The sequence below is a fragment of the Chlorogloeopsis sp. ULAP01 genome (genome assembly GCF_030381805.1).
In the GTDB taxonomy this organism is placed as follows: Bacteria; Cyanobacteriota; Cyanobacteriia; order Cyanobacteriales; family Nostocaceae; genus Chlorogloeopsis.
Genome location: NZ_JAUDRH010000002.1, coordinates 228,685 through 286,355, shown reverse-complemented (window position 1 = coordinate 286,355; position 57,671 = coordinate 228,685). Strand labels below are relative to the sequence as shown.

General features: G+C 41.3%; 42 protein-coding genes (2 of these 42 only partly in view). 19 read left to right on the top strand and 23 right to left on the bottom strand.

Going from position 1 to position 57,671, the window contains the following annotated elements:
- Both sppA and fni read right to left on the bottom strand, forming a co-directional pair.
- A protein-coding gene (gene sppA, locus QUB80_RS04825) for a signal peptide peptidase SppA (protein ID WP_289788357.1) crosses the window boundary here: on the bottom strand, window positions 1-1,731 show its 5' portion. The gene continues 99 nt to the left of window position 1, outside the view; only the first 1,731 of its 1,830 coding nucleotides appear in the window; its start codon is at window positions 1,729-1,731; its stop codon lies off the left edge, out of view.
- Window positions 1,732-1,875: 144 nt separating this feature from the next.
- The gene (fni, locus tag QUB80_RS04820) at window positions 1,876-2,925 is read right to left on the bottom strand and encodes a type 2 isopentenyl-diphosphate Delta-isomerase (protein ID WP_289788356.1); all 1,050 of its coding nucleotides are present in this window, start codon (window positions 2,923-2,925) and stop codon (window positions 1,876-1,878) included.
- A 273-nt stretch (window positions 2,926-3,198) separates the two neighbouring features.
- Between fni and QUB80_RS04815 the strand changes: the two genes are divergently transcribed.
- Both QUB80_RS04815 and QUB80_RS04810 read left to right on the top strand, forming a co-directional pair.
- Window positions 3,199-4,584, top strand: a complete 1,386-nt coding sequence (locus QUB80_RS04815) for a 3' terminal RNA ribose 2'-O-methyltransferase Hen1 (RefSeq protein ID WP_289788355.1) — start codon at window positions 3,199-3,201, stop codon at window positions 4,582-4,584.
- On the top strand, window positions 4,581-7,286 hold the full coding sequence (locus QUB80_RS04810; protein ID WP_289788354.1) for a polynucleotide kinase-phosphatase: 2,706 nt from the start codon (window positions 4,581-4,583) through the stop codon (window positions 7,284-7,286). The genes QUB80_RS04815 and QUB80_RS04810 overlap by 4 nt, the downstream gene beginning before the upstream one ends.
- Before the next feature lie 80 nt (window positions 7,287-7,366).
- On the opposite strand, the gene QUB80_RS04805 is transcribed toward QUB80_RS04810, so the two are convergent.
- Entirely contained in the window at window positions 7,367-7,519 is a 153-nt protein-coding gene (locus tag QUB80_RS04805; protein WP_289788353.1) for a hypothetical protein, read from the bottom strand.
- Between the two features lie 147 nt (window positions 7,520-7,666).
- Here QUB80_RS04805 and QUB80_RS04800 point away from each other — a divergent pair, with 147 nt between their 5' ends.
- Together QUB80_RS04800 and QUB80_RS04795 are read left to right on the top strand one after the other, a co-directional pair.
- The gene (locus QUB80_RS04800) at window positions 7,667-8,107 is read left to right on the top strand and encodes a hypothetical protein (RefSeq protein WP_289788352.1); all 441 of its coding nucleotides are present in this window, start codon (window positions 7,667-7,669) and stop codon (window positions 8,105-8,107) included.
- Between the two features lie 156 nt (window positions 8,108-8,263).
- A complete protein-coding gene (locus QUB80_RS04795; RefSeq protein WP_289788351.1) occupies window positions 8,264-8,962 on the top strand; it encodes an ATP-dependent Zn protease in 699 nt (232 codons plus the stop codon).
- Here QUB80_RS04795 and QUB80_RS04790 read toward each other — a convergent pair.
- Both QUB80_RS04790 and QUB80_RS04785 read right to left on the bottom strand, forming a co-directional pair.
- On the bottom strand, window positions 8,931-9,968 hold the full coding sequence (locus tag QUB80_RS04790) for a GGDEF domain-containing protein (RefSeq protein ID WP_289788350.1): 1,038 nt from the start codon (window positions 9,966-9,968) through the stop codon (window positions 8,931-8,933). The genes QUB80_RS04795 and QUB80_RS04790 overlap by 32 nt on opposite strands.
- A gap of 917 nt (window positions 9,969-10,885) precedes the next feature.
- Window positions 10,886-11,089: a heavy-metal-associated domain-containing protein gene (locus QUB80_RS04785; protein WP_289788349.1), complete on the bottom strand. Its 204-nt coding sequence runs from the start codon at window positions 11,087-11,089 to the stop codon at window positions 10,886-10,888.
- Between the two features lie 228 nt (window positions 11,090-11,317).
- Here QUB80_RS04785 and alaS point away from each other — a divergent pair, with 228 nt between their 5' ends.
- The 4 genes from alaS (at window position 11,318) to QUB80_RS04765 (ending at window position 17,354) form a co-directional block, all read left to right on the top strand.
- Window positions 11,318-13,966, top strand: a complete 2,649-nt coding sequence (alaS, locus tag QUB80_RS04780) for an alanine--tRNA ligase (protein ID WP_289788348.1) — start codon at window positions 11,318-11,320, stop codon at window positions 13,964-13,966.
- 388 nt (window positions 13,967-14,354) lie between these two features.
- Window positions 14,355-15,815 carry an RtcB family protein gene (locus QUB80_RS04775; protein ID WP_289788347.1) on the top strand — a complete coding sequence of 487 codons (1,461 nt, stop codon included), beginning with the start codon at window positions 14,355-14,357 and terminating at the stop codon, window positions 15,813-15,815.
- Window positions 15,816-15,972: 157 nt separating this feature from the next.
- On the top strand, window positions 15,973-16,857 hold the full coding sequence (locus tag QUB80_RS04770) for a CobW family GTP-binding protein (protein ID WP_289788346.1): 885 nt from the start codon (window positions 15,973-15,975) through the stop codon (window positions 16,855-16,857).
- A gap of 65 nt (window positions 16,858-16,922) precedes the next feature.
- Window positions 16,923-17,354 (top strand): archease, encoded by a 432-nt coding sequence (locus tag QUB80_RS04765; protein ID WP_289788345.1) that lies wholly within the window; start codon window positions 16,923-16,925, stop codon window positions 17,352-17,354.
- Window positions 17,355-17,501: 147 nt separating this feature from the next.
- On the opposite strand, the gene QUB80_RS04760 is transcribed toward QUB80_RS04765, so the two are convergent.
- Window positions 17,502-18,344, bottom strand: coding sequence for a class I SAM-dependent methyltransferase (locus QUB80_RS04760; protein WP_289788344.1), 843 nt, complete (start codon window positions 18,342-18,344; stop codon window positions 17,502-17,504).
- A gap of 619 nt (window positions 18,345-18,963) precedes the next feature.
- Between QUB80_RS04760 and QUB80_RS04755 the strand changes: the two genes are divergently transcribed.
- Complete coding sequence (locus QUB80_RS04755) at window positions 18,964-20,586, top strand: GAF domain-containing protein (protein WP_289788343.1); 1,623 nt, start codon at window positions 18,964-18,966, stop codon at window positions 20,584-20,586.
- A 261-nt stretch (window positions 20,587-20,847) separates the two neighbouring features.
- Here QUB80_RS04755 and QUB80_RS04750 read toward each other — a convergent pair whose 3' ends face one another.
- The 7 genes from QUB80_RS04750 to purC form a co-directional block, all read right to left on the bottom strand.
- The gene (locus QUB80_RS04750) at window positions 20,848-22,269 is read right to left on the bottom strand and encodes a DNA cytosine methyltransferase (protein WP_289788342.1); all 1,422 of its coding nucleotides are present in this window, start codon (window positions 22,267-22,269) and stop codon (window positions 20,848-20,850) included.
- 85 nt (window positions 22,270-22,354) lie between these two features.
- Window positions 22,355-23,518: a lipid-A-disaccharide synthase gene (lpxB, locus tag QUB80_RS04745; protein ID WP_289788341.1), complete on the bottom strand. Its 1,164-nt coding sequence runs from the start codon at window positions 23,516-23,518 to the stop codon at window positions 22,355-22,357.
- A gap of 142 nt (window positions 23,519-23,660) precedes the next feature.
- On the bottom strand, window positions 23,661-24,482 hold the full coding sequence (lpxA, locus tag QUB80_RS04740; RefSeq protein WP_289788340.1) for an acyl-ACP--UDP-N-acetylglucosamine O-acyltransferase: 822 nt from the start codon (window positions 24,480-24,482) through the stop codon (window positions 23,661-23,663).
- Between the two features lie 233 nt (window positions 24,483-24,715).
- Window positions 24,716-25,246, bottom strand: a complete 531-nt coding sequence (gene fabZ, locus QUB80_RS04735) for a 3-hydroxyacyl-ACP dehydratase FabZ (protein WP_289788339.1) — start codon at window positions 25,244-25,246, stop codon at window positions 24,716-24,718.
- A gap of 112 nt (window positions 25,247-25,358) precedes the next feature.
- The gene (lpxC, locus tag QUB80_RS04730) at window positions 25,359-26,216 is read right to left on the bottom strand and encodes a UDP-3-O-acyl-N-acetylglucosamine deacetylase (protein ID WP_289788338.1); all 858 of its coding nucleotides are present in this window, start codon (window positions 26,214-26,216) and stop codon (window positions 25,359-25,361) included.
- A gap of 71 nt (window positions 26,217-26,287) precedes the next feature.
- Entirely contained in the window at window positions 26,288-29,215 is a 2,928-nt protein-coding gene (locus QUB80_RS04725; protein WP_289788337.1) for a BamA/TamA family outer membrane protein, read from the bottom strand.
- Window positions 29,216-29,491: 276 nt separating this feature from the next.
- The gene (gene purC / locus QUB80_RS04720; RefSeq protein WP_289788336.1) at window positions 29,492-30,229 is read right to left on the bottom strand and encodes a phosphoribosylaminoimidazolesuccinocarboxamide synthase; all 738 of its coding nucleotides are present in this window, start codon (window positions 30,227-30,229) and stop codon (window positions 29,492-29,494) included.
- 380 nt (window positions 30,230-30,609) lie between these two features.
- Here purC and QUB80_RS04715 point away from each other — a divergent pair, with 380 nt between their 5' ends.
- Entirely contained in the window at window positions 30,610-30,885 is a 276-nt protein-coding gene (locus tag QUB80_RS04715; protein ID WP_289788335.1) for a DUF7219 family protein, read from the top strand.
- 609 nt (window positions 30,886-31,494) lie between these two features.
- Here the strand turns inward: QUB80_RS04715 and QUB80_RS04710 are convergent.
- Together QUB80_RS04710 and QUB80_RS04705 are read right to left on the bottom strand one after the other, a co-directional pair.
- Window positions 31,495-32,628, bottom strand: a complete 1,134-nt coding sequence (locus tag QUB80_RS04710) for a glycosyltransferase family 4 protein (RefSeq protein ID WP_289788334.1) — start codon at window positions 32,626-32,628, stop codon at window positions 31,495-31,497.
- A gap of 448 nt (window positions 32,629-33,076) precedes the next feature.
- The gene (locus QUB80_RS04705; RefSeq protein ID WP_289788636.1) at window positions 33,077-34,240 is read right to left on the bottom strand and encodes an NAD-dependent epimerase/dehydratase family protein; all 1,164 of its coding nucleotides are present in this window, start codon (window positions 34,238-34,240) and stop codon (window positions 33,077-33,079) included.
- Window positions 34,241-34,528: 288 nt separating this feature from the next.
- Between QUB80_RS04705 and QUB80_RS04700 the strand changes: the two genes are divergently transcribed.
- The 3 genes from QUB80_RS04700 to QUB80_RS04690 all read left to right on the top strand — a co-directional run bounded on the left by QUB80_RS04700 (window position 34,529) and on the right by QUB80_RS04690 (window position 36,963).
- On the top strand, window positions 34,529-34,870 hold the full coding sequence (locus QUB80_RS04700; protein WP_289788333.1) for a slr0373 family blue light stress response protein: 342 nt from the start codon (window positions 34,529-34,531) through the stop codon (window positions 34,868-34,870).
- A 97-nt stretch (window positions 34,871-34,967) separates the two neighbouring features.
- A complete protein-coding gene (ycf46, locus tag QUB80_RS04695; RefSeq protein ID WP_289788332.1) occupies window positions 34,968-36,479 on the top strand; it encodes a stress-responsive protein Ycf46 in 1,512 nt (503 codons plus the stop codon).
- Window positions 36,480-36,612: 133 nt separating this feature from the next.
- The gene (locus QUB80_RS04690) at window positions 36,613-36,963 is read left to right on the top strand and encodes a DUF1257 domain-containing protein (RefSeq protein WP_016872828.1); all 351 of its coding nucleotides are present in this window, start codon (window positions 36,613-36,615) and stop codon (window positions 36,961-36,963) included.
- A 185-nt stretch (window positions 36,964-37,148) separates the two neighbouring features.
- On the opposite strand, the gene QUB80_RS04685 is transcribed toward QUB80_RS04690, so the two are convergent.
- The gene (locus QUB80_RS04685) at window positions 37,149-37,958 is read right to left on the bottom strand and encodes a MerR family transcriptional regulator (RefSeq protein ID WP_289788331.1); all 810 of its coding nucleotides are present in this window, start codon (window positions 37,956-37,958) and stop codon (window positions 37,149-37,151) included.
- 19 nt (window positions 37,959-37,977) lie between these two features.
- Complete coding sequence (locus QUB80_RS04680) at window positions 37,978-38,391, bottom strand: VOC family protein (protein ID WP_289788330.1); 414 nt, start codon at window positions 38,389-38,391, stop codon at window positions 37,978-37,980.
- Window positions 38,392-38,475: 84 nt separating this feature from the next.
- On the opposite strand from QUB80_RS04680, the gene QUB80_RS04675 reads away from it, so the two are divergent.
- The 4 genes from QUB80_RS04675 (at window position 38,476) to QUB80_RS04660 (ending at window position 42,578) form a co-directional block, all read left to right on the top strand.
- Window positions 38,476-39,198 carry a tyrosine-protein phosphatase gene (locus QUB80_RS04675; RefSeq protein ID WP_289788329.1) on the top strand — a complete coding sequence of 241 codons (723 nt, stop codon included), beginning with the start codon at window positions 38,476-38,478 and terminating at the stop codon, window positions 39,196-39,198.
- Between the two features lie 16 nt (window positions 39,199-39,214).
- Window positions 39,215-40,132 (top strand): homoserine kinase, encoded by a 918-nt coding sequence (gene thrB / locus QUB80_RS04670; protein WP_289788328.1) that lies wholly within the window; start codon window positions 39,215-39,217, stop codon window positions 40,130-40,132.
- A gap of 31 nt (window positions 40,133-40,163) precedes the next feature.
- Window positions 40,164-40,661: a coiled-coil domain-containing protein gene (locus QUB80_RS04665; RefSeq protein WP_289788327.1), complete on the top strand. Its 498-nt coding sequence runs from the start codon at window positions 40,164-40,166 to the stop codon at window positions 40,659-40,661.
- Between the two features lie 306 nt (window positions 40,662-40,967).
- Window positions 40,968-42,578, top strand: coding sequence for an NAD(P)H-quinone oxidoreductase subunit 4 (locus QUB80_RS04660; protein ID WP_289788326.1), 1,611 nt, complete (start codon window positions 40,968-40,970; stop codon window positions 42,576-42,578).
- Between the two features lie 81 nt (window positions 42,579-42,659).
- Here QUB80_RS04660 and dndD read toward each other — a convergent pair whose 3' ends face one another.
- Window positions 42,660-44,645 (bottom strand): DNA sulfur modification protein DndD, encoded by a 1,986-nt coding sequence (gene dndD, locus QUB80_RS04655; RefSeq protein ID WP_289788325.1) that lies wholly within the window; start codon window positions 44,643-44,645, stop codon window positions 42,660-42,662.
- A gap of 90 nt (window positions 44,646-44,735) precedes the next feature.
- A complete protein-coding gene (gene dndC / locus QUB80_RS04650; protein ID WP_289788324.1) occupies window positions 44,736-46,400 on the bottom strand; it encodes a DNA phosphorothioation system sulfurtransferase DndC in 1,665 nt (554 codons plus the stop codon).
- 216 nt (window positions 46,401-46,616) lie between these two features.
- Here dndC and QUB80_RS04645 point away from each other — a divergent pair, with 216 nt between their 5' ends.
- Window positions 46,617-48,215 carry a DGQHR domain-containing protein gene (locus QUB80_RS04645; protein ID WP_289788323.1) on the top strand — a complete coding sequence of 533 codons (1,599 nt, stop codon included), beginning with the start codon at window positions 46,617-46,619 and terminating at the stop codon, window positions 48,213-48,215.
- Between the two features lie 172 nt (window positions 48,216-48,387).
- On the opposite strand, the gene ileS is transcribed toward QUB80_RS04645, so the two are convergent.
- From ileS to QUB80_RS04630, 3 genes are all read right to left on the bottom strand, one after another.
- Window positions 48,388-51,264 carry an isoleucine--tRNA ligase gene (gene ileS, locus QUB80_RS04640; RefSeq protein ID WP_289788635.1) on the bottom strand — a complete coding sequence of 959 codons (2,877 nt, stop codon included), beginning with the start codon at window positions 51,262-51,264 and terminating at the stop codon, window positions 48,388-48,390.
- A 267-nt stretch (window positions 51,265-51,531) separates the two neighbouring features.
- The gene (locus QUB80_RS04635; protein ID WP_289788322.1) at window positions 51,532-52,479 is read right to left on the bottom strand and encodes an ROK family protein; all 948 of its coding nucleotides are present in this window, start codon (window positions 52,477-52,479) and stop codon (window positions 51,532-51,534) included.
- A gap of 552 nt (window positions 52,480-53,031) precedes the next feature.
- Window positions 53,032-53,775 (bottom strand): Mut7-C RNAse domain-containing protein, encoded by a 744-nt coding sequence (locus tag QUB80_RS04630; RefSeq protein WP_289788321.1) that lies wholly within the window; start codon window positions 53,773-53,775, stop codon window positions 53,032-53,034.
- A gap of 1,443 nt (window positions 53,776-55,218) precedes the next feature.
- Here QUB80_RS04630 and QUB80_RS04625 point away from each other — a divergent pair.
- The gene (locus tag QUB80_RS04625) at window positions 55,219-56,196 is read left to right on the top strand and encodes a ferredoxin family protein (protein WP_289788320.1); all 978 of its coding nucleotides are present in this window, start codon (window positions 55,219-55,221) and stop codon (window positions 56,194-56,196) included.
- 3 nt (window positions 56,197-56,199) lie between these two features.
- On the opposite strand, the gene QUB80_RS04620 is transcribed toward QUB80_RS04625, so the two are convergent.
- Window positions 56,200-57,671: the 3' portion of a cation:proton antiporter gene (locus QUB80_RS04620; protein WP_289788319.1), read on the bottom strand. 259 nt of this gene lie beyond the right edge of the window; 1,472 of the gene's 1,731 nt are visible here — the last part of the coding sequence; its start codon lies beyond the right edge, outside the window; it ends in the stop codon at window positions 56,200-56,202.

The following is a 57,671-nucleotide window of genomic DNA, read 5'->3' as shown; positions in this document are numbered from 1 at the left end:
AAGGGTGAGCGGATCAGGTGTTTTGAGTTGCCCTCCATTAAGATGAACAATCGCCTTAACTTCTTCAGCTACTTCTCCAAACAAGCGTTCTCCCCAAGTACCTAATCTGGGATATTCTTGCAATTGCCAATCTTTTCCTAACTTGGCTTGTTGAGCCGTGTAAGCAATGGCAGCATCTAAACCACCAATTTCATCGATTAAACCGATATTTTTTGCTGCTGTACCTGACCAAACTCTTCCTTGAGCAATTTCAGCTACCTTTGCTTCTGGAATTTTTCGACCTTGGGCAACTTTATCAAGAAATATACTATAGATTTGATTCACCATACGCTGGTAAAGTGCTAATTCTTGATTAGTTTTGGGACGAGAAACTGTTTGACTATCAGCATAACGTCCGGTTTTTACACTATCCCAAGTAATCCCATTGTTATTAGCTAACTTTTGAGTATTAAAAAGCAATCCAAATACACCGATGGAACCTGTGATTGTATTTGGTTCAGCAAAAATGCGGTTAGAATCACTGGCAATCCAATAACCCCCAGAGGCAGCGATATCACCCATTGATACTACCACTGGTTTTACTTCGCGAGTTAGCCGCACCTCTCGCTGCATTACCTCAGCAGCTGTAGCACTACCACCAGGGCTATTAATTCTGAGTACAACCGCCTTTACATCCTGATCTTGCCTGAGTTTACGGAAAATTTTGGCAAAGCGATCGCCACCTATTCCTCCTTCTTCACCTTGCCCGTCAACTATCTCACCTTCAGCGTATACAACAGCAATTTTATTTTTAGAGTTGCGTTCTGTACTGAGGGAGGGATCGCGAACTTGGGCGTATTGGCTAAGACTAATTTGCCGGAAGCTGTTCTCATCCTGATCGGCTCCTGTTAGCTGTTTGAGATCGGCAACTACTTCATCGAAATAACCAACTTTATCAACTAAACCGTTCGTTTTGGCTTGTTGTGCCTCTAAGAAAGCTTGGTTGTCTGCGATCGCTTGCAATTTTGTGGGGGGGATTTTGCGACTGCTTCCGACTGCGTTTCGCCACTCAGCCCAGACATCATCCAATAATTTCTGAGTTTGTTGCCGATTTTCTGGACTTAATTTCGTGAGTACAAAGGGTTCAATGGCACCCTTGAATTTTCCTACCCGCACAACCTGCACACCAATACCGTATTTCTCTAACGCTCCCGCTAAGAATATCGGTTGTGAACTAAAACCATTAACTTCCATTGCTCCCAAAGGGTTAAGCACAACTGTATTGGCTACAGAACTGAGGTAATATTCTCGTTCTCCCCATCCCATACCGTAAGCCACTATCTTTTTGCCAGCAGCACGGCATTTCTCTAGTGCTTGACGAATTTCTTTATAGGTAGCAAAGCCTGCATTATTAGTTGCAGAAGTACGAGTAGCATCTAAGTAGATAGCGACAATGCGGCGATCGCGACGTGCCTTTTCCAAAGCATCCAAAACTGCACGGAGGCTCATCTGTTCCTCCTGTTTGCCTGATAGTACTTTTTGCAGCAGTTCGCTAGAGCTTGGCTTGGTATCGGTAATTTTGGTTGCTAAGTCAAAAACTAGCACTGATTTATTTTTTACTTCTGGACCTGGATCTTTGGCAGTTGCTAATAATAATACCAATAGACCTGTAGTTCCAAGACCAAAGAAAATAAAAAGTCCTAAAATACTGCCAACTAAGCTGGCAACAGTTTGTTTGATAAAATTCTGCATATTTTTGTGATTAGTTATTTAGTCATTAGCCATTGTTCCTACGGCAAGGAACAATTTTAACTAATGACTTCATTTGTATTCTTAATATTTCCCAATTCCTCCTACTTAACACTCAAAATAGTGAAAGTAAGACGAATAGTATACTTATTTTATTCTTTGTAAGTTGCCTGAACACTTCAACTGCTCCAAGCTAGCACTGCCAGTACAAAATAGTACTGTGGTAATTTCGGCAACTAATACTTGTGTCAAATCGTAAACAGCAGCTTCTGAAGAAGCCGCAGCTTGCAAAAATGGCATTGCTAAACCGGCTATATCTGCCCCTAGTGCCAATGCTTTTGCCACATCCAGCCCATGACGCAAACCTCCTGAAGCAATCAAAGGGATTTGCGGTGCAACGGAACGAATACTCCTTAAGCACTCTGCTGTTGGTAAACCCCAATCTGCAAAAGTTGTCCCCAAACGTCGCTGTAACATATTTTCGGCTCGTTCGCTTTCCACCTTTGCCCAAGATGTACCACCTGCACCAGCCACATCAATTGCTTTCACTCCAGCAGCAATCAGTTTTTGTGCAATGGGTGCTGATATCCCATTACCAACTTCTTTCGCAATTACTGGTACCGATAATTTACTGCACAAAATAGCAATTTTATCAAGTATTCCTCGGAAGTTTGTATCACCTCTGGGTTGGATACATTCTTGTAGCGGGTTAAGGTGCAAAATTAGGGCATCTGCCTCAAGAATGTCGATTACTTGCAGACATTCGTCTAAACCGTAATCGTAATTAAGTTGAACAGCTCCTAAATTGGCAAATAGAAGCACATCGGGGGCGTACTTGCGCATGGCAAAGGTATCAGCTACTTGAGGTTTTTCCACCGCCACTCGTTGGGAACCAACACCCATCGCCATTCCGTAGTGTTGGGCAACTTCTGCCAAACGTCGATTGATGATGCCCGCCTCTGGGGTTCCTCCAGTCATTGAGGAGATTAACAGTGGTGCTCCTAGTTTTTTTCCTAAAAAAGTAGTACTGATGTCAATTTCGTCGCGATTGATTTCTGGTAAGCAACAATGCTTAAAACGATAGTCTTCCAATCCATTGGTGGTTTGCTGGAATTGTACATCTTCTTCAAGGCAGATACGAATGTGATCGGCTTTGCGAGTTTCAGTAGAAGCAAATGGGCTTGTCTGGGTGTTCACGGGTGGTTCGTACTACAAAGGTATTGTAGTCTCTATTTTCTCATCTTAGTTGTGGCTATTCTGTGGGAAAGGTCACTAAGACTGCTAGGCGGTTTAATCTCTTGAATCATGTTTTAGTATGATCTGTGGTCGATTTGTTTAATGAAGAACACAGAACGAAGCACAGCAACAAACTGTTAGCGCCAAAAACAATTATGAGAATTTTTGCGTAATATTAGTTTTTACAACAGTAGTATTCACAGAACCCTCTCAAGCTCACCCTCTTGAAAGTGAATGCTGCTGACTATTACAACTACACACCAGCCTGCTACAGATTTAGGCTACCTACTACATAAACACCCAGAACGCTGTCAGTCTTTTGTCCTTTCCTTTGGCAAGGCACATATTTTCTATTCTGAGGCGAGTACACAGCGCTGTACAGCAGTACTCCTATTGGATGTCGATGCAGTGAAATTGGCACGGGGAAGGGGCGCTTTTATTAGGCAATACGTGAGCGATCGCCCTTATGTTGCTTCTTCGTTTTTGAGTGTGGCGATCGCTCAAGTATTCAGTACCGCTCTGACAGGGCGCTGTAAAGACAAGCCGGAATTAGCACAAACCTCCATACCCTTGGTAGCAAGATTGCCTGTGCTACCTTGTTGGGGAGGTGAAGAGTTTTTGCGGCAACTATTTGAACCTTTAGGCTATTGTGTTAGCGCTCAGGCTCATTTATTAGATGAAAATTTTCCAGAGTGGGGATACAGTCATTATTACACCGTTGAATTGCAGCACACTCTTTCAATTTCAGATTTATTAAGTCATCTCTACGTACTTATACCAGTATTAGATGATGAAAAACATTACTGGGTGGGTGATGAGGAAGTCGAAAAACTGCTACGTCATGGTGAAGGTTGGTTGGCTGCGCATCCGGCACGAGAACAAATTACTAAGCGCTATCTAAAACGCCAAGGTTATTTAACTCGTGCGGCTTTGGCGCAACTGGCTGAGGAAGACAACCTCGATCCAGATCGGGTAGAAGAAACACACACTCAAGAAGAAGTAGCGGTAGAAAAACCTCTCAGCCTCAATCAGCAAAGGATAAATGCAATTTTGTCTGTCCTCAAAAAGTATGACGCCAAGCGGGTGATTGATCTAGGCTGTGGTCAAGGCACTTTACTAAAAATCTTACTAAAAGACAGTTTTTTTGAGCAAATTACAGGTGTTGATGTTTCCTATCGCTCTTTAGAAATAGCTAAAGAAAGATTAGATCGCTTGCGTTTACCTCGCGATCGCTGGAATCGCCTGCAACTAATTCAAAGTGCGCTCACTTACCAAGATAAGCGTTTCAAAGGCTACGATGCAGCTACGGTAATTGAGGTAATTGAACACCTAGATTTATCGCGTATTCAAGCTTTTGAGCGAGTTTTATTTGAGGTGGCTCAACCACAAACGATTGTTTTAACTACACCGAATATTGAGTATAACGTCAGATTTGCGAATTTACCTGCTGGGAGACTGCGCCATAAAGATCACCGCTTTGAGTGGACACGAGAGGAATTTCAAACTTGGGGAAACAGTGTGGCAGAACGCTGTGGCTACAAAGTGGAGTTTCAACCTGTAGGCATGGAAGACTCCGAAGTCGGTTCACCAACACAAATGGGAGTGTTCAATAAATTATGAAATTAACTATTCCTGAACTGTCCTTAGTTGTCCTGATTGGCGCATCCGGTGCCGGAAAATCAACTTTTGCCCGCAGGCATTTTCAAAGCTTTGAGGTGCTTTCTTCAGACTTTTGTCGGGGATTAATATCAAATGACGAGAATAATCAGTCTGCTAGCAAAGATGCCTTTGAAGTGCTGCGCTACATTACTGCCAAACGTTTAGCAGTCGGGAAACTGACAGTAGTTGATGCAACAAACGTCCACCCAGATGATCGCAAAGAATTTGTTCATCTAGCACGACAATACCATTTTTTCCCAGTTGCGATCGCTTTCGATTTACCAGAAGAATTGTGCCATCAACGCAATCAACAACGCCCCGATCGCCAGTTTGGTTCCCATGTTGTCCGCCGTCATACTCAATTTTTGCGGCGTTCTCTACGAAATTTAGAAAGAGAAGGCTTCCGCTACGTCTACATTCTCAAGTCTCCAGAAGAAATTGATGCAGTAGAAATTGAGTGTCAACCGCTTTGGAATAACCGCAAATACGAACACGGCCCCTTTGATATTATTGGCGATATTCACGGCTGTTGCAATGAATTGGAAGAACTACTGGGAAAATTGGGATACGTCAAGGATAGGGGACAGGGAATAGAGGACAAGGAGACACGGGGAGGTGGAGACACAGTGAAGAATTCTTCCCCATCTTCCCTATCTTCCTCATCTATTTCTCCCCCACTTTCCCACTCCCCCACTCTCACTCCCTCCCTCTGGAACGATGCTCCTACCTATCAACATCCCCAAGGACGTAAAGCTATTTTCTTGGGTGATTTAGTAGACAGAGGGCCACGCATCCTTGATACAGTCAAGCTAGTGCGAAATATGGTAGCAGAGGGAACAGCTCTTTGCGTTCCTGGTAACCACGAACACAAACTATTGCGGAAGTTACGGGGCAAAAATGTCAAGGTAAATCACGGCTTAGAGCAAACATTGGCAGAAATTGCAGCTTTGCCAGAAGAAGTGCGCGAAAACTTTTCAAAGCAATTGAAAGAGTTTCTAGATTCTTTGGTGAGTCATTATGTCCTTGATGATGGACATCTAGTAGTTGCCCATGCGGGAATGAAGCAGGAGTATCAGGGACGAGGTTCGGCTCAGGTGCGAGAATTTGCGCTGTATGGCGAAACCACTGGCGAAATTGATGAGTTTGGCTTGCCGATTCGTTATAACTGGGCAGCAGAATACAGAGGCGAAGCGATGGTTGTCTATGGACACACTCCTGTGCCGGAAGCGGAATGGCTAAATAACACAATTGATATTGATACGGGCTGTGTCTTTGGAGGCAAACTTACAGCCTTGCGCTATCCAGAAAAGGAATTAGTAAGTGTACCTGCTGCTCAAGTTTATTGCCAGCCTGTTAAACCTATGACAATAACTGGCAGTGGGGAGTCGGACATAGAAAAGACAGCCCAACAAGAACATGATGATTTGCTGCATATCGATGATGTTCTAGGTAAGCGTATCGTCAACACCCGCTTAGTGTCTAATATCACAATTCGAGAAGAAAATGCGATCGCTGCTCTAGAGGTAATGAGCCGTTTTGCTGCCAACCCCAAATGGCTGATTTACTTGCCACCGACGATGTCTCCAGTAGAAACTTCCCAAGAGGCAGGATATTTGGAACATCCTCAACAAGCTTTTGCTTACTACAAAAATCAGGGAATTACGGAGTTAGTATGTGAAGAAAAACACATGGGTTCGCGGGTAGTAGTCATAGTTTGCCGCGATCACATAGCAGCTAAGAAACGCTTTGGGGTGGATGATGAGAGCATCGGTATCTGTTATACTCGCACAGGAAGACGTTTTTTTGAAGACTCTACTCTAGAAAAGCAACTTCTGGAGCGTTTGAATGTTGCCCTTTCTAGCTGTGACTTTTGGGAAAGATTTGATACCACTTGGGTTTGTTTAGATTGCGAACTCATGCCTTGGTCAGCTAAAGCTTCAGGGTTGTTACGAGAACAATATGCACCTGTGGGAGTTGCTTCCCGCCTTGCCCTCAATAATGCCGTCACATTATTGGAAAAAGCTAGTTACTTTGGTGTTGATGTCAGTAAACAGTTGAGCAGTTATCAACAAAAAGCTGAAATGGCACAGCAATACGTTAATGCTTATCGCCAGTACTGTTGGTCTGTAAGTGATATTTCTCACTTAAAGCTTGCACCTTTCCACATTTTAGCAACAGAAAAAGCCGTTTATACTGACAAAAATCATTGCTGGCACATTGAAGAAGTGGCAAAAATTGCCTTTCACGCTCCAGAACTAATGTTACAAACAGCACACAAGGTAATAGATTTATCAGATCCCAGTAGTGTAGCTGAAGGGGTGCATTGGTGGAAAGAACTAACGGCAGGGGGAAGTGAAGGTATGGTAGTTAAACCAATGCAATTCATGATTAAGGGTAGTCGGGGTGTTATCCAACCTGCGGTAAAATGTCGCGGACAAGAATATCTGCGTATTATCTACGGCCCAGAATACAATCTGCCTGAGAATTTGCAACGTCTGCGTCAAAGGGGGTTATCGCTGAAACGTTCTTTGGCTATGCGGGAGTTTGCTTTGGGTGTTGAAGCATTAGAGCGTTTTGTTGCCCATGAACCCTTACACCATGTGCATGAATGCGTTTTTGGGATTCTGGCACTGGAGAGCGAACCTGTAGATCCAAGGTTGTAAACTACTCAAAACATATCTTCGTTCAGCAATAACCCAACGGTGGATGATCAAATCTCTGTGCTACGCTTTCTAATCCCAATTTAAAAAATGATTGCGGCAGATGGATTTACAGAACTCGGAAGGAACAGAAGGATTTCTAATCCAAAATCACGCCACTTGCACTCAACGCGCTTAACCCGACGCCATTGGAAATTATGCGCTAGGCGATCGCCTTTTTCCTCAATCTTTATCATCTCAATCGTTGGAAAGGAGTGGATCAACTAAAGTGAATTTTTGCTCAGTTCATTTTGTCACTCACCAAAATCAGCACTCAAAGAGTTTATTGATCAACAAATCACTCTCAAGTCAGAGCCACATTATATGCTCTGGCAGAAGTTTTTTTGACTTTACCTAAGTATTCTAATCAGTTAGCAAGTGAATTAAAAGAAGAAAGAACAAACAAGAGCATGGATAATATAAACAATATTGATGGTCAACGTCCAGTAGATCCAAGTGATCTAGAGGTTAAGGATACTCTCGACATAGATGGTCAACGTCCAATTGCTAAGAGCAATTTTCAATCAAATGAAACAATTAATATAGATGGTCGGCGTCCGATCGCCAAAAGCGATTTTCAGGATCGGGAAATGCTTGCTATTGATGGTCAGCGTCCGATAGACCCAAGTGATTTAGAAGTTAAAGATACTCTCAATATCGATGGTCAACGTCCGATTATTAACAGTGATTATCAGGTTAAGGATACGCTTAACATCGACGGTCAGCGTCCAATCACTTCAAATAATACCGAAAAACTTGACATGACAACGGACTATGTTGATTAAAATCATCTGCTTGGATGAGATTTAGTCAAGAGCGCGAGTTCATCCAACAGTAATAAAGAAAGCTGCTCTAGAACATTCGGCTCTATTCTTGGTGCGATCGCTTTGTATGTAATATAAATAATTAAGAAAAATTAAGCTGTATGAGCGTAGCCAGCCATGAGTAAAACCGCCCTAAATTTAATTGCCATTTCTGTTTTTCTCATGACTCTTTCCAGTTTGCTGGGGCCATTATTTCACCTATCGCCCACAGTACCTGCACTTGCTACCTTTACGATTTTGGGAATAGCAACTGTTGATACATTAGGTTGGCAAGGAAAGGGTGGAACTATATTGTTAGATTGGATTGCTGGATTTTCTCCTGAACATCGAGAACGCATTATCCATCACGAAGCCGGACACTTTCTGGTTGCCTATCTTTTAGATATTCCTGTCATCGGTTATACTCTGAGTGCGTGGGAGGCTTGGAAACAAAAGCAACCAGGGCAGGGCGGTGTAAGTTTTAATGATCAACAGCTAGCATCCGAACTGGAGCGAGGAACTATTAGCATCCAAATGCTGGATCGCTACTGCACTGTTTGGATGGCGGGTATTGTTGCTGAGACTTTAGTATACAAAAACGCTGAAGGTGGGGCTGACGATAAAAATAAGTTAGCTGGAGTTTTAGCAAGTATAGGTTTTTCTGCATCTATTTGCGAACAAAAGCAGCGTTTTTTTGCTCTGCAAGCCAAAACTCTCCTGCAAGAAAATTGGTTAGCATATCAAGCTTTAGTTCATGCCATGCGCCAACGTGCCTCGGTGGCAGAGTGTATGAGCGTGCTCCAACTCAAGAGGAAACTACCTGAAGATGTGAAATAGGTTGAGAAAAAAAGTTCTCGTTTTCGCAGCCGATCGCACAGTTACGCCCAGCTGCTTTTGCTTGTAAAAGATGTTGATCAGCACGTTCAAGTAGACTGATTCCATTAGCATCATCTTCTGCTCGCAGACATGATGTACCTAGACTTACGGTGAGGTTAATAGACAGTTGATTGTTAATCGTGAAGGGTTGTTCGCTGACTATACGATTGAGACGATTTGCTACAACTAGTGCTTCATCGCAATTTGTATTACCAAGCAAAATCACAAATTCTTCCCCACCATAACGAAAAGGAGTATCCTGGCATCGCAGATTATGCTGAAGTCGGTGAGATAACAACTGCAAAAGGCGATCGCCAACTAAATGTCCGTAAGTATCATTAATTTTTTTAAAATAATCGACATCTAAAATAATTAAACTTAAAGAAGTTCGATGATGACGAGCTTTTTTAATTTGTCTAGGTAATTCCCAATCCAAAGCACGGCGATTGTTTAAGTCTGTTAGCGCATCAGATAGGGCGATTGTTGACAAAATATCGTTTGTACGCAGCAATTCGCGGTACTTCTGGGCTTTTCGCAAACCTGCTGTTAGTTGTGCTAATAGTAGGGGCTGGTTGATGGTTAAATCTACCGTAGTTATATCTCTATTGTCCTTGGGAGTTAGCCAAATGTAGGCATCGGCTCCTTGCTTGAGTGCGATCGCGTTCATCTCAAACTCCCACTCCCAGCCATAATCACTTCTATTAGCAAGCAATTGGGGACGGTCTTCCAAAAGGATACAGTAGATCCAAGATAGTTTTGTTTGTTCTTTTAGCCAGTAGCAAAGTTCGAGACTGCCATCATTGCTCGCTTGTACAAGAACAATATCGGGCGGTGTGATTTGAATGTAAGACACTGCCTGACTAATGTTATTGATAACTTCTATGCTAAAGGCACTTGCATCACGGATCTGATCCGGAAGTGTAGTGATAAAGTTTTTGCTTCCAAAGACCAGAATAGAAATTTTCATGGCTTTGCTTTTTGCCCTATATCAACTTCAAGGATACAAACCTATTAAAATCCCTTAATATTTTTTGTTACCTATATATACTGATGCGTTTTAACTAGGCTCAGTATCCCATATTTGTGATCTTGAACTTGCATATATACTTATCCCCTCTTCCTAACTGTACTTAATTACCACAGTAGTTAAAGTTAAAATTCAAGATACTTAATTTCTGTCTTTTACCTTTGGCATTTCAAACAGTAAAAATACTGAATCATCTTCAAAATCAGACAAAGTATTACTGTAATCTACTGTAATTTACAGGAATTATTGATCTAGAATTGTTATCCGATAACTTGTTCTCAATAATCTTAGGTTTTCCAATAAAAATTGTACAGGTTAAACAATTTTTCTGTTTTTATTATTTTGGTCTACGAATGATATATTCTTTATTTTATTTCATCCGTATAAATAATTACTAGTCAGTATTTTCTCAAGGCTAGTTCAATAAAAAATCAGTGTTATTTGTTACTGACAAATTGTAACACTTAAGTTTATCTTCTATTTTAAAACCAGTTTTTAGAGCCTCCATAATTCCACAATATCCTGATATTCACTAGTAATTGATAAAATTTTAGTGAATTGTGAGCCTGTTTTTTAAACAAAAATAAGAATAATATTAATGATAAAAAATACAGCTTTATAACAGCTAGCTATTAGCTGTCTTGTCCTCCGAGTCACTAAGTAGAATTACATAATAGCAAAACTGTAAAAAAATGATCCCAAATAAAATATTAAGAAATAATTCCAAGTTCAGAAATAAACATAGAACCCAAAATTAATTGGATTAGGGAGAGCAAACAGTACTCAGTGCAGTTAAGCGGCAAGCCGCCGCTTAGGCTGTGGTGTTTTTTATAAACTTTTGGTGACTCGATCAGTATCTATTGATAACCCTCTATTTGATAACCAGCTGCAACAATAGCTTGTTTAATAGATTCTTCAGAAGCTTGAGATTCTACGGTGACAGTTTTAGCTTTAACGTCTACCTCGACCTTTGCATCAGGTTCCATAGTGTGGATAGATTCCGTAATCGTTTCAGCACAACCTTCACAAGCTATGTTTGGAACTTTCAATTTTAATGCCATATAGTGACCTCAACTCATAAATTTGCCATCTTCTCAGGTATCTATCCTATTAAATAAAGATTAATTGCTCATCCGACTACAGTTAGGTGATTGTGTTACCATCGCCAACTGTAAGCTTCGTTGATTTTTGAATCTAAGTTTTCAGGTAGCAGCAAATTCAAACAAAATGTCAGAATTAGGATTATCCTCTCTGATGCAATTTCACTATCTCACGTAAATATCCCTCCCATGTCTTATCATCCCCAGTACCTCAGTGGTAACGAAATTCGCACCTTATTTCTCGACTTCTATGCCCAACGGGGACACCAAATTTTGCCAAGTGCCTCCCTCGTGCCAGAAGATCCCACCGTACTGCTGACGATCGCGGGGATGCTACCGTTTAAACCGGTATTTTTGGGACAGCGCACACCGGAATTCAAACGTGCTACTACTTCCCAAAAATGCATCCGCACCAATGATATTGAAAATGTCGGACGCACCCAACGGCATCATACATTCTTTGAAATGTTGGGTAACTTTAGTTTTGGCGACTATTTCAAAGAACAGGCGATCACTTGGGGTTGGGAAATCTCTACAACAGTCTTTAAGTTACCTCCAGAACACCTCGTTGTCAGTGTTTACGAAGAAGACGACGAAGCTTATGCGATCTGGCGAGATCAAATCGGCGTGCCAGAAAAGAGAATTAAGCGCATGGGTGCAGATGATAACTTCTGGAACTCTGGGCCGACAGGCCCTTGCGGCCCCTGTTCGGAGATATACTATGATTTTCACCCAGAACGGGGTGACGACAATATAGATTTAGAACATGACGATACCCGATTTATTGAGTTTTATAACCTCGTCTTCATGCAATACAACCAAGATGCAGAAGGCAACTTAACACCCCTTGCTAACAAGAATATCGACACCGGCATGGGTTTGGAGAGAATGGCACAAATTCTCCAACAAGTTCCCAATAACTACGAAACTGATTTAATTTTCCCGATTATTAAAAAAGCAGCAGAAATTGCTGGTGTTGATTACTACAAAGTTGACGAAAAAAATCAAGTTTCCCTAAAAATTATTGGCGATCACACTCGCGCTGTCGTTCATATGATTGCCGATGAAATCCGTGCCTCTAACGTGGGAAGGGGTTATATACTGCGGCGCTTAATTCGGCGTTTGGTACGTCACGGGCGCTTAATAGGCATTAATAGTGAATTTACCACCCAAGTTGCTGAAGTTGCTATTTCTTTAGCTGAAGATGCTTACCCCAATCTCCGTCAACGGGAAAATGCGATCAAAGCAGAATTGCAACGCGAAGAATCTCGCTTTCTTCAGACATTGGAAAGAGGTGAAAAACTGCTGGAGGAAATTATTGCTGAGGTGAAGCAGCAAGGCAAAACCCAAATTAGCGGTGAAGATGCCTTTACCCTATTTGATACCTATGGTTTCCCCCTAGAACTAACTCAAGAAATAGCAGAGGAAAACAACCTGACAGTCGATGTTGATAACTTCAATGTCGAAATGGAAAAACAGAGACAACGTGCCAGGGTTGCTCACGAAACTATTGACTTAACCGTGCAAGGTTCTCTCGACAAGCTCGCTGAAGATATTCAAGCTACAGAGTTTTTGGGATACTTCCAACCAACAGCTACTGCAAAAGTTGAAGCAATACTGGTAGCTGGCGTTTCCCAAGAAGAAGCAGAAGCGGGAACAGAAGTGCAAATAGTTCTCGACAAAACTCCGTTTTATGCTGAGTCGGGAGGACAAATCGGGGATAGGGGTTATCTCTCTGGTGAAGCTGTTGTCGCTACAATTCATGATGTCAAAAAAGAATCCGATTTCTTTGTTCACTTCGGATGCATTGAACGTGGAACTCTGAGAGTAGGCGATACTATTACTGCCCAAATCGATCGCGCTTGTCGGCGTAGGCTACAAGCGAACCATACTGCAACTCACCTACTGCAAGCGGCGTTAAAGAAAATTGTTGATGACTCGATCTCGCAGGCGGGTTCTTTGGTGGCGTTTGATAGACTGCGCTTTGACTTCAACTGTTCGCGCCCCTTAACACCAGAAGAAATACAGCAAGTTGAGGAACAGGTAAACAACTGGATTGCGGAAGCACACTCAGCAAACGTGGCTATTCTGCCCCTAGCCGAAGCAAAAGCTAAAGGTGCGATCGCTATGTTTGGGGAAAAATACGGCGAAGAAGTACGGGTGATAGATTTCCCTGGTGTGTCGATGGAATTGTGCGGTGGAACTCACGTTAGTAATACTGCTGAAATAGGCGTGTTCAAAATTATCTCTGAAAGTGGTGTTGCTTCTGGGGTGCGCCGGATTGAAGCTGTTTCTGGCCCGGCAATGCTAGACTACTTGAATGTGCGAGATAAAGTAGTTAAGGATTTGAGTGACAGATTTAAAGTCAAACCTGAAGAACTACCAGAGAGAATTACAACTCTGCAAAACGAACTGAGAACCACTCAAAAAGAACTAGAAACACTCAAGTCACAGCTTGCGATCGCTAAATCTGACAGTCTACTGCAAACAGTCGAAACTGTTGGCGATTATAAAATTTTGGTTGCTCAGATGGAAGATGTTGATCCAGAGTCTTTGAAAACAGCTGCCGAACGCCTACAGCAAAAACTTGGTGCTGGTGCAGCAGTAGTACTCGGTTCCGTTCCCGAAGCCGGAAAAGTCAGCTTCGTTGCTGCTTTCTCTCCACAGGTAAATAAGAAAGGCTTGCAAGCCGGAAAATTTATTGGTGCGATCGCCAAAATTTGTGGTGGTGGCGGCGGCGGGCGTCCTAACTTAGCACAAGCAGGCGGACGTGATGCGAGCAAGTTACCAGAGGCAATAAAGCAAGCTCAGAGTGAGTTAAAGTCAGCGTTGGCTTAATTTCTGTTTGTGGAGCGGGCATCTTGCCTGCCTGGAAATTATTAACAATTTTTGAGAATGGGTTAGGCGAAGGCATGACCCATTTTTTATTTACCTTCAAGAGTAAAACATTCTTCGGACACTTACGCAAAATTCCTCTAAAATCTTCCTTCCTCCGCGCCCTCTGCGGTTGATTATTCCATAACTCGTGCCTAATTTCTGATTCTGTAGGTAAACGCCAATTAAGACTGGGCATTTCTTTAGACAGAGGTTTTAACCTAGTAGAAAATTTATCTTTAAATCACTAGTTTCTAAGTGTATTTTGAAACTCCCGCCACGAACCAATTGGATTTTGTGGCAGATATTTTTGTAGACAGCAAACAGCGAATACAGTGCGGGAGTAGAGCATATGGCTATGATAGAAGTTTTACAAAAAATTTCTGATACTATTTGGGAAATTCCAATTTCCTACAAACAAGGAATGCTAGTTCCTGCTCGGATCTACGGAACAGAAAAGATAATTCAAGAATTAGACGAAGCAGTATACGATCAAGTCACAAATGTAGCTACACTTCCAGGGATAACTAAGTATGCTTTGTGTATGCCAGACGGACACTTTGGTTATGGTTTTCCCATTGGTGGTGTGGCAGCAATGGATGTAGAGCAAGGAGGTGTGATTTCTCCTGGCGGTATCGGTTTTGATATTAATTGCGGTATGCGGTTAATAGTTACTAATCTAACCTATGATCAAGTGAAGCCTCATATCAAAAAGTTAGTAGATAAGCTTTACGAACGGGTTCCTGCTGGAGTAGGAAGCACAGGTTTTGTGAAGCTTTCACGCAATGAATTTCGCAGAGTGGTAGAAGAAGGCGCACGATGGTGTGTTCGCAATGGCTACGGTAGGGAAGAAGACTTGCATTTTATTGAAGAAAATGGGTGTATTGCTGGTGCTGACTCTGCCAAAATCAGTGAAAAGGCTATTGATCGAGGTGTCAACCAAATTGGCACTTTAGGATCTGGTAACCATTATCTAGAAATTCAAATTGCTCAACCAGAAAATATTTTTGATCGCGAATTAGCCAAAAGTTTAGGAATTACTATCCCCAATCAAGTAGTCGTGATGTTCCACTGTGGTAGTCGGGGTTTCGGGCATCAAGTAGCTACAGATTATCTGCAAATCTTCCTCAAAGTGATGGAAAGTAAATATGGCATTAAAATTCTGGATCGAGAATTAGCCTGTGCGCCTTTCTACTCTCCTGAAGGACAAGCCTATTTTATTGCTATGAAATGTGGCATTAATATGTCGTTTGCCAATCGTCAAGTTATTCTACATCGCATCCGAGAAGTATTTTCAGAGATTCTCAAAAAGCCACCAGAAGATTTAGATCTGCATATGGTCTATGATGTAGCCCATAACACTGCCAAACTAGAGCGACATATTGTTGATGCTAAAGAGCGATCGCTCCTTGTTCATCGTAAGGGTGCTACTCGCGCTTTTGCTCCTGGTATGGCAGATCTACCTCAGCAATATAAGAATATTGGACAACCAATAATTATTGGCGGCAGTATGGAAACTGGCTCTTATCTATTAGTAGGCGTACCCAGTGGAGAGCAAACATTTTTCAGCACTGCCCACGGTAGCGGGCGCACAATGAGCCGGGCAAAAGCACGCAAAATTTATCGTGGGGACAAACTCCAAAAAGAAATGGAAAGTCGGGGTATATATGTCCGCACTACCTCTTACTCAGGATTAGCAGAAGAAGCGGGTGGTGCTTATAAAAATATCGATGATGTGATTGAAGCTACTGAATTAGCAGGAATTAGTAAGCGGGTAGTAAAATTAACACCGATTGGAAATATAAAGGGGTAAGTATAAGGCAGAGGGCAGTAGACGCGTTCGCCGTAAGGCGTTGCGTTAGCTAGCGGCGTATCCGTAGGTAGGTAAAATACTGTTTCTGTCTACTGTTCATAAATTTGGATTTTATGTTTAATTATGTCCAACTACGTAAAACCTATGTTTACTTATTATGAAAATACACACACCATTAACAGTAATTACTGGGCCGTTGGGAAGTGGTAAAACAACATTACTGCGTTATATTCTCGAAATCTTCCCCAAAAAAATTGCCATTTTAATGAACGAATTTGGTGAAATTGCCATTGATACCAAAATTATTCAAGGCAAAAATGTTCAAATGACAGATTTAGGTGGTGGTTGTGTCTGCTGTTCTTTATTAGGAGAATTTGAAGCTGCTGTTAATGAAATAATTGATACTATTGACCCAGATATAATTGTGGTAGAAACAACTGGAGTTGCAGAACCAGATGCTTTAGTTTTTGATATTCAAGAGAGTTTGACTAAAGTACGACTAGATGGGGTAATTACGGTAATTGATGCTGATGCAATGGTTAAATATCCATCTGTGGGACACACAACTCGATTACAACTAGAAGCCGCAGACATCATTCTTTTGAATAAAATTGATTTAATTTCTAAAAGTGAGTTAATAGCTATAGAAAAAAAATTAATTTCCATTAACGAAATTGCTTCGATTGTTTATGCTGTCAGAGGACAGGTAGATCCAGAATTACTGTTTGGTATAGGTAGAGAAAGAGTACAAGCACCACCACAACATATTCATCAACCAGAGTTTGAATCATTTAGCTACAAATCATCTGGTACTTTTAATCGCCCATGTTTTGAAGAATTTTTACATAATTTGGAAACGAATATTTATCGGGCTAAAGGATTTATCCGCTTTCCTGAAGGTATCTATTTGTTCAATTTTGTCGCTGGGCGTTGGGACTTAGAACCATTTGTACAAGAGGCAACAGAAGTAGTTTTTATCGGTAAATATTTGAGGGAAATCAAATCAGAAATTATTAATAAATTAAAGTTGTGTGAACAATAATCTGTTGCACTTTTACTAAAATTCTAACTTTTGACTTTTGAGTTTTAAATTTTAACTTGCTTATTATGCCCTACGAATTTCTCGAAGACGTAGCTACTGCTGATATAGCCTTTCGAGCTAATGGAAAAGACTTAGTAGAGCTTTTCAAAGCGGCAGGCGATGCCACAATCAATACTATGATTGAGAATTTGGAGGCAATAGAACCAAAAGAAACGCGACAAATTAACTTAGAAAATGATGCATTGGATCTATTACTTTTTAATTTTCTTCAAGAACTTATTTACTATAAAGATAGCGAACAAATGTTACTGCGACCACAAGAAATTCATTTTGAGCACAAAGATAGCAATCATCATCTTACCGCTATACTTCAAGGAGAAAAACTAGACAGCGATCGCCATCATCAAAGAGTAGATGTCAAAGCAGTGACTTTACATCGTTTTCAATTAGAAGAAACACAAAATGCTTGGATAAGTATGGTTATCCTTGATATTTAGAGCAAATTGAATAAGAAAATATATATGGATCCCCGACTTCTTTAAGAAGTCGGGGATCTGAAGATGCATTTTATATTTAAATTTTTTGTTTTACTTATAATTAAAGCCATAGTAGGTAGATAGCGATCGCCAAAATTGTTATGTCGATTATGATGTTGAGATAGATTTACTTGCTGTGACAAAAAATATCGACGCATCACACCAGGCCCCTTGTGTTGTAGTCGGTAATGCCTGGATCTCTGCCATATACTCAGCTTTGCACTCCTCTAATTGATTTGGTAAAAGTTGAAATACTTGATAACCAAAAACATTCTTTGAGTTAATTCTCCATAACTCTTCAGCAGTGTTAGCATCAGGTGTAAAGTACCAACCAAATTGTTCAGTTTGAACTTTAATATTATGAAAACCAGTTTCTTGTAAAAAATTATAACATTTCTCAATTTTACCTAATGGTTTATTAGGATTAGGAATTTTGATGCCATGCCTTGCAGCAACTTCTCTAAATATAGTTGAGGGAGGAAATGCTTTTTCTGACCAAGCATTAAACGCTAATATTCCATTTGGTTTTAAGAGGTTATACCACTGATGTAAAACATTGGAAATATTAGTTAAATAACAAATTGCCAAAGAGCATAAAACTACATCAAAATCTTTGTCTAGAAAGTTTAGATTATCTGCATCTGCTTCAATAAATTCAACATTTTGCAACCCAGACTTTACAAGTTTTTGTTTAGCATTTTTGAGCATTCCTGTAGAGATATCCATACCAATTACCTTACCGGAAGAACCAACTCTTGTGGCTGCATCAAGCGCAACTATACCCGTACCTGTTGCAACATCCAGTATTTTCTGATCTTTGCGCAGTTTGACAAGTGAAAGTAATTTCTTGGCTACAGGAGTGTAAAATTTACCCTGATCGTAATTAATTCTGGAATTAAAGTCGGTAAGTAATTGTCGTTTGTATGTTTGGTTATCTGCTGATTCAAGCATTCTCAAACTCCTCTAAATACTGGTTTAATAGCTCTAAATTAAAGCTCTTTAGAAGATAAGTATAATTCACAGGCATGGCATTGTATATATAGATTTTCAATGTATATAAATTTCACAATACTGAAAATATTATGTAATCTCTATAATGCACTTTTGAATACCAGTGATGTTTTGGTGATAGACTAAAAGGAAAGATTTAAAAGCAAAGTCATAAAAGCTTAAAAACACTATAAATGAATCTCAAAGAGGCAATCAAAAGAATTAAAAACAGAACTATCTCTGAATTTGTCAACTAAATTTGACAAATCAAGTAACTTAAATATCAATTTATCAAGCAACTAGTCAGTCGAAATCCAATTTAATTCCTTTCACATAGAAATAAGAGCAATTATTTAGCGATCAAACAATTGATATGATTCCGTGAAGGTCAAGCTGAAATGAAATGCATTATTCTATTGTGTAGGGTAGCCGCATAAACAAAACTCAATTCATCAGGTATTTATCAACTTAAAGATTGTTTCTAATTAAACTCATTACCTAACTAGTTGATAAATTGGTATTCAAAGCGGGCGACTAATATTTTCCCTCAATAAGTTCTTGCAGCACAACCAGATTTTTTATGAGTGAGTCCTATTCTCAAAAACAAGCGAAGCAAAATATAAATCAGCAACAGAGCTATTACCAAGATATAGAGAACCTAGATATATACACTTCGGAGCAGACAGAAATCTGGCTTCCAGAGTCTCCTCAAACACAAGCTTTGGAGCGACAATCAGGGAGGCTTAAGGTTAAGGCAATGATTTGGGCGATCGCTTTGAGTGTGCTACCTATTTTAACAGTAGGAACAGCCATCCACTATCATGGCACCCAGTTAATTACTAAGCAAATTCCTCAGTTGAAACAAGAGAGTGCGAAAGGTTCAACAGAAACCGAACTTTCTATCCATAGACAACTGTCGCTGTTGTTAACTGGAACTGGGATTACAGCTGTTTTAGCAGGAGCGATCGCTGCTTTTATGGCTAATCGTGCTATTCGTCCAGTCCAAAACGCTGCTGCAATTTCCACCACTATCATAAACAAGCTACGTCCGGAGAATGACGAAACTCATAATCTTGTTGCCAGTAAAGATGAATTATTAGTCTTAGAAACAAATATTAATTTAATTAAAGAACTACTTTCGGGTTTGCTATGGGAACAAAAAGCCGAAGCACAGTACTCTCAATTGTTAATTAAAATTAGCCAATACATTCGCGAATCGTTTAATGAAGAAAATATTTTTAGAAATACCGTTGAAGAAGTTCGCAAAGGTTTAAATCTTGAGCGTGTAGCGATTTTTCGATTCAATGCTAACTGGAATGGAACTTTTATCCAAGAATCAGTAACACCAGGCTTGCCAAAAGTTTTGTCAGTTACAGTCTCAAACCCAGGCTTTGAAGCAGGATATATCGAACAATACCGTAATGGTTGTATCCGTGCGATCGACGATATTTATCAAGCTGATTTAACTGATTATCATATTCAGTTACTGGAGCAATTTGGTGTTAAGTCTAGTCTCGTAGCACCAATTTTTAAAGGTAAGCAACTATTCGGTTTATTAATTGCCCACCAGTCCTCTAGAATCCGCTTTTGGCAACAGTCTGAGATTAATTTGTTTGCTCAAATAGCCATGCAAGTCGGATTTGCTCTTGATTACGCAAGGCTTTTAGAGTACACCGATAGAAAGGTTAATTTAGCTCAAGTATTTATAGACATAACTCGTCGGATTCGAGAATCACTCAACGAAGAGGATGTCCTCAAAAACACCGTCGAAGAAGTTCGCAGAGCACTCAGCACTGATAGAGTAATTGTTTATGGCTTTGATGCAAATTGGTATGGCACTGTGATTGCAGAATCAGTGGTTCTCGGTTTCCCCAAAGTGTTGCGAGCCGAAATCAAAGATCCATGTTTTGCTCAGGGATACGTAGAAAAATATCAAGCCGCGCGAGTTCAAGCAACTAGCAACATCTATGAAGCTGAGTTGAGTGAGTGTCACATTCGGCAACTCGAAGCCTTTGCTGTCAAAGCAAATTTAGTCGCACCAATTCTTAAAGACGAGCAGCTATTTGGTTTGTTAATTGCTCATCAATGTTCTAGAGCGCGTGCTTGGCAACAGTCTGAAATTGATTTATTTGCCCAGATTGCCATGCAAGTTGGTTTTGCTCTCGACCATGCTAGGCTTTTAGATCAAGTTAAGCAGGCATAACAATCTTCTAACGCTATTTTTATTTGTAAAAATTAGAATCTTTCCAATAGGAGTGACGAAGCCAACACTGAATTATCAGATGTTGCATGAAAGTTGTATATAACTTTACAAAGGCAAGATTTTCTGGAATTCTTAGTTTTACACATCTTGATACTATATATAGCCAGTGGACGAGGGAAACCACTGGCTTTTTATTGCTCGTTTGGGTTTAATAGACAGATTTGAATACATTGTTTTCTGTCCAAACATCTTTCTAAATCTTCACTTTTTCTCTACTTCCCAATAATTTCTGGCACTAGAAAGTGTTAATCGCAATAATTGAGTATTTCCTAGTTCCAGAAATGTTTGTGGAACCAAAGGCACAATTTCCAAAGCGGTAATCAATTTTTCTCCTATGGCTTGTGCTAACAATGGTGGTACTGCATTCCCTACTTGTCGGAATCCATGCCACTTGGTTTGGTGAAATCTGAACCAATCTGGGAAGGAATGCAATCGTGCAGCTTCTCGAACGGAGATTACCCGTGTTAATACTGGATGAATCGGACGGGGAGATGTATGGCTACCACGACTGTAATCCGTACCAGCACGTAAAGTATGGCATAAACCCTCGATATTCAAACGTCGCAGGCGGCTAATAGCTTCTAATTCTCCAGGTAGGGTTTTGGCAAAGCGGATTTTGGAGCTTTCTTGATGTTGAGTTTGCATGGAACTAGTTAGCAATTGGGGGTTCCACAACCTGGGGTAGGAAAAATTCTGTATCGGTAATTGGGGATAAGTTTCCCAGTACTGAGTCTCTGGTACCAAGTCCCTAGTATTGGGGTGAAAGCGTAACATTTGCACATAACGACTAGATTTTCTATTCAGACTTAGTAACTGCGATCGCGAAAGCAAAACTTCATCGCTAGTTTTTAATTCTGGGAAATCATCTATATCCGGCAAGTCAGCGATCGCATCTCTAACGGTGGGGGCTGGGTATTGAATACTAGGCACTAGGTAGCGGCTAGAAGAATCCCTAGCTCCAATTAGAAATAACCGTCGCCGCTTTTGAGGTACACCAAAATTTGCCGCATTCAAAATTTCTTTTTGTACATAGTATCCTGCGGCTTCAAACTTATTAATAAGTTGTGACAGTAAATTTCTATGCTCTCCTGCATTCATTCCTGGCACATTTTCCATCACAAAGTAACGAGGATGTAATTCTATTACCAGGCGGTAAAAGTGAAAAATCAAATTATTACGATCATCCTCTAAGTCTCTCTTACCCATAATAGAGAAACCTTGACAAGGCGGCCCGCCAAATACTAAATCTATTTTTCCATCCCAACTTTCCGATGCGGAGAAACTTTCATTTACATTCTCCGCGTCACCGTGTCTCCACCTCCCCGCGTCCTTCCCCTGGTGGGCAAACCAACTGCGGTAAGCTGCCTGTTGTATTATCTCACCTGTTACATTTGAGATATCCGCACACAATACCTGAGTCAGGGGAAAGTTGAAAGAGTAGGTGCAAGCATGGATAGGATCGTACTCTACCGCGACTAAGACATCAAACCCAGCTTGCTCAATACCCAGAGAAAATCCACCGGCGCCAGCAAATAAATCTACTGCTACTGGACGCCGTGCTTTTAGACTTTGGATTGTGGCTTTTAACTCTACCAATGGTGGATTTTTCTTTAAAAAACGCAAATAGACGCTGCAAATAGCGTCTTGGTTTTTGATTGATTGACTTTAAGCTTAATCTAAAATTTCAAATCTACAATCTAAATACAATCTAAAAATTGGGGAGCATTTGCAAAATTTCTTGAGCAGCGCGATCGCATACTCCTAACTCTCCTATACATTGCCGCATTTGCTCGTAATCTGCCTGAATTTCCAGTTTACATTCTTGGTTCAGCAAAAATTCTACAGCTGTTTGGACAATATTCTCTCTAGTCGCTTGTTCTTGAATAAATTCTGGTACTATTTGTTTCATCACCATCAAGTTTACTGGTGAAGCAAAGGGGAAAGAGATTTTCAGGATTTTCCTACCTACCCAATAAGTAAAGGGATTGAGACGGTAAAGTATTACCTGCGGCACATTCAATAAAGCAAGTTCTAAATTTACAGTACCGCACTTAGTAATTGCCAAATCTGCTGCGGCAAGTACATCCCGCTGTTGATCTGAGACTAGAGTGGCTCGTAAACCATACCGTTGTATTTCTTGTTCTATCTTCTGACGGTAGATTTCCAGAGATAGCGGAATCCAGAAATGTACTAGAGGCAGTTTGGCTTGAATTTCTTGCGCCGCATCAAACATTACTGGTAGGAGATACTTGAGTTCTTGGTGACGGGAGGCAGGTAAAAGCGCCACAGCGATCGCATCAGCTTCGATTCCCAACTTGGCACGCGCCGCCTCTCGACTGGGGAAATTGTCCATTCTATCTACTAGCGGATGCCCCACCCAGGTAACATTTACACCCATGTTTTTAAAATAACGTGTTTCCTCAGGGAAAATAGCTAGGAGCTTGTCACTAACATTAGCAATTCGAGATGTATTGCCAAGATTAATGGAAGAAACCCACACTTGTGGTGCAATATAATATACAATCGGTATATTTGGGAAATGGCGGCGAATGTAATTGCCAATGCCTAAATTTGGCCCCATATAGTCAATTAACACCACCAAATCTGGTGGATTTTGTTTGAGATAGGCGATCGCTCGTCGCTGAATTTGCAGAGTTGGCAACACAAAAGGCAGAGCTTCCAAAAGCCCAAAAGATCCAATCTCACTGGTATTGGCTAGTAAATTAGCTCCTGCTGCTGCCATTTTGTCGCCACCCAACGCTACAATTTCTACTTCCAACTCAGCAGCAAGTGCTTGTCTTTGTAGCGCGGCAACTAATAGCGATCCCTGTAAATCGCCGGATACTTCACCAGTACTGATAAATATTCGCATTTAGTAATTATGGCAATAGGGACTAGGGACTAGGGGCTAGGGACTAAGAAAGAAGCACCAGGAGCAAGAATGTGATTCACGATTCTCCGTGTCCCCGCGTCTGGGTTCCTCTTCTTAGCCGTTAGCCTCTAGCCCCTTATTCTCAAGACTCATCACTGCTGCTGGCTGCTTTCCCTTTTCCAGGAATTAAGCCGCGTCTACCCGGCATCTGAGAAAGTAGGAGAAAACGACGCAAGTGTTGCAAATGTTCTGTATCTCCCAAGAGTTCCAGTTCTTCTAAAGCATCTTTGAAAGTGAATTCAGAACGATAAAGAATGCGGAAGGCTTTTTTGAGGGCTTGTAAATCAGCTATCGAAAAACCAGCACGTTTGAGTCCCACAAGATTGAGTGTTCGTACTCGCGCCGGATTCCCTTCCACCGTCATAAAAGGTGGCACATCTCGATCTATACGTGCCATACCCCCTACCATTGCGTGTCTGCCAATATGCACGAATTGGTGAACACCCAAAACCCCACTTAGCCTAGCACGTGACTCTATGTGAACATGACCTGCTAACGCCACCGAGTTAGCAATTACTACAGAGTCTTCAATGACACAGTTATGCCCCACATGAGCATAAGCCATAAATAAGTTACCATTACCAATTTTTGTTTCTTCGCCTGTACCAGTAGCGCGATTAATTGTGACGTATTCCCTAATCAGGTTATCATCGCCAATCTTAACCCAGCTAAATTCGCCATTGTACTTCAAATCTTGAGGTTCCATGCCAAGCACAGCACCTGGAAAGATTTGATTTCGCGCTCCTATGTCTAGAGGCCCCTCTAGCACTGCATGAGCACCAATTGTGGTTTCGGACCCTACTTTTACATGCCCTCCAATCACAGCATAGGCACCGACTTGCACTGTAGGGTGGAGTTCCGCATTAGGATGAATAACAGCAGTTGGATGAATAAGCGTCTTCAAAGGTGCATCTCCAGAAGATTAAGAGTGCAAAGTATTCTCAAAATTTAGTAGCCGTAGACACCCGCAGGGCGAATTCCCGTTAGGGTAAGCGTCGGGTAGCAACTTTAAGTGTGAGGGCGGAGAAAATTAGCAAATTATACCATATTTTTTATGGCTTTTTGCTTTGACTGAGGTCTTGTTAAGTAGTCTGTAAAGGCACTTCACGGTTGTGCCTTTACCACAAAAGAAGATTTTTAGCTAACAAGAGAAAACATGAGTTCACCTTCAGCAGCAAGCTGGCCGTCTACTTCAGCCTTAGCTTGCATCTTACCGAAACGACGTTGTTTAACCCACAACAGTTCCACGGTCATTATAAGTTGGTCTCCGGGAACAACCTGACGACGAAAGCGGACTTTATCTATACCAGCAAATAAAAAAAGTCCACCCTCCAATTCGGGTACTTGTGTCATCACAACACCGCCAACTTGTGCCATCGCTTCTACAATCAACACACCTGGCATAATCGGACGCCCTGGGAAATGACCTTGAAAATGGGGTTCATTAACTGTAACGTTTTTAATACCTACAGCTCGCTTTCCAGGAGTGTAGTCAATAATCCGGTCTACCAGTGCAAAGGGGTAGCGGTGCGGTAGAAGTTTCTGAATTTCTTCTGCTGACAGTATGGTTTTTGTTTCCGATTTACTAGTAGTGGAATGATCTGACTGCTCCTGAGTAGGTGCTGGCGTGGGCAGATTGGTTGTGTTTACTTCAGTGACAGTTGACATTGACTGTATATTTAATATCAGTGTTGATTGGGTTGTTAGGTAACTCTTTGAACGTAATGGTTTGTGAGTTATTGATTGTCGGTGATCAAAAAGTACCATTAACCGCGAACCACTAACTAGTCCCTTGTCGCAGATCTGAAATTTTCTGTGCCAGTTGGATATGTAAATTGTGGCTAGCTTTATATGCTAAAAAATGAGCGCAGGGTATTTTTCCTACTAAGCTCAAGTCTCCTATTAAGTCCAAAAGTTTATGACGTACGGGTTCATTGGCAAATCTTAATGGTGGATTGAGCCAGCCTTGTGGCCCGCAAACCAGAGCATTTTCTAGGCTTCCACCCTTGATTAACCCAGATTTTTGTAAATATTCAATTTGATGTAGTAAACCAAATGTGCGGGCAGGAGCAATTTCAACAGCAAAACTGGCATGATTAGTGGGATGGGAAGTTGGTGACCAACTATACCATTGATTGCCAATAGCAGGCAGATCGAAGTCAATGCCATAGGTAAAGCGGGGTGTCGGTGCCGGAAAAGCACACACAAAGGCATCTTCCTCACGTACCCAAATTGGTTCATTTGTGGGTAAGTAGCTCTCTTGCTCTACATAAGCTTGTGAAACTAAGCCTACCTGAGCAATACTGTCTGCCCATACCTTTGCTGAACCATCTAAAAGTGGTACTTCTGGGCCATTGATTTCGATCCGGGCATTATCTACACCCATACCAGTTAAAGCTGCCAACAAATGCTCTACAGTCCGAACACTTATCTCGCCTTTGCCTAGCTGAGTTGACAGAACCGTCTGACTCACCGCCGCGACTTGTGCTGGAATTATCGGAGTATCTGGTAAATCTACCCTGACAAAGTATCTTCCACTACGTACTTCTGCTGGGAATATCTGCACTTGGGTACTAATACCACTATGCAATCCCACTCCTGTATGGATGATTTCAGCTGCTAATGTGTGTTGTTGCATATTGCTATGTATCCTGTATCATTAGTCATTTGTCTAGAGCTAATGACTAATGACTAATGACAAATGTCCAATTAAAATCTTTCACCAATACCAAAATTGATGCGGCTATCTCCTTCATCGTTGATACCATAATCAACACGAATTGGGCCAAGTGGTGATTGTACCCTGACGCCGATACCGTAGCCATAGCCAGTACCGTTTTTATCTAGCAACTCACCCGCTCTAGTCTCCGAGCCGAAGTCGGTGCCAACATCAAAAAATAGTGCGCCACTGACTACAGAGAACACTGGGAAGCGATACTCAAGCGAGGCTTGGGCGAAACTACGAGAACTGCCTAATGCACCTTCTTCATAACCCCGAACAGAGTTACTACCACCCAAAGTAAAAGCTTCGTAAGGAGGCAAGTCACCAAGTACAGTTCCTCCTTGAATATTAAAGGCAATGGTTTGCGGCCCCTTGGTAAAATTCAAAAATCTGACTGGGAAATATTGACTGTAGCTGCCTCGCAGTCTAGTCATAAAAATACTGCCCAGCCCTACTGGTACAGACTGATCTACCCCTAGACGGAAGAAAGAACCACTTGTTGGTTGCAATGGATTGTTGCGACGATCGCGTACTGCTCCAAGTTGTACCAGCAACAAATCATCTTGTCCTTCTCCAGATTGAGTCAAATCAATACAATTGCTTGGATCTTGCTCACAAGGTACTGTTACGTCCTCCAGCCTACCTCGCCTTCTGAGATCACCATCGCGATCGCGGCTAGAAACTCTTTGATACTGTAAACCAGCTGAGGCTGTCCACTCTGCACGCTCGTAAGGATTTCTAGACAACGGACGGCTAAAGGTTACACCACCACCCAAACGTAAAATTCGGGGGCGATCACCATCATCTCCCGGATTTCTGGGATTATAGGTCTCAATATCCTGATCTGGGCCATCAAAAATCAACGAAATCGAGCGACGGCGAAAACCATTAATTGTGTAGGAGGTTCGATATGGATCGCCAGCTATCCAGGGATCTGTAAATCGGACATCAAACAGAAATTCTCGTTGTCCTATCTGTAACTCTGTTCCTAGTTTTTGGTTTCTACCATTCAGGTTTTGCTCTTGGTAGCTAATTGTACCAAATAGTCCACTTGCAGTACTAAAACCCGCCCCGGCTGCGATCGAACCAGTGTTGCGCTCAACCACGTTTACTACTACATCCACTCTACTGGGGTCAGTGCCTGGATCTAGAGAAACATTCACATCTTCAAACAAACCTAGTCCGAATACCCGTTGCAAGTCTCTTTGCACAATGTTGCGGTTGAATACCGTTCCTGGTCTCAACTGCAATTCTCGTGTAATAATATAAGGCTGCGTTTTCCCTCGAATCGGTTCTCCCTTTTCGGTTGTCTCTTGCCCTTCTTTAGTGCGGAAACGGACGCGGATATCTTCTACCACCCCTTCTGCTACTTGTAAAGTGACAACCCCGTTTTCTGTTACTTGCGGCGCTCCAATTACCTGCGCTAGTACATAACCTTGATCTTGATAACGTTTGGTTAACTGCTTGATGCCTTCCTGTAAATCACGTAAATTCAAAATCTGCCCGTATTGGTTGCGGAAAATTTCATCTACAACCTTTGGATCTAATACTGAAGGTATGCCAGTACCGGGATTTGCTTGGATATTTACGTCACGTAAGACAGGGTTAGGTTGAACTATAAAGCTTACCCGCACTCCCAACGGTGTATCTTCTGGCACTGCTTGCACGTTGGAGAAAAAGCCAGTTGAAAAGACGGCATTAATATCTTCTTGCAGTTGCGATCGCGTTGTTGTCCTTCCTGGTTGAGTACGAATAGCTCTGTAAACTTCGTCTTCTAGTTGGGGTGTTAGCGCCTGTCCAGTTTGAGATCTCACTAACACTTCCGATACTAACACGCGGGGTTCTGTTTCTGTTTGTTCTTGATTTTGTTGATTTTCAGGAGTTGTTGGTAATGCTGGTTCAGTCCCAGGAGGAGTAGTATTTTGCTGATTAGGAGTTGGAGTGGGAGCTTGAAAAGGCGATTGTTGAGTTCCCGCAGGAGGAGTGGGAGCTTGGAAAGGTGATTGTTGAGTTCCCGCAGGAGGAGTGGGAGCTTGGAAAGGTGATTGTTGAGTTCCCGCAGGAGGAGTGGGAACTTGGAAAGGTGATTGTTGAGTTCCCGCAGGAGGAGTGGGAGCTTGGAAAGGTGATTGTTGAGTTTCTGAAGGAGGAGTGGGGGCAGGAGTAGGATTTTGGGCAATGGTTTGATTTGCCCAAGTTGTGCCTATGCTCCTTGGTGTTGTCTTCAGCGCTGCTGCACCTGACAACATAGCTTGATTTACCCAGTTTGTGCCTATGCTCCTTGGTGTCGTCTTTAGTGATGCTGCACCTGAGGTGCTATTAACTTTTGTCTGCTGATTTGTTGATAGTTTAGCTACTGTATTTGTTTGGTTTGGGTTTTTATAAGTTTGTGTATTAGTTGGTAGCTCAGAAGTTGGTGCTACTTGCTGGGAAGTCGTCTTCACCACTGATGCTGCTGGAAACACAGCACTAACTTCATGCTCCTGATGCTTTGTTGGTGGTGTATTTGCCTGAGGTTGGAAAGTTTGAAATATTTTTGTACTTGCTGATGTTGCAGAGTCTGTTACAGATACTTGGGGAGTTGTCTTCAGTGCTGATGCTGTTGGAAATACAACTTGTCCCTGAGTTGCTGCTGGAATATCAACTATCTTTTGTTGAGATTTTTGAGAAGTTTGTACAGTTGTTGGCGTTGTCAAGATTGGTACGAGCGCCTCTGAAGTTCCTGCCTCTGAGGTTCCTGCTAACACATCAACAGCAGGGAATGAGGTGTTAACTTCCTGCTCGCGATCAGTGGTTGATGTGAAAACTTCTGCTGTTTGTTTTGAATTCTTTGTGGTTTGTGCTTCTGCACTAAGCGAGCTGCTTAAAGGGGCTGCGATCGCCACCACTGTCATAAACACGGGAGATAGGCGCATTTTATTTTGATTCCTCTTCACGTCCACACACCATCAAAAGGCAATTAAACTTTCAGTTAAAAGGTAAAAGTAAAAACATAATTATTACTCTCGCCATTCTACTTTATAAGGCAAAATGCCGAAGGCAGAAGTTAAAGACTTTCGTTGTTTTTCTTTTACTCAAGGAGCTGAGGATTGATGGTTGGTAAGACGCGACTAATCACTGCTATACAGTTGTTAGTTGTTTTTGATTAGTTGTTTGTTCCAATCAACTCAACAATCCTCAACTGATTTTTATTATTCCCTTTCTACTGCTTTAATCACTCGTCGCAGAACCTCCTGATAAGCATCTTCTACATTCCCTAAGTCACGGCGAAACCGATCTTTATCCAAAACACGACGGTTAGGATCATTCTCCGCAGAAATATCCCATAAACGGCAGGTATCTGGACTAATTTCATCCGCAAGTAACAACTGTTGTTGTGAATTCAAACCAAATTCTAGTTTGAAGTCTACAAGGGTAATATCACACTCCAGGAAAAAGTCCTTCAGAAATTCGTTTATTTGCAGTGCTAGATGGGTAATTTTGTTAACTTGTTCCACAGTCGCCAGTTCCATCAACAGTAGGCGATCGCGTGTCAATAAAGGATCTCCTAATTGATCGTTTTTATAATAAAACTCCACCAAGGGCTGTTTTAGCACAGTTCCTAGTGGTAATCCTGTTTGCTGACAAAGACTACCAGCAGCAATATTTCTCACAACTACTTCCAACGGCAAAATTTTTACTGCTTCTATCCGCATTTGATTAGGAGCAGGATTATCAATGAAGTGGGTTTTTATGCCACGTGCTTCCAATTCTTTGAATAATTTACTAGAAATGCTACAATTTATATCTCCTTTCCCTTGTATTCTTCCGCGTTTTTGTGCGTTAAAGGCTGTAGCATCATCTTTGAAAACAGCTAAAAAGATTTGCGGGTCATCCGTGGGATAGATAATTTTGGCTTTGCCTTCGTATAACTTAGTGTGGACAGACATGGTGACAAGTAAGGTTTTAGGCTATGGGCGGCTTTTACACGTTCAAGCTTAACCATTTTATCTTTTGTTGTTATTTATTAATCATTGGTAGCGCTGCCGTCAACAAAAGATATGGATGCACAAGCGCAAAATTATCCTAGAAAATAAGTGTTTAGGGTTTTTTATATATTTACTTCAGTATAAATAATAATTCTTCTAAGTAAAAATACTAGTTATTGTAAAAAAATAAACAAATATTTCAGTGTTTATCGTGAAGCAAAAGAGTCTATATATATAGGCAAAATAACTAAATAAAATCAACGCCAGAAATTAGACATTTGCACAGCTAGAACTGAACTTGTAATAAATAATCTTAGATTATCAAAGTGAGCGCGTTAAAAATGGTGAACAAAGATAACTTTCTGTACCCTAAAGGTCGTTACTACGGTCAAGTCAAACCAGAGAACTTAGTGTTTAATGCTAATTTGCAGGAGTTTGCCCAAAAAGTAAGTTATATTTGCAATTTAGAAACTTCTGGTAAAATTCCTCCAGAAGAGGCATACGAGCAAATCAAAGCTCTTTGGAAAGGTTTGAAAAGGAGTAAAAAGCAATTAGGAATAGGTGAAGATCCTTTCCGGCTAGATGATGGTAACGCTAGCAGTGATGGTGAAAACTAGGAGAATAATATCAGCATGAGTTTAAATTAGAACCTGTGCTTGCCGTGTATATATTATTAACTTTTAAGCTAAGTTCTGAAATTTAGGCAAAAGAAAAAAGTTTGAAGTTAGCAAAATGTATTTAGAATTAGGTAAAGTCTTTGGCAGCAGCAAGATTGTGCCAAACTCTTTCTTCGCTTCATAAATTTTGTACATTGGGCTTTTTGCAAAAAATCAGAATTTAGATTAGTTACAACTATTAAAAGGAACACAGATGGACACCGATAAAATAAAAATCTGTGTTTATCAGTGTCCATTTGTAAAAAGTTTGTAGACGCGTAGCAGCTTTCCAAAAAAAGGTTCGCCGAGTTCAGACATTCTCTATTTAAGCTGTGCAGAGCGCATCTTTGTGCAGTGTTCTTAAAGGAGCTTTAAACTATTTCAAGACAGTAATTGATTAGTTTGAAAATAGAATGAGCAAAAAGTTTATTGCACATAAGGGAATAAACCAAGGAATTGGATCGCAAACTCTTGAGATGAGAAGATGGAGTATCAAATTCAGGATTAAGAATTATAAAAGTTAAAAGCCAAATTCTTTTTGCTTTGTATTTTTATTCCTAATCCAGACAATTATGCCGCTTTTGGTAACTCGGAATAAATTATCTTTTGATAATAATCTTGTAATTGGCGAGTGGCAGCTGCCCATCCCCAACGTTCTGCTTCTTGACGTGCATTTTGACGGATAATTTCTCGTTCTTGTTTATTTTCTAGTAGACGAATTGCTGCTGCGATCGCACCCGCATCGCCTGTTTGGGGATCAAACAAATATCCATTGACGCCATCTGTGACAATATCGGGAATGCCGCCAGAACGAGCCGCTACTACAGGGCAGCCAGCTGCCATTGCTTCTAGCAATACCAATCCCAGTGTTTCTGTACGAGAAGGAAAGACAAAAGCATCAGCGCTTGCAAATGCAGAGGCTAATTCTGCTCCAACCAAATACCCAACAAAATGAGTGTTTGTATCACTAAAGTACTTTTCTAAGTTTGCCCTGTGAGGGCCATCTCCTACAAGTGCTAATCTTGCTTCGGGGATAGCTTCTAATATTGGTTTAATGCGCTCAATTTCTTTTTCAGCAGAAAGACGCCCAACGTAGAGTAGCAAAGGGCTATCTGGATGATTTTGCGACAGGCGCGCTCGCATTTGCTCGGAAGCTGAACTGGGATGAAATGTTTCTGTATCTACTCCCCGTTGCCACAAATTTACTCGCTCAATACCATGTGCTGTTAATTCCTCCATCATTGCTGTGGAGGTACATAGATTTAAAGCTGCTTGGTTGTGTGCAGATTTCAGTAATTCCCACAATAATCCTTCCAACATTCCCAAACCGTAATGTTGCAAATATTGGGGCAGATGGGTATGATAAGAAGCTACTAGCGGGATATTTAACATTTTGCTATAAAATATGCCTGCTATCCCTAGAACAGCTGGATTTACTACATGAACAATATCTGGCTGAAACTTTTCTAAAATATGACCAATCGCTGGGCGCGGTAGTGCCATTTTTAACTCTGGATACAGTGGTAGTGGAAAACCAGAGACACCATATATTTGCGCCCCTTTATATTCAGTCATACCACCATCTGGACAAATTACCAGTACTTGGTCTCCCCTACGTTGTAGGTGTTCAACTGTGTGGCGCAAGCGCGTAACGATGCCGTCAACCTTGGGCAGAAAGGTTTCGGTAAATAGAGCAATCCTCATAAAATACTTAATTGATTACAGGCAGAGCGTTTAGATAATCCCAACTTCTGAGCAATTACACCATTAATCACAGAGTAAATCGTCTGCTGGACTAGGAGCAATTGTGTGCGGACTTAGTCCATCATGATCTTTACTTTCTTCAGAATAGCCGTTATTAGCAGCAAAATCACTAATTATTGGATGATATAGTCGACTGTTAGTGAGCGCTGGTCGTTATTGGATCGGAAAACCTAACGATTAGTTTGAGACCAGCGACTAAACTTGATTTCAGTAAGTTTCTTTAGCTAGCCTTATTCACATTTACAATTGTTAATTTTGATGGTTTGCTGGTAGTTTTGGTTAACAGTATTTAGCACTGCCGATTCAGGAATTAGTCGGTAGATGTTGATATGACTAATTCCTAGTTCAGGCAGTACTATAAACATAACCAGAATAAGCGATCGCCTATTTATCCGTTATTGCTACGATGCCAAGTAACTTTCGGCAAAATTTGATATTTGTCAACTCGATTTTGATATTTGACGGCAAAGTTGAGCAGAGAATCGAGCAAAGAATCAGAGAGATAATGAGGCTGTAGTCCTAAATCCAGCAGCTTAGTGTTTTTAGCATTGAAATAATGTTCTTCTTTCTCGATTCTAGGATTCTCCAAATTATTAATTTCCACATTTAGTCCCATCGCGTTTCCGGCTTTTTTCACCATTAGCGCCAAGTCACCAACACTAAATTGTTCAGTAAATTGGTTAAATACGCGAAATTCACCAGATTGAGCGGGGTTAGCGATCGCTATTTCTATACATCGCACTGTATCGCGAATATCCAAAAATCCGCGCGTTTGTCCGCCTTTACCATAAACTGTCAAGGGGTGTCCAATGGCAGCTTGAATGCAAAAGCGGTTCAACGCAGTTCCAAACACACCATCATAATCAAGGCGATTAATTAACAGTTCGTCCATCCCAGTTTCTTCTGTTAAGACGCCATAAACAACACCTTGATTTAAATCTGTTGCCCGTAGTCCCCAAATGCGGCAAGCAAAGTGGATATTGTGGCTGTCATGTACTTTGCTTAAGTGATACATTGAACCAGGTTGTTTGGGGTAGGGCAAAGTGTCTTTGCGCCCATTGTGTTCAATGGTGATGTAGCCTTCTTCTATATCTATATTAGGTGTGCCATATTCACCCATTGTTCCCAACTTCACTAAGTGACAGTCTGGGAAATCAGCTTTCATCGCGTACAGTAAATTTAGCGTACCGACAACGTTATTAACCTGCGTCATCACTGCGTGTTCGCGATCAATCATCGAAAATGGAGCTGAACGTTGTTCGCCAAAATGCACGATCGCATTTGGCTCAAATTGATGCAGCGCCTTTTGGAGAAAATCATAATTTGTAATATCGCCAACAAACAGGTCGATAGATTTACCTGTTAAATCTTTCCAACGTTGGATACGTTGCTGAATTGGCGCGATCGGGGTGAGAGTTTGTACACCCAGTTCATTATCCCAGTGCCGCCGCACCAGACTATCTAAAATACCAACTTCATAACCGCGATTAGAAAGGTAAAGTGCGGTTGCCCAACCGCAATAACCATCGCCACCAATAACCAGGACTTTCATTTTCACCAGTTTTTACTCGCTGATAGCTAAATCTACCAGGTTTGTGTCCCCTCTAAACCATCTGATAGGGAGATAAGGGGACAAGAAAGCAGAGGGGAAGAATAACTACTATCTACTAACCACTAACTACTAACTACTAACCACTCCACAGGCGGGTTTAAAAGATAAATCACCATCCCATTGTAAATAAATGTTACAAACGTGCCGTCAAAACGTTTTACTGTCTTGACAACCATAAGCAGACTCGATATCGTTAGATACATACCCGGGTAAGACCGTTAAAGAGTTATGCAAGCTAAGCAAAAGGTTACTTTGTATTTATCGCCGGAACTGCATAGAAAACTAAAGATACGTTCAGCAGTGGATTCTGAACCAATGTCGGAGCTTGCCGAACGCGCCCTTGTTTTCTACCTGGCACATTCAGAACTAGTAGATGAAGGAACTTCTTACGGAAGTACTCATAAAGTCTATAGTTGCCCAAACTGCGAAAGTTCACTTGTTTTACGGGATGGAGAATTGGTTGCCTTAGGTCAACAGCCGGGGTTAATAGGTCAAGAACACCTTCCAATGGAAGAGATGGAAAAAGAATTAAACCATCCTAAGGGTGAGGAAGAATTAGTTCCTTGCTAGATAGGAATTAGGAAGACAATTTTGAATTCATGATTCCGCCGTTTTTGCCAGAAGTGATGTCTGGAGTGTCTGTAAAAGGTCTCAAGTAGGTCGATGTATGAAAGAAGAGCTCAATATTCTCATTCAGGCTCAATACCCTTTAATCTACCTTGTGACCTCCGAGGAAGAGCGGGCTGAGCAAGCAATTTTTACAATCGCTCAATCATCCAAGCCACAGCGCCGAGTCTACGTTTGGACAGTAACTCATGGCATCGTGGAGTATGGTCAACCCCGTAACGTGACTCAACATAATACCGTATCTCCGGAAGCGGCGATTGAGTGGATCATTCGACAGAGAGAACCAGGCATATTTATTCTTAAAGATTTACATCCTTTTATTGATGCGCCTGCGACAACAAGATCTTTGCGAGATGCGATCGCCGGTTTTAAAGGCACGCAGAAAACAATTCTCTTAATGTCGCCAATGCAGCAAGTACCCATTGAGCTGGAGAAGGAAGTGGTTGTTCTCGATTTTGCACTTCCAGACATGGGTGAATTAAATAAAGTTTTAACTAATCATATAGATCATCATCGTGGGCGACGGTTGACTACAGAAGCACGGGAAAAGCTTCTTAGAGCAGCTTTAGGATTAACTAAAGACGAAGCCGAGAAAGTTTATCGCAAAGCACAAGTAACAACTGGGCGCTTAACTGAAGAAGAAGTAGATATAGTTCTATCTGAGAAAAAGCAGCTAATCAGACGTAATGGTATATTAGAGTACATAGAAGAAGATGCAACCATTGACGCTGTTGGCGGTTTAGAAGAATTGAAGAAGTGGCTCAAGCAACGCTCTAATGCTTTTACAGAGAGAGCGCGAGAGTATGGTTTACCTCAACCTAAGGGAATGTTAATTTTAGGTGTTCCAGGTTGTGGAAAATCCTTAATTGCGAAAACCACCTCTCGGCTATGGGGCTTGCCATTGCTGCGGTTAGATATGGGACGAGTCTACGACGGCTCTATGGTGGGGCGCTCGGAAGCTAATTTACGGAATGCCCTGAAAACAGCAGAATCGATTTCTCCAGCCATTTTATTTATTGATGAGTTAGATAAATCCTTTGCTGGTAGCACAGGTTCTTCAGATTCTGATGGTGGTACCTCAAGCAGAATTTTTGGCTCTTTCTTAACATGGATGCAAGAGAAAAAATCCCCAGTATTTGTGATGGCAACAGCGAACAGAGTCGAAAGGTTGCCAGGGGAATTTTTGAGAAAGGGTCGTTTTGATGAGATTTTCTTTGTGGATCTGCCAACGCCAGAAGAACGGCAGGACATCTTCACTATCCACTTAAGTAAGCGCCGTAGTGACATTTCTAGATTTGACCTTGAACAACTATCTAAAATGTCGGATGGCTTCTCTGGGGCTGAAATTGAACAAGCGATCGTGGCAGCGATGTACGAAGCTTTCGCTCAAGATCGAGAGTTCACCCAGTTAGATATTATTGCTGCAATTAAAGCGACACTGCCGCTGTCTCGAACGATGCAAGAACAGGTAACGGCTCTAAGAGATTGGGCTAGACAGCGTGCTCGACCTGCAGCAGCCTCCGTTGCTGAATATCAGCGAATGGAGTTCTAAAAGCTTTCCCTGTTTTAACAGGGGAAAGGCTAGCACCAAACGCTAGCAGTTAAAAAAAACCGCGTCTAGTAACGCGGCTTCTTCTAAGACCAATCGTTGTCCTTTTTCTCACTTCTCTTTGGAGGAAACCCAAATGTCTCATTTTAGCACTCTGCGTACCAAGATCACCGATGCTGAAATCCTCAAGCAATCCCTACGTGACCTCGGCATTACAGTAAAAACTGAAGCAGATGTTCGTGGTTACAACGGTCAGCGTGTTCGTTCTGACATCGTAGCAGTTTTGGAAGGCGAATATGATCTTGGTTGGTCTCGCAACAGCGATGGTTCTTTTGACCTGATCGCAGACCTGTGGGGCGTAGCTAAGAAGCACAATCAGACCGAATTGATTAACTCAATCAATCAGAAGTACGCTGTTAACAAGACCTTGACTGAAGTTAAACAACGCGGTCTGCAAAATGCCAACGTCAAGTTGGTGCTGCAATAGAAGTTTCTCTGCGCGTTCCCAAAGCTGTACGGGTTAACCATGTCAAGAGCGGTTAGCCCGCTTTTTTATGGACTGGACTTGTTTCCAGTCCTTATTAGTTTACAGCTTTTACTATGCCATATCTAAATTTAACATTTTTTAAAGTTTAACTTCATTGTTTTTAGTTCAGAAATCAAGTTTTTTGATTAAGCTCTGGTAACAGGAAACTGTACCTCTGTTACATAAGATTCATTGTTTTGTTCATTACCACCAATAATATAAACCTCACGGTTAGGGCCGATAATCTTATAACCGTTGGCTTCAATCCAGGATATTAAGGCTGTGTAAGCTTGGTTACTTGTGTTGTAACTGCCGTGATGAACTGCACAAGCCATTTTATCAAAACCCGGCAACTCATATACCTTCATACGCTTGTTGCTAGATACGAAACTTTCTAATGATGCAACAGCTTCCCAGTCGATATCAGACTCTTTATATGCCGAGTCGTGCCAAATGCCCGCGCAATAGCTAGGTACTTGAATTCCTTGCTGCTGAAGGCTCTCAAACAACTCATCATAAAGTCGCGGCACAGCAGCAAAATTTGGGATAATTTCTCGTATTGATGCAACTTTGATTGGTTCCACTTTTTTAAGCACGATTTCGTAATTTGGTATGCTTTCCTCCTCGATTTGCTTAAGTCGTGCTTCTACTCGCAATAAGCGTGCCTGTTCTTCCTCTACTAAACGCTGAAGTTCTGCTTGCTTAAGTCGCAGCATACCGCGAATTTCTGCTGGTGGCAGATTTTCATCTAGCAGTTTGGCAATTTGTTCTAAAGAAAAGCCCAAATCTTTGAATGCCAAAATACGATTAAGTCGTGGTAACTGCTCGGCACAGTAATAGCGATAACTTGTAGATTCGTCTACATGAATTGGTTTGAGCAATCCAAGTTGATCGTACAGACGCAGTGCTTTTACAGTTACCTGACTGAGTTTTGAAAAATCACCTATTTTCAGCATCTTTCCACCTTTTATTCAACTAAAATTCAGGTGGCCAATTAGGAATGTGTGTTAGTTCTAGTTTGATCCCATCTGGATCTAGAAAATATACAGCATAATAGCCAGGCATATAATCATACTCAAAAGGAGGATCGAGAATCTCTACGCCCATCTCGATTAGCTTTTGGTAAAGTTTATCTACGTCTTCTCGACTATCTGCACTAAAAGCTAGATGATGCAGACCTGGAGAATAGCGATCATGTTTTTGATTGGGTGATTTGGGGTTAGATGGAGAAATAGTAATGACACCATTAGAACTTGCCCAGAGAATTAATTGTTCTGTTTTTTCTGCTTGTTCATAACCTATAAATCCTAAAAGCAGATTGTAAAAAGCTTCTGAACGCTCTAAGTTAGAGACTGTTAAGGCTATGTGATTGATAGCTCCCAATTTCATTGTTTGTTACCTCTTACTTGTGGTTATTTCTAGTGCACACCCTCCCCTAAGGGCAAAGTCAAGAGCTATTGTGAGAAAATTTTTATGAGTTTACACCAACCTCTAGAACGACTGTTAGCGCTGGAAGGTTGCTACAACACCCGCGATATCGGTGGCTATGAAACTTTAGATGGCAAAAAGACACGCTGGCGTACTGTGTTGCGCTCAGATAGCCTGCATCGTCTCACCCCAGCAAGTCAGCAGTTATTGTTAAATTACGGTGTGCGAACAATTATTGACTTGCGTTATCTATCTGAAGTCAGTCAGGCTCCTAATGTCTTTTCTACTTCGCCTCATGTGACTTATTTCAACCTACCTTTATTTAGCGAAGAATTAGAAGCTGAGATGAGGAAAGCAGGAACATTATTCAAACAATGCTTGCTGCTGCTTGATAGCTGCCAGCAACAAATAAAAACGGTGATGAGTGCGATCGCTACCAATGAGACTTCTGTGTTAGTTCATTGTGTAGGTGGCAAAGATAGAACTGGTATAATTACCGCTTTATTGCTCGCCATAGCCAATGTGCCAGTAGCTACAATTGCTCAAGACTATGCAATGAGCGCAGATTACCTTGCTGCTTTTTACGCACCAATGCTGGAAACAGCAACAAAGCAAGGTTATGCTCATATGTTTGAGTCTCCACCACAAACAGTTCTAGAGACTTTCAATTATTTAGAACAACAGTATGGCGGAGTTGTTGGTTATTTAAAGACAATTGGCATGACTGGTGAGCAAATCAACCATTTACATGAGATGCTGGTTGATTGATTAGTTAGTTTTTTCAATGACTGTTGTTTCTTCTGTATCTGTTATCGTTCCAGCCACAACTGCAAATTTGGGGCCAGGATTTGATTGTATCGGTGCCGCTCTAACGCTGTATAACGAGTTTAAGTTCACTAACCACAATCAAGCTGGAGTCACAATTACTGTGACGGGTTTAGAGGCGGAACAAGTTAAAACTGATGAGAGCAATCTGCTTTACCAAGCTTTTGTAAAGTTATATCAACATTTGGGACAGACTCCCCCACCCGTGCAAATTGATATCAAGCTAGCTGTGCCTTTAGCACGGGGTTTGGGTAGTTCAGCGACGGCAATTATCGGTGGTTTGGTTGGTGCTAATTTGTTGGCGGGTGAACCTCTAACTCAGTCGCAGGTAATGGAGTTAGCGATCGCAATGGAAGGACACCCCGATAATGTTGTCCCTGCCTTGATTGGAGGCTGCCGTCTTGCTGCTAGTAGTGATGTGGGTTGGGAGATTTGTGATGTTCCTTGGCATGAAGATATTGTGCCAGTGGTGGCAATTCCTAATTTTGAGCTTTCCACCCAGGAAGCGCGACGGGTGCTGCCAACTCAAGTGAGTCGTGCAGATGCAATTTTTAATACAGCTCATCTAGGACTGTTGTTACGCGGTTTGGAAACTGGTAGGAAAGATTGGTTGCGGGCTGCTTTGCAAGATAAATTACATCAACCTTACCGAGAATCACTTATTCAGGGTTATGACGCTGTCAAAGAAGCTGCTCTCGCTGCTGGTGCTTGCGGTATGGTAATTAGTGGTGCTGGCCCTACACTATTAGCATTAACAGATACGGCACATTCCGAAGCTGTAGTAGCAGCAATGTCTTCTGCTTGGCAGCAACAGGGAATTTCGCTAGTGGTGCGATCGCTTGCTGTTGATACTCAAGGAGCAAGAAGCTTTTGTTAATGATTAGTCATTTATTTACAGATAAATAACAATGGAGCAATATCAGGCAGAAATAGCAGCAATTCAATCTCAAATTCAGGCTTTGCGTCAAGAACGTGCCGCTCTTGCTGTCAATGTAACGCCTCCAGAGAATGATTCACCCCAAGCAATAGCACAAGTGTACCGTCGGCAAGCGAAAGAAAATCCTGAGTTGTTTGCAGAACTGAAGGGGATAGATGATGCTATTGCTGCCCTAGAAGCTCAATTGAAACAAAAACAAGCCCAGTTAACGCGTCGGCAGACACAATCAATCCAACAGCAGCAGCTAGAGGAGGCAAAAACACAGGCTCAAATTCATGCTGAACGTATTAATGAACTAGCAGCTGAACTTGCAACAGAAATACGCAGTCTCAAGGCTTGCGCCGATCAACTCAGCCCTCTTTACTGGCAAGTTTATTACAAACCCTTTATCACTGGTTTCAAGACTATTTCCGTTCCTCATGTCCGTTCTGATGGGGAAGTATGGACGATTGTTAATCGGATTGTTTAAAGTCCATGAAAAATTGAGATGCCCGACTTCTGGCCAGAAGTCGGGCATCTATTAGTGTTTGAGGAATTGTCATAACAAATATCCTCCTTAAGACAGTTGATATTAAGATATGTAACGGTAGTGCAAACCACCGTTCTTTGTTGACGTTGCAATTCTTAACATTTAGAATGAATCTAGAAAACTTTATAAGTATTTATTACTATTTATGTCTAAGATTTAATCTTCTAGAGATAAATAACGTTTACAAAAGTATGAGCTGCTTAATATAATGTAATTAAAAGCGAAAACGAAAAACGATTGTCAGTGATGATTGCTCAAATACCCTGGTTAACAACCATAATCCTCTTGCCATTGGTGGCTGGTTTAGCCATCCCGCTCATCCCAGATAAAGAAGGTAAAACAGCTCGTTGGTACGGTTTGGGAGTAGCGATCGCCGACTTTGCCTTAATGATTTATGCTTTTTGGCATAACTACGACTTTCAAAACACCACCTACCAACTGGTTGAAAAATATGCCTGGGTGCCGCAAATCGGCTTAAATTGGTCAGTAGCAGTCGATGGTTTGTCAATGCCGCTAGTACTGCTGACAGGCTTAATCAACACACTCGCAATCTTCGCGGCTTGGAAAGTAACCAACAAGCCGCGTTTGTTTTATGGTTTGATGCTGGTTTTGTATAGTGCCCAGATTGGGGTGTTTGTCGCTCAGGATCTGCTGTTGTTCTTCTTGATGTGGGAAATTGAATTGGTGCCTGTGTACCTGTTGATTTCCATTTGGGGAGGGCAAAAGCGCCGTTATGCCGCTACTAAATTCATTCTCTACACCGCAGCCGCTTCAATATTTATCTTGGTAGCAGCTTTTGCGCTGGCATTCTATGGAGATACCGTTAGCTTTGACATCACAACCTTGGGAATGAAGCAATATCCAAAAGCCTTGGAACTCCTAGCTTATGCTGGTTTCTTGATTGCATTTGGCGTGAAGATGCCAATTTTCCCTCTCCACACTTGGTTGCCCGATGCTCATGGTGAAGCTTCCGCACCCGGTTCGATGATTTTAGCTGGTGTGTTGCTGAAGATGGGTGGTTATGCCCTGATCCGCATCAACATGGAAATGCTGACTAATGCTCATGTTTACTTTGCTCCAGTGCTGGCAATTCTGGGTGTAGTCAACATTGTTTACGGTGCTTGCTGTGCCTTCGCTCAAACAAATCTCAAGCGTCGCTTGGCTTATTCTTCGATCGCCCACATGGGTTTTGTTCTGATTGGTATCGCTTCCTATACAGAAGTAGGTATGAGCGGTGCCGTACTGCAAATGATTTCTCACGGTTTGATTGCCGCTACCTTGTTCTTCCTCTCTGGCGTGACTTACGAGCGTACTCACACCTTGATGATGGATCAAATGGGCGGTATTGCCAAGGTAATGCCGAGAACCTTTGCTCTGTTTACTGCTGGTGCGATGGCTTCTCTAGCGCTACCGGGAATGAGTGGTTTTGTTGGTGAATTGATGGTATTTTTGGGAATTGCTAATAGCGACGTTTACAGTTCCAGCTTCAAAGTCGTAGTTGTGCTGCTATCTGCTGTAGGCGTGATTATGACTCCGATTTATCTACTGTCGATGTTACGCCAAGTGTTCTATGGCAAGCAAAACACCGAACTACATTTGGATGCAATTGTACCTGATGTTAAACCCCGCGAACTATTTATAACTGCTTGTTTAATGATTCCCATCATCGGTATCGGTTTGTATCCAAAATTGGCAACACAAACTTATGATGTCAAAACTGTAGAAGTAGCAGCCCATGCCCGTCAATTTCTACCAGTTGTAGCCAGACAGCAACCATCAAGTTTATATTCCAGCGTTTTTACAGCGCCGACGTTGGCTACTTCCCAAGCTTCAAGTTTAATTAATATAGCTGATTAGATATTTCTTCCACAGGCTGGTGCTATTAAATAATTTTAGAAATAGGAGATGGGGGTGATTGTGCGATCGCCCCCATACTTTTTACCAAAAATATTTATTTTCTATCACTGTTGTTTGGCGAGTGGATGAGTCGTATTTAAGGAGGTATTCGCGAGCGATCGCTTCTTTATCTCGCAGAGTTTGAACTTCTTTTTTTCCGATTTCTGTATCTGTGGAAAGTAAAATCACTTGATGACTGGCTGAGGGAAAGTAACGTTCAACTAAGTTACTGCGGTGCGAAGAATCTAATCTGCCCAAGGGTGTGTCAATCGCCACTGGTAAGCGACGCCCCGATACTCGCGCCAAGCCCCACAAAAAAGCGATCGCTAAAAGTTGTTTTTCTCCTGCCGAGAGACGATGTTTAGGAACTGATTTACCTTGTGAGTTATACAAAGATAAGCTAAAGGTGTTGGTATCGATAGCTATGCGATGCACCAAATCAGATTTGTGCAGTAGATAGCGGAAGCACTCAGTGACTTCATTTTCTAATTTATTTAATTTTCTTAAAGTCAAACGTTCTCGAAAAAGTTTAAGTGTTTCTTGAACTCTAGCAGAAGCAACAATAATATGTTCTATATTCTTACGGTCTAAGGTTTGCTTAGTATATTCTTGTAAGTCCTTTTTTAGCTTTTCAATTGCAGTTTCTAATTCAACTAGACGGCGGCGTTTTGTTTCGCAATCAGCTTTAACTTCAGCAACTTTCTTTTGTGCTGCTTGCATTGCATCACGTAATTTATTGTATTCTTCTGGTGATGCTGCTGTCTGCACCTGTCTTTCTAAACCGATAATTTCTTCTTCTTTAGTTTTCAGAATAGCAAGTTGTTGCTTTGCGGATATTTTGGCATTCTGCAAATAATAAATAACATTACCTAACTGACTGAGAGCTTCATCATCAGCTAATAACCAAAGTTCTTCTTGTAGAGAAGAGGAATTTTGCATCTGCTCATCTTCTGCTAGAAAAGCTTTGATTTTATCAACTTGTTCTTCTGCAATATTTAAATTACTAATCAATTCGAGTAAGCGCTGATCTCGCTCCAATAAGATATCTCGTGCTATTCGTGCTTGCCGGAGACGAAATTCTTTTTCTCCTTGGGCTTGCACTTGCGAGAGTAACGGTTGAATTAACGCCAGCGGTAAAATACCACCAGCTAATTCACACATTGCTTGACGAGTTTGTTCGGCTTCTATGGTTCTTTCTTCCTTCTGTTTATCTAACTGACTGCGTTCTGCTGCAATCTTACCGCCTTCAGAAATAAATTTATCAATAGCTATAGTTTGTGATTTTTCAGCTAATTGTAATTCTTTTTGTAGAGACACAAATTTTTGCGTTTCTATTTTATGTTCATTTTGTAATTGTTTTAATTTCTGTTCAATTTCTTCTAAATTTTCTAATTCATGCTTTTCAGCTATTTCTTTACGTTTGCGATTAACTAAAATATCTATATCACCAGCCAAACGTTCAGCCAATTCTAATCCTAACAAAGCGCGAATCGCATCCACAACAAGTGGTGGCGGTACTTCTTGTTCTGCTAATTCCTTCACTTGTTCTCCATCAAAAAGAAACAAGTTAGAAATTCCTAAAGGCAGTAAATTCTCAATATACTCATCCCAAATATTAACTAAAGCTTCAACAGGCCATGTATCATCATCACCCAAAATACCTAAATTATCTTTACCATCTTTAGGATTTCTTTCCCACGTGCGTACAATTCTGTATTTAACTGGTTGGTCATTTTCAATATGTTCAAATACTAATTCAATGCGAGTTTTATCATTGGCAGGTGTATGACTATTAACGCATTGAGTGAGAAAATCCCCATAGCTCAAATTTCCACGCGTAGAGCATTGGGCGCGATGTCCATAAAGTGCAAGACGAATCGCATCCATTAGTGTTGTTTTTCCTCCTCCATTCATCCCACCCAAAAGAAGAATCGGGCGAGCATTCTCTTTAATTTTTGGATCTAGATTTATTACCTGACGCCCATTGTAGGGGCCAAAATTTTGGAGTACAAGTTCAAGAAAAATCATGGTACTGGGTACTGGGGATTGGGTACTAGGTACTGGGAGGGAATAGATACTAGGGCTAGGGACTCGTGATTGGGAGATCCCAATCCCCAATCACCGCTCCCCAGTCCCGAATTTGACACTTGCCCAAGTTTTGGGTTTAGCAGCCGATGGTTGCTCTGTGGAGTCAACAAATGGCTTGCTTTTTACATCCACTTGTTCACTTGTTACATCCGTTGCTGGATCTGTGACTACAAAATCCCCTAAAGTTAGCTGCTTTACCTTTTCCACATCACCTTGAGCAACCGCTGTTTTCAAATCTCTTTTCAAATAGGCATTTTTAATTGCTTCTTCTTGGGAACGGGAGCTAGTATCAAAACATTTCTCTAGGGCGTCATATATGCCCACACGCCGCGCCATCTTACGAAACTGGCGTTCTGTGTCCAATAGCTTCGCCATTAATTCCAGGTGCATGGCATCACCTTCACAAATTTCTTCTAGCACTGCCCACTCGTCGCTACCCAAGAGACTATAGTCAGCACCAGGGCGGGGATCTTGGAATTCTTCACCAGTCACTTCTTTATATATGCGGGGTAAACTATCATCAAACTCGTGTTTTTCTTCTAGCCAAATGCGGCGAATTTCACTTAGTTCTTCGGGAGCGAGCAGGGTAATGTCGCGCATACTTTCTGGTGCTGTATGGCGGATTTGTGTTTGTGCTTCTAATACTCGTCTTAGCCAATATTCGCGCCAATATTTAGTATAAGGGCCTGGGATTGGTTCTACTGATTTTTCTCCATCTTTGTTGCGCTCAAAAAGTTGAACATTCCCCCAAATTCTTCGGAAATCTCTTCTGTCGCGATCATCTTCTGCATCTAATTCATTGCGGATATCTAATAAAGGCTGCATCCATTCTTTTTCTTCATCATTTTGGATCATTGCCTGCATCGATTTATCCTGACTCACCAGCGTGCAAACCCAGCACCCAAATCGAGAATCACCACAACTAGGAGTGGAAGTATCAACAACTAAGGGGCATTCGTTATCTGCGGTTGCACCTCTATATATGTTGAATAATTCTTTGTTGCTCCCTCCCCAAGGATTGTCACACTGATTGAGATAAATCCAAACATCATTATTACTCCAGTCTTCAATCGGGGTGTAAATTAAAGAATTGAGCAAACTACCATTAGGGCTAAGGCGATCGCGCACTCTCCGCATTTGATGCTTTTCCATTGTGGCTGCACGTTTTGAACTTTCGGCTTTGCGAGTACCCAAAACCAGAATTGTTTCACCATTGGCTCGAACCATCTGGCGGATAAAATGGTTAGCCGGATTAATTTTCAGACGTTCGGTACACCAACGAAATTGATTGCGTGGTGCGGGGTAGCCTTTACCAATTAGATTTACCCAAAATGTGTCTTGAACCACAGGCTGTAGCAGATGAGGTTCAACAGGCATTTGTTGTTTCTGTGCCGCAGACTTTAGCTTTTGCAAAGATTTGCGTACCCAAGCAGAAACAATCGGGTTTTCTACTTTAGTATCTGTTGTAATTACATGAATTGTTTTAGTTCGTTTTTCTTTTGGGAGGGCAGCGATCGCATTCCAAACTAGCTGCAACACCGTACTAGAATCTTTTCCCCACGATACCCCTATAATCCAAGGTATTTCGTCCAAACAATATAACTCTTGGATCTCAGCAGTGAGAACTGGTATCTCATCCAGCACAGTAGTACGCACTTTTCCATCTTGATTTTCTGCTTTTTGTGCTGTAGCCATTTCTCCCTACCTATGTAAATACAGGTAAATCAATCCCTAAACTCTTCCTGTCAGCGAGAAAGAGAGAAGATGGTGCAATATTTATCACCCTTTATATATGTACTGGAAGTACAACCATAGTATTGTAATCCTTAAAGGTTTTTAAAAACTTTCCTCGCTGCATCAATTCTCTTAGAGAATTATCCTGATTTATAGTTAAAAATTTTAAAAATTAACATGGATGAAAGTGCTGCCTACCCAACTGCTGATATTGCCAGTGAGTACCTAGAAAGGGAAAACAAGGATAAACAGGTGCTGGCTATTTTACTAGAAAAGTTCATGAACCAGAAAGATCGGATTTTGGTTCAAAAGACAGAAATGGGCGGTACTGAGGCCTATGTTGGCTCTGTTACCTTAGAATGGCTTGCGGGTAGAGTTCGCTTTGCATCTGCCTTACCCCTACTTCAGCAAAAATATAATCCGCAGACAGATAATGTTGAGATTGACGCCGAGAGTATTGACGAAATTCAGCAGCGCCCCCTTGATTGGTCGCGTCAACTACCGCTAGCTCAGTATTTAGTAAGTCGTAAAAATCACAAATTTCCACCAGTGTTGGTAGCGATAAATCAACCGTGGGTGGACAATTCCCAAGCTTCTGAGTGGAATAGCCAAGGAATAGCTTTAAAATCTACCACAAACTTTATACCTCTGGACAAAGAAGGCAAAGTCGGTTTATTAAACGTTTCTGAGGAAGATGTAACCATTTATGCACTGGATGGACAACATCGCCTCATGGGTGTACAAGGGTTGATGGAATTGCTGAAAACTGGCAAACTCCAGCGTTATAAAAAGGATAAATCTCCTGACAACACATTTATTACCGAGGCTGATTTAATTGAGCAGTATAATCTTCAACCAGCCTACCTGCAAAATTTACCGAAAGAAAAAATTGGTATTGAGTTCATTTGTGCAGTAGAGAAAGGAGAAACCCGCGAACAGGCAAGACGACGCGTAAGATCCATATTTGTGCACGTCAACCTGATGGCTGCACCTTTAACAAAAGGTCAGTTAGCCCAGCTCAACGAAGATGATGGTTTTTCTATTGTTGCTAGAAAAATTGCCGTCACGCATTCACTATTGGAACAGCGAGAAAGCCGAAATCCTCGCGTCAATTGGAATAGTGCCACAGTTGCAGCCAAGTCAACAGTTTTGACGACACTGCAAGCACTTAAAGATATGTCTGAGCGATACCTGGGGCAAAAATTTCCTCACTGGAAACCCTTAGATAAAGGTCTAATTCCCATGCGCCCAGAGGATGAAGAACTGGAGGAGGGAATACGGGAGTTTCACAGGCTTTTTGATTATTTGGCAAGTCTTCCGAGTTATAAGCTTTTAGAAGATGAGGATACACCAGCCTTACGGCGATTCAGTTTTGAGAAAGATGGGGGCGAAGGAAATATGCTTTTCCGCCCTGTCGGTCAAGTGGCTGTAGCGCAAGCTTTAGGAATCTTGGTTTTCCGCAAAGGATTTAATCTAGACAACATTTTTAAGAAACTGCGGAAGTTCGATCAACAAGGTGGTTTTAGTAGCATGGAGTTCCCCCAGTCTATTTGGTATGGCATTTTGTACGATCCAAGTAAAAAACGGGTGCAGGTTGCTGGGCGAGATTTAGCAGCTAAGTTACTTATTTATATGTTGGGTGGAATTGAGGATCAGATGGAACGTGCAGAACTTCGTAAAGCTTTGGCTGATGCTAGAAGAGTAGAAAATAAAACTATCGGTTTTGATGGTAATTTTGTTGAACCAAAGCAGGTAGGGCTTCCGGCTATTCTGTAGTTACTATCAAAGAATTGGCGATCGCTCTATTTTAAGGAACAATCACAATGGTTCTCACCGTTGATGAATTTATTGCCCAATACGGCGATAGCGATCGCTTTCTTTTCTTATAAAAGGTGCGTTAGACAAATCGCCTAACGCACCTACTTTTAAAACTGCTAACTGTTAACTGTTAAAACTCTCCTGCTAATGCTGCAACACAACGTTCGCAAATTGAGGGATGTTCTGTATTCTCTCCCACATGGGTAGAGTAGTTCCAGCAGCGATCGCATTTTTGTCCTTCTGCTTCTACAACACCAATTCCCCATGCATCTGTCTGCAAGCTGTACTTCAATCCTTGCAGTTTTTCTGGTGTATCTAATATCTCTGCTTGGGAAGTAATAAAAAGATAGCGGAGTTTATCAATACCATTATTACTGGTACTATCCAGTGTTTTTACAAAGGTACGTAACTGCTCATTAGCTATGTATAGCAAGACTTTCGCTTCTAGGGAAGAACCAATCATTTTTTCTACCCTTGCTTGCTCTAATACCCTGTTGACGTCAGTGCGGATTTCTCGTAACTGTTGCCAGAAAGTTGCTAATTCTGGATTCTGCCACTTGGAATCTAACTGCACCCAACCCGCTTCAAACACCGATTTGTAAGGGGTTTTGTAGGGAAGATACTGCCAGATATCTTCAGCCATATGACACAGCACAGGTGCGATCGCTTTTGCTAAATTTTCTAAAGCAATCTGTAACACAGTTTGACAACTACGCCGACGGTAAGCATTGGGCGCACTGATATACAACCTATCCTTAGCAACATCCAAATAGAAGTTGGATAAATCCACAACGCAGAAGTTCTGCACCGTTTGGAAAAAGCGGGAGAATTGGAAGCTATCAAAGGCTTCAGTCACTTCCTGAAATACTTCCGTAATCCGGTGCAACATATATTTGTCGAGTTCTGGTAATTCCTCGAAAGGTATTGCATCTTTTTCGGGATCGAAATCGTGCAAATTACCCAACAAGAACCGCGCCGTATTGCGAATTTTGTTCCTGATATCTGTCAGTTGCTTGAGGATGTTTTTACCCAAGGGTACATCCGAGGTGTAATCTACCGAGGAAACCCACAAGCGCAACACGTCTGCTCCATAAGCTGGTTCTTCTTTCTGGTTTTTTCCGCCCCCAATTACAACTTTCGGATCAACTACATTTCCCAAGGACTTACTTTGCTTGCGTCCTTGTTCATCTAGAATGAAGCCATGAGTCAAAACTGTATTGTAGGGTGCAATACCGTTGACTGCGACGCTGGTGAGCAGACTCGATTGAAACCAACCGCGATGCTGATCCGAGCCTTCTAAATATATATCTGCTGGGTAGCGTAATTCTGGACGCTGCTTGATTACAGCTGCCCAAGATGAGCCAGAATCAAACCATACGTCCATTGTATCTGTGCCTTTACGGTAGGTACGGCCGTTGTTGCGGTATTTTTCGGGCAATAATTCTTCAACCGAAAGTTCCCACCAAGCATCAGAACCTTTTTCAGCAACGATCGCCTGCACGTGGGCAATTGTTTCCTCATTCAGGAGTGGCTCTTTAGTTTCTTCGTCGTAAAACACCGGAATTGGTACACCCCAACTGCGCTGACGGGATATACACCAATCAGAGCGATCGGCAACCATTGGTGTGATTCGATTTTCACCTTGAGCGGGAATCCATCTTACCGAGGCGATCGCTTTGAGGGCTTCTTCGCGAAATCCTTCCACAGAAGCAAACCACTGTTCGGTAGCTCGGAAAATTGTCGGTTTCTTTGTCCGCCAATCATAAGGGTATTTGTGGACATAGGCTTCTTCCTTAAGCAGGGAACCAGCCTCAGACAGTGCATCAATTACCGCCTGGTTTCCATCCCCAAGCACATTCAACCCGGCAAACTGTCCTGCTTCTTCGGTAAAGTTACCATTGTCATCAACTGGTGCCAAGATAGGTAAATCGTAACGTTGACCAACGATGTAGTCTTCTTGACCATGTCCTGGTGCAGTATGTACTAACCCTGTGCCTGATTCAGTAGTTACATAATCACCGCCAATCACGATTGGGCTTTCCCGCTCATACAGGGAATGTCGGTAAGTGGAATGTTCTAATTCTTTTCCTTTGACTGTGGTTTTTACGGTTAATGCAGTTTCCAGAGTAGTAGACAGTCGTTCTACCAAATCAGCAGCTACGATTAGGTATTTAAACTTAACACTTTCTGGTGGAGAACTTACTTCGACAACTGCATAGTTGAGTTGTGGATTGAGTGCCACTGCCAAATTGCCTGGAATTGTCCAAGGTGTTGTCGTCCAGATGGCTACACCCAACTGGTGAAGATATGGTTCTAGCAAAGGCTTCGCTGCATCCGAAAGACTGTTAATGGCAAAAGCAGCATAGATACTACGAGAAGTGTGTCCTTCTGGATATTCTAATTCTGCCTCTGCCAAAGCAGTTTTAGAACTAGGACTCCAGTGAACAGGCTTCAAACCACGATAGATGTAACCTTTTAACACCATCTGTCCGAAAACACCGATTTGTGCCGCTTCGTATTCCGGTGCCAGCGTCAAATAAGGATGATTCCAATCACCCCAAACTCCGTAGCTTTTGAAGCTTTCCCGTTGTTCGTCTACTGCATTGAGAGCAAATTCTTTGGCTTTTTGCCGTAGTTGCAAAGTTGTCAAGTTTTGCCGTTCCGCAGACTTCATGTTCTGCAAAACTTTCAATTCAATAGGCAAGCCGTGACAGTCCCAACCAGGCACATAGCGAACTTTGCGCCCCCGTAGCAGTTGGTAGCGGTTAATAATATCTTTGAGAATTTTATTTAAAGCATGACCAAGATGCAAAGAGCCATTTGCGTAGGGTGGCCCATCATGCAGTATAAATAATTCGCCTGGATTATTCTCGGACAGGCGATCGTAAATCTTATTGTCTTGCCAAAACTTTTGAATTTCAGGTTCACGCTTGATTGCGTTCGCCCGCATATCAAAGTTAGTTTTGGGTAAATTTACTGTATCCTTGTAGCTTCCAGTTTCTGTCACAGCTTCATGCCTAAGATTTTTAGTTGTCCAGGTTTTATCAATTATAATTGTTGCCACGACTGCTACCTAAAGCACCCATGTTATACCAATTCGCCCTGACCCTCCGGGAAGCCGCGTAAAGCGTGTCTACGTAATTAAGAAAGTCAGATCTGGTTTGGGTTTCAATGTTTGAATGTGTTGCCTGATTTTAGAGAATTGGTATTAATAGCAATGAGCCAAGGGTTTTGAAGTATTTAGGTTAGCTAAGACTTACATAGAGTGTTATCCCTATCTTTGCAACAAATCTTCCGCCAAAGCTACTGCACCCCACAAAGGCGCATCATCTCCCAACGCCGCCGACACAATCTCAAAATTCACTTCCGGTAACGCTGTCTTTCGCGCCGTTTCCCGAATAACTTGCCACCATCTTTCTCCTGCCTTTGTTACGCTTCCACCCAAAACAAACCGCTGCGGGTTGATCAAATTCGCCACATTGCCGATACCCACTCCTAACGCCCAAGCCGATCGCTCTAAAAGTTCCCGTGCTAACTGATCACCTTGCGCCGCCGCCTCACTCACCACCTTCCCCGTAATTAACTCCAAATTCCCACCTACCAAATTTCTAATTTTTTCTCCCCTACACCCCTGCAATTCCTCCCTCGCATCCTGTGCCAAATAAGGCCCTGACGCCAACCTTTCCACACATCCCCGCTTCCCACACAAACATATCGGCCCCGCAGGATCTACAACCATATGTCCAATTTCGCCAGCCATACCTTCCTCACCCCGCCAAGGTTTGGCGTTGAGTATCCAACCACCTCCAACGCCAGTGCTAACGGTAATGTAAAATAAACTATTGTGGCCATTTCCTGCACCGTAACGCCATTCACCAAAAGCCGCTACATTAGCATCATTATCAATACTAGCAGGAACGCTATATTCCTGTTCTAATAAGTGTTGCAAAGGTATATTCTCCCATCCGCAAACATGATGTGATAATCTCACTGTACCCGTAGTTGCATTTACAGGCCCGCCAAAGCTAACACCGATCGCGGCGGGTTTCCTATCTTGGAGTAAAGATTTGATGAGCGATCGCATAATCTTGAAGTCAGTGCTAGCATTTGTATTTGCAGGCGACAGGCAGCGTTTGTAACCCAACCACTCTCTAGAACCCGCATTACTTAAAGCTGCTGCTAATTTTGTACCACCAAAATCGAGTGCCAAGATGAATGTCATACCATTTTAGATTTATCTCTCATCTCAAATGTAAGTTTGATGTGGCACAAAAATTTTTAAAACCATCATTAAAGTTCCAGACTAAAAATTTTATAAATTTAGAAAATTGTCTATTTAGATTTAAAAGAGCAAAAAAAAGCCAGTGCGGAAAAACACCACTGGCAACGCGCAAAGTGAAAGCGATAACAACGAGGCTTGCTGAACTATAATTAAGAATTCCATAGAGTCAGCTTCTTGTAAAGTTAAATACAATTTTTACGCAACATATATCACTATTAAGTAGAAGTAAGTAGAAGACATCATAATTAATCAATAATTTTAATCCAAAATCACGCCACTTGCACTCAACGCGCTTAACCCGCAAGGGCGCACTGGCTCCGCAAGGGCGCAGTGGCTCCAAAATTCAAAATTAATATAAAAAGCCAGTGGTTTCCCTTTCCCACTGGCAAAAATGAATCCAAGAGCAAAACAGTCAGAATCGCTGAACTATAAATAAGAATTCCAGAAAATTCTTGTTTGATAAAGTCATATACAACATTCATGCAACGTTGTCTAAAATTCTGCAAGTACGCCATCAATAAATTGCTGTAATCTCTGATAATGGGAGCCTTTCCAATAAATCTGAGCGCAGCCTTGACAACGATGAAACTCCTCAATTTCCCGTTGGATGTTTTCTGGCAACTGTCCGATAATAGCTTGTTTAGTGACTGGTTGTAATAGGCTATTACAGCGCAGACATCTTTGAAAAGGAGATACCAATTCAAATAAATCAAAGCGTCGCAATACTTCCACAATTTGTTTTTGCGGATCGGTATTTCGTACGTAATAGCCATATACAACCGCACTCCGCATTAATAAACCTCTGTCACGGGTTAAAAGAATTCGTGTTTGTGTGCTGGAAATTTCAGCTAATTCTGCATCATCATAATCATTCCGATATAGTGTGTCAAAACCTAACAATCGCAAAGATGATGCCAATTTTCCTAAGTGAATATCTAAAACAAAGCGAATCACATTTAGTGGTGTCGGTCGTACTAAACTCAAAATATGTCTTTGTTTTGCTGCGGAAATAGGATAGACATTGATGATATCTCCATCCTGAACGATGTAAGAAAAGTCCACTAATGTTCCGTTGACTTCAATACTATCAACTTCTGGATGAGGTACACCTAATGATTCAATCATGTCTTTAATTGAGCCTCTCTCTCCAAAAAAATGCTCAATTTTCCTATCTCTTTTATGTGCTGGCAAAAAATCATTTAATTCTGCGTAAAAGCTAAAATTTACTCTAGCCATAGCAAAAAATCATTATTTTATCCTATCTTAATCATTGTAACTTTCATAGATAAAAGCAAGCTGGGATAGCACAATATCTACTGGAAACTTTAAACAAAAATCCTCAGCGATCACACTTTACTTTAACTATTTATCTGGAGAAACATACCCGAAACTTAATAGTAAAGCTATCGGATAATGACTAAAATAACTTGGTGTAGCTGTGAACAGCTATGTAAAGCGACAATTTGAGTCTGTGAATACTTCTCGCTTTAAACAGGAAAATGAGGAAGGAAGTAATTTCACCTAGAACGCTTGCTGTAATTTGCTTTTGGGCATAGTTAATTAACAATTTCCTACTTCTATTACTCTGACTTGCTCAGTATTTATACTTATTACAGCAATTTCTCGAAACTATTGCAAAAAAGATAATTATTGAGAATTTTTATCTTTTAAATTAGCTTGTATAGGGTTTGCGAATTGAAACTATTTTACTCTTAAATGTTTATTATCATTGAGTTTGAAGGCTTTGTAGAACAGTAGACTATATAGTCTTCGGAAAAATTATTAGTAAAGTCTTGCATTTGTGTTTGACATCAGCTAGAGTCGAAATAGGTACTAACGTTCAGTCTCTAAATCTATTATTCAGGAGGTGCGATCGCTCAACAGGGTAATTACAAAGTGTACTTTTCCGTCTTTATCACATAAACAAGATTTTCGTTAAACTGAGGCAAATCAAGACAGTGTAACTGCGTAAAAATACTTCTTATGGCAGTGCTATCACTAACAAATAATTGCTATTATTTTCATAAAACTCATAATCTTGTTTAATTTTCTTTTTTTTAATTCAATTGAGAATCTTTTGCAAAATGCGCCAATTTAGAGATAAATTTCAACCAAATAGAGGGGAAAATTGTTTACCCCTACGTACCATAAATAAATCATTATTTATATCTACAGAAGGAGAAAATTATTTCGCTTATCTATGTTAGCCAAGAGTAACTCCAATTGAATTTTAAGTCTCATGTATTCCAAAACTCAATTACAGCCAAGATGTAAGTAGAAATCCTTACTTCTAATTATTAGGATTAACTACCCATCAAAGAAGAGCTTTTATTTTGCTAATTTTACTCATGAGACAAGTTGAGAAAATTTAATTTGCAGCAATCGGAAAAACCATCACTGTTGACTGTAAATCATTAATCTTTTTCTCAAAAGTAGCTCAGGCATTTTGTAAAAAAATCATTTACAGCACAAAATTGAGTGAAAAATGATGTTATAAAGTGGCTACTAGGATAAAAATGAAAAATTGTTGTCATTCGTTTTTATCTTGATTTATAGATGCAAGCGTATTTTGTAGCTACAAAAAACTAGCTAACAAGTTCCTGGGGAGATTGTAACTAAAACTACTAACTCTGTTAGTAATATCCTTTGTTTTTTAGTTTAACCAATTACTACAGTTAGATGAATACTTTCTTTTGTTCTGATAATTCTCGTCAATTAGGAGAAGATATTATTGGCAGTGTCTCCAATCATAAGACTTACATTTTGATTGAGTGTCCCACGCCTTGGTCTACAGACGCTTTTCACTCCAAATGGGTTCCAGAAAATTTACGGCTTTTAGTAGAGGAGATAAAGCGTGCTAAACTACCGATAAATTTTCTATTAATTGCTAATAATCTATCTCATAAAGTAGAACGTAAAACTCTGTTAATTTATCAAAAACAGGATGGGTTGAGTCACGGTTATCAAAAGCGAGAGTTTTATTTAGAGAATATAGAGCAAGCAGCAGCTGTAATTAGAAAATGGTTATGGGATAGAAACTCTAATTATGAAGTAGAGGCAACTGCAACCAGAGACTTTTTAGTATGTACTCACGGTAGTCACGATAAATGCTGCTCTCGCTATGGTAATCCCTTTTATTTTAATGCTACAAGTATTATTGATGAATTAAATTTGGATCATGTCCGAATTTGGAAATCCAGTCATATTGGCGGACATAGATTTGCTCCTACATTAATAGATTTTCCGGCAGGCAGATACTACGGTAATCTCGAACAAGAATCATTTAAATCGATTTTGACGCGTACTGGCGATATTAAATGCTTGCAAAAAGTTTATCGAGGTTGGGGAATTCTACCAAGTTCAATCCAGGCTTTGGAAAGAGAACTCATCTTCCGCTATGGATGGGATTGGTTCAATTATAAAGTGGCAGGCAGAATTATTGAACAAAGTGCAGACAAAAATACAATTCGTGCAGAACTAACTTTTGAAAAACCCGATTGTTCGCAATACAACTATCAGGCTAGGTTAGTTAAGGACGAAACAAAAACCGTGGAATTGAAGAGTTCCTGTCATGCCAAACATGAATCAGTATATGTTAAATATGCTATAGCTAGTCTCTGGTTGACTTCTACAAATCTTGTCACCTGTAGCGCTTAAAAGTTATTCTCGCTCTGGGCGAATACTCATATATTTGTCTGTGCGAATGGCATTGATAACGCTGCGGATATGGCTTTCTTCAGCACCTAAGGTTTTGAGTAGATGATTTCCCAACTCAAGCGCCGCTTCAAATTCAGGTTGTACGACTTCTTTTGCACCCATTTGAGTCAAAAAGTCAATTTCGCTGTCAATGTGCGATCGCACAATCACATCTAACTGAGGTGCAATAGAGAGCGCCCGTTTGAGGAGCAATCTAGTACTGGCGGGATCTGGTAATGCTATTGCTAGGGCTTTAGCGGTTGGCAAATGTGCTTTTTCCAATACTGACTCCGAATCAGCATCGCCAAAAATATAAGGTATTTGGTGAAAACGCAACCTTTGCACAGCTGCTTCGCTATTCTCAATCACCAAGACAGAATATCCCTGACTTTGTAAAATCTTGACGATTACTTGCCCGACTCTGCCGTAACCTGCTATTACCACATGATTGCTGATTCTTTCTGGCATAAATATGGTTTTAGGAGCCGAAAATCGGCGCAGAAACTTTGTTAACCAGGGTATGTGGTTAAAGTTATCTGCGAGGCGAGGCGCAGAATCTAGCCACATGGGAGTCAGCACCAGTGTAATTGCTGTTGTCGCCAACAGTAAAAGATAGGTTTGTTGGGAGATGAGTTCTAACCTCCAGCCTTCCAAAGCTAAGACAAAGGAAAACTCTCCAATTTGATTGATACCAAAACTGACGATGACAGCTGTTTTGAGAGAGTAGCCAAACCTGAGAACAATTGGTAAAACAATTGCTGCTTTGCCCAACATCACCAGCATAACCAGCCCTATAATCAACCCTAAGTTCTGGATAAGCAAAACCGGATCGATGAGCATACCAATCGAGGCGAAAAAAAGACTGGCAAAAGTGTCTCGCAAAGGCAGAACTTTTGCTAGTGTTTGATCGGCATAGTCAATTTCAGAAATCATTAACCCGGCAACAAATGCTCCCATCGCAATAGACAAGCCCAAACTAGCTGTAGTCAAAGCCACACCTAAACATAGAGCGATTACTGCTAAAAGAAATAATTCATTGCTTTCGGTGGCAGCAAAACTGCTAATGAGGCTAGGTACAATCCATTTACTTAAGGCGATCGCTACAGCCACAAACACTAGGATTTTGAATATGGCAATACCAAGCGCCAAGGCAATATTTTTTGGTTGCTGCAAGGCAGGCAAAATTGCTAATATCACGCCTAATGCCAAATCTTGGGCGATTAAAATCGCCAGCATTATTTGTCCATGTAATGTATTAATTTCTCCTCTTTCTGTCAGTGTTTTTAACACCACCGCAGTAGAAGACAGAGAAAGAACTACTCCTAAAAATATTCCCTGAGAAAGCCCAGAAGCCCAACCTAATATAATAGTTACAAAAGCTACAAGTGCAGTAGTCAAACCTATTTGTAATAGGCTTCCTTGCAGAGCAATATTTT

Excerpts from the sequence above, each read along its gene's own strand:
- QUB80_RS04700 (WP_289788333.1), top strand. The coding sequence starts at position 34,529 with ATGCAAGCTAAGCAAAAGGTTACTTTGTATTTATCGCCGGAACTGCAT.
- lpxC (WP_289788338.1), bottom strand. The coding sequence starts at position 26,216 with ATGCAACAACACACATTAGCAGCTGAAATCATCCATACAGGAGTGGGA.
- QUB80_RS04775 (WP_289788347.1), top strand. The coding sequence starts at position 14,355 with ATGGCTATGATAGAAGTTTTACAAAAAATTTCTGATACTATTTGGGAA.
- QUB80_RS04625 (WP_289788320.1), top strand. The coding sequence starts at position 55,219 with ATGAATACTTTCTTTTGTTCTGATAATTCTCGTCAATTAGGAGAAGAT.
- QUB80_RS04795 (WP_289788351.1), top strand. The coding sequence starts at position 8,264 with ATGAGTAAAACCGCCCTAAATTTAATTGCCATTTCTGTTTTTCTCATG.
- QUB80_RS04675 (WP_289788329.1), top strand. The coding sequence starts at position 38,476 with ATGAGTTTACACCAACCTCTAGAACGACTGTTAGCGCTGGAAGGTTGC.
- QUB80_RS04785 (WP_289788349.1), bottom strand. The coding sequence starts at position 11,089 with ATGGCATTAAAATTGAAAGTTCCAAACATAGCTTGTGAAGGTTGTGCT.
- thrB (WP_289788328.1), top strand. The coding sequence starts at position 39,215 with ATGACTGTTGTTTCTTCTGTATCTGTTATCGTTCCAGCCACAACTGCA.
- ycf46 (WP_289788332.1), top strand. The coding sequence starts at position 34,968 with ATGAAAGAAGAGCTCAATATTCTCATTCAGGCTCAATACCCTTTAATC.
- dndD (WP_289788325.1), bottom strand. The coding sequence starts at position 44,645 with ATGATTTTTCTTGAACTTGTACTCCAAAATTTTGGCCCCTACAATGGG.
- QUB80_RS04685 (WP_289788331.1), bottom strand. The coding sequence starts at position 37,958 with ATGCTGAAAATAGGTGATTTTTCAAAACTCAGTCAGGTAACTGTAAAA.
- QUB80_RS04815 (WP_289788355.1), top strand. The coding sequence starts at position 3,199 with ATGCTGCTGACTATTACAACTACACACCAGCCTGCTACAGATTTAGGC.
- alaS (WP_289788348.1), top strand. The coding sequence starts at position 11,318 with ATGTCTTATCATCCCCAGTACCTCAGTGGTAACGAAATTCGCACCTTA.
- lpxB (WP_289788341.1), bottom strand. The coding sequence starts at position 23,518 with ATGCGAATATTTATCAGTACTGGTGAAGTATCCGGCGATTTACAGGGA.
- QUB80_RS04760 (WP_289788344.1), bottom strand. The coding sequence starts at position 18,344 with ATGCTTGAATCAGCAGATAACCAAACATACAAACGACAATTACTTACC.
- dndC (WP_289788324.1), bottom strand. The coding sequence starts at position 46,400 with ATGGCTACAGCACAAAAAGCAGAAAATCAAGATGGAAAAGTGCGTACT.
- QUB80_RS04690 (WP_016872828.1), top strand. The coding sequence starts at position 36,613 with ATGTCTCATTTTAGCACTCTGCGTACCAAGATCACCGATGCTGAAATC.
- fabZ (WP_289788339.1), bottom strand. The coding sequence starts at position 25,246 with ATGTCAACTGTCACTGAAGTAAACACAACCAATCTGCCCACGCCAGCA.
- QUB80_RS04635 (WP_289788322.1), bottom strand. The coding sequence starts at position 52,479 with ATGACATTCATCTTGGCACTCGATTTTGGTGGTACAAAATTAGCAGCA.
- QUB80_RS04660 (WP_289788326.1), top strand. The coding sequence starts at position 40,968 with ATGATTGCTCAAATACCCTGGTTAACAACCATAATCCTCTTGCCATTG.
- QUB80_RS04725 (WP_289788337.1), bottom strand. The coding sequence starts at position 29,215 with ATGCGCCTATCTCCCGTGTTTATGACAGTGGTGGCGATCGCAGCCCCT.
- QUB80_RS04770 (WP_289788346.1), top strand. The coding sequence starts at position 15,973 with ATGAAAATACACACACCATTAACAGTAATTACTGGGCCGTTGGGAAGT.
- purC (WP_289788336.1), bottom strand. The coding sequence starts at position 30,229 with ATGTCTGTCCACACTAAGTTATACGAAGGCAAAGCCAAAATTATCTAT.
- QUB80_RS04715 (WP_289788335.1), top strand. The coding sequence starts at position 30,610 with ATGGTGAACAAAGATAACTTTCTGTACCCTAAAGGTCGTTACTACGGT.
- QUB80_RS04710 (WP_289788334.1), bottom strand. The coding sequence starts at position 32,628 with ATGAGGATTGCTCTATTTACCGAAACCTTTCTGCCCAAGGTTGACGGC.
- QUB80_RS04810 (WP_289788354.1), top strand. The coding sequence starts at position 4,581 with ATGAAATTAACTATTCCTGAACTGTCCTTAGTTGTCCTGATTGGCGCA.
- QUB80_RS04790 (WP_289788350.1), bottom strand. The coding sequence starts at position 9,968 with ATGAAAATTTCTATTCTGGTCTTTGGAAGCAAAAACTTTATCACTACA.
- QUB80_RS04630 (WP_289788321.1), bottom strand. The coding sequence starts at position 53,775 with ATGGCTAGAGTAAATTTTAGCTTTTACGCAGAATTAAATGATTTTTTG.
- QUB80_RS04680 (WP_289788330.1), bottom strand. The coding sequence starts at position 38,391 with ATGAAATTGGGAGCTATCAATCACATAGCCTTAACAGTCTCTAACTTA.
- QUB80_RS04805 (WP_289788353.1), bottom strand. The coding sequence starts at position 7,519 with ATGATAAAGATTGAGGAAAAAGGCGATCGCCTAGCGCATAATTTCCAA.
- QUB80_RS04705 (WP_289788636.1), bottom strand. The coding sequence starts at position 34,240 with ATGAAAGTCCTGGTTATTGGTGGCGATGGTTATTGCGGTTGGGCAACC.
- QUB80_RS04755 (WP_289788343.1), top strand. The coding sequence starts at position 18,964 with ATGAGTGAGTCCTATTCTCAAAAACAAGCGAAGCAAAATATAAATCAG.
- QUB80_RS04765 (WP_289788345.1), top strand. The coding sequence starts at position 16,923 with ATGCCCTACGAATTTCTCGAAGACGTAGCTACTGCTGATATAGCCTTT.
- QUB80_RS04665 (WP_289788327.1), top strand. The coding sequence starts at position 40,164 with ATGGAGCAATATCAGGCAGAAATAGCAGCAATTCAATCTCAAATTCAG.
- QUB80_RS04645 (WP_289788323.1), top strand. The coding sequence starts at position 46,617 with ATGGATGAAAGTGCTGCCTACCCAACTGCTGATATTGCCAGTGAGTAC.